The organism is Streptomyces sp. ADI96-02 (genome assembly GCF_003846185.1).
GTDB lineage: Bacteria > Actinomycetota > Actinomycetes > Streptomycetales > Streptomycetaceae > Streptomyces.
This window is the reverse complement of sequence record NZ_ML123034.1, coordinates 6,265,259-6,320,848: the sequence shown is the minus strand read 5'-3', so window position 1 is coordinate 6,320,848 and position 55,590 is coordinate 6,265,259. Positions and strand designations below refer to the sequence as shown.

52 protein-coding genes (1 of these 52 running past the window's edge) are annotated in these 55,590 nt (G+C 72.9%); 25 read left to right on the top strand and 27 right to left on the bottom strand.

Annotated elements, in window-relative coordinates; all coding sequences use genetic code 11:
• Positions 1-1,304: the 5' portion of a fumarate reductase/succinate dehydrogenase flavoprotein subunit gene (locus tag EES43_RS27655; protein ID WP_124271281.1), read on the bottom strand. 646 nt of this gene lie to the left of the window's left edge; only the first 1,304 of its 1,950 coding nucleotides appear in the window; it begins with the start codon at positions 1,302-1,304; its stop codon lies off the left edge, out of view.
• A 1-nt stretch (position 1,305) separates the two neighbouring features.
• Complete coding sequence (locus tag EES43_RS27650) at positions 1,306-1,974, bottom strand: succinate dehydrogenase (protein ID WP_124272182.1); 669 nt, start codon at positions 1,972-1,974, stop codon at positions 1,306-1,308.
• A gap of 131 nt (positions 1,975-2,105) precedes the next feature.
• Between EES43_RS27650 and EES43_RS27645 the strand changes: the two genes are divergently transcribed.
• Positions 2,106-3,023, top strand: a complete 918-nt coding sequence (locus EES43_RS27645) for a LysR family transcriptional regulator (protein ID WP_124271280.1) — start codon at positions 2,106-2,108, stop codon at positions 3,021-3,023.
• 3 nt (positions 3,024-3,026) lie between these two features.
• Here the strand turns inward: EES43_RS27645 and EES43_RS27640 are convergent, their stop codons facing one another.
• From EES43_RS27640 to EES43_RS31065, 3 genes are all read right to left on the bottom strand, one after another.
• Positions 3,027-5,201: a putative bifunctional diguanylate cyclase/phosphodiesterase gene (locus EES43_RS27640; protein WP_124271279.1), complete on the bottom strand. Its 2,175-nt coding sequence runs from the start codon at positions 5,199-5,201 to the stop codon at positions 3,027-3,029.
• The gene (locus EES43_RS27635) at positions 5,198-6,016 is read right to left on the bottom strand and encodes an SAM-dependent methyltransferase (RefSeq protein ID WP_124271278.1); all 819 of its coding nucleotides are present in this window, start codon (positions 6,014-6,016) and stop codon (positions 5,198-5,200) included. The genes EES43_RS27640 and EES43_RS27635 overlap by 4 nt, the downstream gene beginning before the upstream one ends.
• 468 nt (positions 6,017-6,484) lie before the next feature.
• The gene (locus EES43_RS31065) at positions 6,485-6,802 is read right to left on the bottom strand and encodes a hypothetical protein (RefSeq protein ID WP_206430137.1); all 318 of its coding nucleotides are present in this window, start codon (positions 6,800-6,802) and stop codon (positions 6,485-6,487) included.
• Between the two features lie 114 nt (positions 6,803-6,916).
• On the opposite strand from EES43_RS31065, the gene EES43_RS27625 reads away from it, so the two are divergent.
• Both EES43_RS27625 and EES43_RS27620 read left to right on the top strand, forming a co-directional pair.
• Positions 6,917-7,681 carry a bestrophin-like domain gene (locus EES43_RS27625; RefSeq protein WP_124271276.1) on the top strand — a complete coding sequence of 255 codons (765 nt, stop codon included), beginning with the start codon at positions 6,917-6,919 and terminating at the stop codon, positions 7,679-7,681.
• A 172-nt stretch (positions 7,682-7,853) separates the two neighbouring features.
• Positions 7,854-8,414, top strand: coding sequence for a hypothetical protein (locus tag EES43_RS27620; RefSeq protein ID WP_124271275.1), 561 nt, complete (start codon positions 7,854-7,856; stop codon positions 8,412-8,414).
• 92 nt (positions 8,415-8,506) lie between these two features.
• Here the strand turns inward: EES43_RS27620 and EES43_RS27615 are convergent, their stop codons facing one another.
• Entirely contained in the window at positions 8,507-8,983 is a 477-nt protein-coding gene (locus tag EES43_RS27615; RefSeq protein ID WP_124271274.1) for a hypothetical protein, read from the bottom strand.
• A 326-nt stretch (positions 8,984-9,309) separates the two neighbouring features.
• Between EES43_RS27615 and EES43_RS27610 the strand changes: the two genes are divergently transcribed.
• Positions 9,310-9,969 carry a class F sortase gene (locus tag EES43_RS27610; RefSeq protein ID WP_124271273.1) on the top strand — a complete coding sequence of 220 codons (660 nt, stop codon included), beginning with the start codon at positions 9,310-9,312 and terminating at the stop codon, positions 9,967-9,969.
• A 120-nt stretch (positions 9,970-10,089) separates the two neighbouring features.
• On the opposite strand, the gene EES43_RS27605 is transcribed toward EES43_RS27610, so the two are convergent.
• Complete coding sequence (locus EES43_RS27605; protein WP_124271272.1) at positions 10,090-10,932, bottom strand: polysaccharide deacetylase family protein; 843 nt, start codon at positions 10,930-10,932, stop codon at positions 10,090-10,092.
• A gap of 140 nt (positions 10,933-11,072) precedes the next feature.
• On the opposite strand from EES43_RS27605, the gene EES43_RS30875 reads away from it, so the two are divergent.
• A complete protein-coding gene (locus tag EES43_RS30875; RefSeq protein ID WP_164493293.1) occupies positions 11,073-11,249 on the top strand; it encodes a hypothetical protein in 177 nt (58 codons plus the stop codon).
• 21 nt (positions 11,250-11,270) lie between these two features.
• Here EES43_RS30875 and EES43_RS27600 read toward each other — a convergent pair whose 3' ends face one another.
• Positions 11,271-12,467 carry a CapA family protein gene (locus tag EES43_RS27600; protein ID WP_124271271.1) on the bottom strand — a complete coding sequence of 399 codons (1,197 nt, stop codon included), beginning with the start codon at positions 12,465-12,467 and terminating at the stop codon, positions 11,271-11,273.
• Positions 12,468-12,730: 263 nt separating this feature from the next.
• On the opposite strand from EES43_RS27600, the gene EES43_RS27595 reads away from it, so the two are divergent.
• Positions 12,731-13,300 carry a sigma-70 family RNA polymerase sigma factor gene (locus tag EES43_RS27595; RefSeq protein ID WP_124271270.1) on the top strand — a complete coding sequence of 190 codons (570 nt, stop codon included), beginning with the start codon at positions 12,731-12,733 and terminating at the stop codon, positions 13,298-13,300.
• On the opposite strand, the gene EES43_RS27590 is transcribed toward EES43_RS27595, so the two are convergent.
• Positions 13,234-13,431 carry a zf-HC2 domain-containing protein gene (locus tag EES43_RS27590; protein WP_124271269.1) on the bottom strand — a complete coding sequence of 66 codons (198 nt, stop codon included), beginning with the start codon at positions 13,429-13,431 and terminating at the stop codon, positions 13,234-13,236. The two genes, EES43_RS27595 and EES43_RS27590, sit on opposite strands and share 67 nt — an antisense overlap.
• 112 nt (positions 13,432-13,543) lie before the next feature.
• Between EES43_RS27590 and EES43_RS27585 the strand changes: the two genes are divergently transcribed.
• Positions 13,544-14,056: a hypothetical protein gene (locus EES43_RS27585; RefSeq protein WP_124271268.1), complete on the top strand. Its 513-nt coding sequence runs from the start codon at positions 13,544-13,546 to the stop codon at positions 14,054-14,056.
• Positions 14,057-14,083: 27 nt separating this feature from the next.
• Here EES43_RS27585 and EES43_RS27580 read toward each other — a convergent pair whose 3' ends face one another.
• The 7 genes from EES43_RS27580 to EES43_RS27550 all read right to left on the bottom strand — a co-directional run bounded on the left by EES43_RS27580 (position 14,084) and on the right by EES43_RS27550 (position 22,472).
• Complete coding sequence (locus EES43_RS27580) at positions 14,084-15,316, bottom strand: sensor histidine kinase (RefSeq protein ID WP_124271267.1); 1,233 nt, start codon at positions 15,314-15,316, stop codon at positions 14,084-14,086.
• Complete coding sequence (locus tag EES43_RS27575; protein WP_124271266.1) at positions 15,313-16,818, bottom strand: sodium/solute symporter; 1,506 nt, start codon at positions 16,816-16,818, stop codon at positions 15,313-15,315. The genes EES43_RS27580 and EES43_RS27575 overlap by 4 nt, the downstream gene beginning before the upstream one ends.
• A complete protein-coding gene (locus EES43_RS27570) occupies positions 16,815-17,177 on the bottom strand; it encodes a hypothetical protein (RefSeq protein ID WP_124271265.1) in 363 nt (120 codons plus the stop codon). The genes EES43_RS27575 and EES43_RS27570 overlap by 4 nt, the downstream gene beginning before the upstream one ends.
• Before the next feature lie 62 nt (positions 17,178-17,239).
• Positions 17,240-17,992, bottom strand: coding sequence for a LytR/AlgR family response regulator transcription factor (locus tag EES43_RS27565; protein WP_124271264.1), 753 nt, complete (start codon positions 17,990-17,992; stop codon positions 17,240-17,242).
• A gap of 118 nt (positions 17,993-18,110) precedes the next feature.
• Complete coding sequence (locus EES43_RS27560; protein WP_124271263.1) at positions 18,111-18,971, bottom strand: Fpg/Nei family DNA glycosylase; 861 nt, start codon at positions 18,969-18,971, stop codon at positions 18,111-18,113.
• Positions 18,972-19,091: 120 nt separating this feature from the next.
• Positions 19,092-21,206, bottom strand: a complete 2,115-nt coding sequence (locus EES43_RS27555) for a SpoIIE family protein phosphatase (protein WP_124271262.1) — start codon at positions 21,204-21,206, stop codon at positions 19,092-19,094.
• 114 nt (positions 21,207-21,320) lie between these two features.
• Complete coding sequence (locus EES43_RS27550) at positions 21,321-22,472, bottom strand: DUF6777 domain-containing protein (protein WP_124271261.1); 1,152 nt, start codon at positions 22,470-22,472, stop codon at positions 21,321-21,323.
• A gap of 173 nt (positions 22,473-22,645) precedes the next feature.
• Between EES43_RS27550 and EES43_RS27545 the strand changes: the two genes are divergently transcribed.
• Genes EES43_RS27545 through EES43_RS27535 form a run of 3 tightly spaced genes read left to right on the top strand, consistent with a single transcriptional unit; the run spans position 22,646 to position 25,471 of the window.
• Positions 22,646-23,479, top strand: coding sequence for a YndJ family protein (locus EES43_RS27545; RefSeq protein ID WP_124271260.1), 834 nt, complete (start codon positions 22,646-22,648; stop codon positions 23,477-23,479).
• Positions 23,476-23,988: a DUF1990 family protein gene (locus EES43_RS27540; RefSeq protein ID WP_124271259.1), complete on the top strand. Its 513-nt coding sequence runs from the start codon at positions 23,476-23,478 to the stop codon at positions 23,986-23,988. Before EES43_RS27545 ends, EES43_RS27540 begins: the two co-directional genes overlap by 4 nt.
• A gap of 19 nt (positions 23,989-24,007) precedes the next feature.
• Positions 24,008-25,471 (top strand): lipase maturation factor family protein, encoded by a 1,464-nt coding sequence (locus tag EES43_RS27535; RefSeq protein ID WP_124271258.1) that lies wholly within the window; start codon positions 24,008-24,010, stop codon positions 25,469-25,471.
• Positions 25,472-25,493: 22 nt separating this feature from the next.
• Here EES43_RS27535 and EES43_RS30870 read toward each other — a convergent pair whose 3' ends face one another.
• Both EES43_RS30870 and EES43_RS27530 read right to left on the bottom strand, forming a co-directional pair.
• Entirely contained in the window at positions 25,494-25,670 is a 177-nt protein-coding gene (locus EES43_RS30870) for a hypothetical protein (RefSeq protein ID WP_164493292.1), read from the bottom strand.
• Between the two features lie 357 nt (positions 25,671-26,027).
• Positions 26,028-27,512, bottom strand: coding sequence for an SDR family NAD(P)-dependent oxidoreductase (locus EES43_RS27530; RefSeq protein ID WP_124271257.1), 1,485 nt, complete (start codon positions 27,510-27,512; stop codon positions 26,028-26,030).
• A 259-nt stretch (positions 27,513-27,771) separates the two neighbouring features.
• Between EES43_RS27530 and EES43_RS27525 the strand changes: the two genes are divergently transcribed.
• The 5 genes from EES43_RS27525 to EES43_RS27505 all read left to right on the top strand — a co-directional run bounded on the left by EES43_RS27525 (position 27,772) and on the right by EES43_RS27505 (position 32,747).
• Positions 27,772-28,668: an RNA polymerase sigma factor SigF gene (locus EES43_RS27525; RefSeq protein ID WP_124271256.1), complete on the top strand. Its 897-nt coding sequence runs from the start codon at positions 27,772-27,774 to the stop codon at positions 28,666-28,668.
• Positions 28,669-28,876: 208 nt separating this feature from the next.
• A complete protein-coding gene (locus tag EES43_RS27520; protein ID WP_124271255.1) occupies positions 28,877-30,121 on the top strand; it encodes a PP2C family protein-serine/threonine phosphatase in 1,245 nt (414 codons plus the stop codon).
• Entirely contained in the window at positions 30,118-31,749 is a 1,632-nt protein-coding gene (locus EES43_RS27515; protein WP_124271254.1) for a sensor histidine kinase, read from the top strand. The genes EES43_RS27520 and EES43_RS27515 overlap by 4 nt, the downstream gene beginning before the upstream one ends.
• Positions 31,746-32,189, top strand: a complete 444-nt coding sequence (locus tag EES43_RS27510; protein WP_124271253.1) for a response regulator — start codon at positions 31,746-31,748, stop codon at positions 32,187-32,189. Before EES43_RS27515 ends, EES43_RS27510 begins: the two co-directional genes overlap by 4 nt.
• 105 nt (positions 32,190-32,294) lie before the next feature.
• Entirely contained in the window at positions 32,295-32,747 is a 453-nt protein-coding gene (locus tag EES43_RS27505; RefSeq protein WP_124272181.1) for an ATP-binding protein, read from the top strand.
• A gap of 91 nt (positions 32,748-32,838) precedes the next feature.
• Here the strand turns inward: EES43_RS27505 and EES43_RS27500 are convergent, their stop codons facing one another.
• Positions 32,839-33,999: a PP2C family protein-serine/threonine phosphatase gene (locus EES43_RS27500; RefSeq protein WP_124271252.1), complete on the bottom strand. Its 1,161-nt coding sequence runs from the start codon at positions 33,997-33,999 to the stop codon at positions 32,839-32,841.
• A gap of 86 nt (positions 34,000-34,085) precedes the next feature.
• Here EES43_RS27500 and EES43_RS27495 point away from each other — a divergent pair, with 86 nt between their 5' ends.
• Together EES43_RS27495 and EES43_RS27490 are read left to right on the top strand one after the other, a co-directional pair.
• Positions 34,086-34,601: a MarR family winged helix-turn-helix transcriptional regulator gene (locus EES43_RS27495; protein WP_124271251.1), complete on the top strand. Its 516-nt coding sequence runs from the start codon at positions 34,086-34,088 to the stop codon at positions 34,599-34,601.
• Positions 34,602-34,827: 226 nt separating this feature from the next.
• Positions 34,828-35,199, top strand: coding sequence for an STAS domain-containing protein (locus EES43_RS27490; RefSeq protein WP_124271250.1), 372 nt, complete (start codon positions 34,828-34,830; stop codon positions 35,197-35,199).
• A gap of 119 nt (positions 35,200-35,318) precedes the next feature.
• Here the strand turns inward: EES43_RS27490 and EES43_RS27485 are convergent, their stop codons facing one another.
• Positions 35,319-36,014, bottom strand: coding sequence for a (2Fe-2S)-binding protein (locus EES43_RS27485; protein ID WP_124271249.1), 696 nt, complete (start codon positions 36,012-36,014; stop codon positions 35,319-35,321).
• A 231-nt stretch (positions 36,015-36,245) separates the two neighbouring features.
• Between EES43_RS27485 and EES43_RS27480 the strand changes: the two genes are divergently transcribed.
• Positions 36,246-37,448: a DMT family transporter gene (locus EES43_RS27480; protein ID WP_124271248.1), complete on the top strand. Its 1,203-nt coding sequence runs from the start codon at positions 36,246-36,248 to the stop codon at positions 37,446-37,448.
• On the opposite strand, the gene EES43_RS27475 is transcribed toward EES43_RS27480, so the two are convergent.
• The 3 genes from EES43_RS27475 to EES43_RS27465 all read right to left on the bottom strand — a co-directional run bounded on the left by EES43_RS27475 (position 37,418) and on the right by EES43_RS27465 (position 42,114).
• Positions 37,418-38,848 carry a transglycosylase family protein gene (locus EES43_RS27475; RefSeq protein ID WP_124271247.1) on the bottom strand — a complete coding sequence of 477 codons (1,431 nt, stop codon included), beginning with the start codon at positions 38,846-38,848 and terminating at the stop codon, positions 37,418-37,420. The two genes, EES43_RS27480 and EES43_RS27475, sit on opposite strands and share 31 nt — an antisense overlap.
• Positions 38,849-39,216: 368 nt before the next feature.
• On the bottom strand, positions 39,217-40,371 hold the full coding sequence (locus tag EES43_RS27470) for a S1 family peptidase (protein WP_206430136.1): 1,155 nt from the start codon (positions 40,369-40,371) through the stop codon (positions 39,217-39,219).
• Between the two features lie 189 nt (positions 40,372-40,560).
• Entirely contained in the window at positions 40,561-42,114 is a 1,554-nt protein-coding gene (locus EES43_RS27465; protein ID WP_124271246.1) for a carboxylesterase/lipase family protein, read from the bottom strand.
• A 276-nt stretch (positions 42,115-42,390) separates the two neighbouring features.
• Between EES43_RS27465 and EES43_RS27460 the strand changes: the two genes are divergently transcribed.
• Entirely contained in the window at positions 42,391-43,038 is a 648-nt protein-coding gene (locus tag EES43_RS27460; protein ID WP_124271245.1) for an HD domain-containing protein, read from the top strand.
• 127 nt (positions 43,039-43,165) lie between these two features.
• Here the strand turns inward: EES43_RS27460 and EES43_RS27455 are convergent, their stop codons facing one another.
• Positions 43,166-44,641 carry a UDP-N-acetylmuramoyl-L-alanyl-D-glutamate--2,6-diaminopimelate ligase gene (locus tag EES43_RS27455; RefSeq protein WP_124272179.1) on the bottom strand — a complete coding sequence of 492 codons (1,476 nt, stop codon included), beginning with the start codon at positions 44,639-44,641 and terminating at the stop codon, positions 43,166-43,168.
• A 617-nt stretch (positions 44,642-45,258) separates the two neighbouring features.
• On the opposite strand from EES43_RS27455, the gene EES43_RS27450 reads away from it, so the two are divergent.
• The 6 genes from EES43_RS27450 (at position 45,259) to EES43_RS27425 (ending at position 52,662) form a co-directional block, all read left to right on the top strand.
• A complete protein-coding gene (locus EES43_RS27450; protein ID WP_124271244.1) occupies positions 45,259-45,735 on the top strand; it encodes a DUF5709 domain-containing protein in 477 nt (158 codons plus the stop codon).
• A 99-nt stretch (positions 45,736-45,834) separates the two neighbouring features.
• Positions 45,835-47,277, top strand: coding sequence for an NADP-dependent phosphogluconate dehydrogenase (gene gndA / locus EES43_RS27445; RefSeq protein WP_124271243.1), 1,443 nt, complete (start codon positions 45,835-45,837; stop codon positions 47,275-47,277).
• A 186-nt stretch (positions 47,278-47,463) separates the two neighbouring features.
• Positions 47,464-48,537 (top strand): Dyp-type peroxidase, encoded by a 1,074-nt coding sequence (locus EES43_RS27440; protein WP_124271242.1) that lies wholly within the window; start codon positions 47,464-47,466, stop codon positions 48,535-48,537.
• Complete coding sequence (locus tag EES43_RS27435; protein WP_124271241.1) at positions 48,537-49,334, top strand: family 1 encapsulin nanocompartment shell protein; 798 nt, start codon at positions 48,537-48,539, stop codon at positions 49,332-49,334. The genes EES43_RS27440 and EES43_RS27435 overlap by 1 nt, the downstream gene beginning before the upstream one ends.
• A 54-nt stretch (positions 49,335-49,388) precedes the next feature.
• On the top strand, positions 49,389-51,188 hold the full coding sequence (locus EES43_RS27430; protein ID WP_124271240.1) for a helix-turn-helix domain-containing protein: 1,800 nt from the start codon (positions 49,389-49,391) through the stop codon (positions 51,186-51,188).
• A 109-nt stretch (positions 51,189-51,297) separates the two neighbouring features.
• The gene (locus EES43_RS27425; RefSeq protein WP_124271239.1) at positions 51,298-52,662 is read left to right on the top strand and encodes a type III PLP-dependent enzyme domain-containing protein; all 1,365 of its coding nucleotides are present in this window, start codon (positions 51,298-51,300) and stop codon (positions 52,660-52,662) included.
• Positions 52,663-53,207: 545 nt separating this feature from the next.
• Here the strand turns inward: EES43_RS27425 and EES43_RS27415 are convergent.
• The 3 genes from EES43_RS27415 to EES43_RS27405 form a co-directional block, all read right to left on the bottom strand.
• Positions 53,208-53,561, bottom strand: a complete 354-nt coding sequence (locus tag EES43_RS27415) for a GNAT family N-acetyltransferase (RefSeq protein ID WP_124271237.1) — start codon at positions 53,559-53,561, stop codon at positions 53,208-53,210.
• A 79-nt stretch (positions 53,562-53,640) separates the two neighbouring features.
• Positions 53,641-54,066, bottom strand: a complete 426-nt coding sequence (gene panD, locus EES43_RS27410; protein WP_124271236.1) for an aspartate 1-decarboxylase — start codon at positions 54,064-54,066, stop codon at positions 53,641-53,643.
• A gap of 390 nt (positions 54,067-54,456) precedes the next feature.
• Complete coding sequence (locus EES43_RS27405) at positions 54,457-55,395, bottom strand: N-acetyltransferase (protein ID WP_124271235.1); 939 nt, start codon at positions 55,393-55,395, stop codon at positions 54,457-54,459.
• Between the last annotated feature and the right edge of the window lie 195 nt (positions 55,396-55,590).

Sequence of the window (55,590 nt, the reverse complement as noted above, 5' to 3'; positions counted from 1 at the left end):
CCGATCGCGAAGAGGCCGGGCACGGTGGTCTGGAGGTCGTAGTCGACCCAGAGCCCGCCCATCGTGTAGTGCACGGCCGGGTAGATCCGCATCGGGACGGTGTAGGGATCCTCGTCGGTGATCCGCTGGTACATGTCGAAGAGGTTGCCGTACTTCGCCTCGACGGCCTTGCGGCCCATCCGCCCGACGGCCTCGGCGAAGTCCAGGTAGACGCCCTGGCCGCCGGGTCCGACGCCGCGTCCTTCGTCGCAGACGTTCTTGGCGGCGCGGGAGGCGATGTCGCGGGGCACCAGGTTGCCGAAGGCCGGGTAGACGCGCTCCAGGTAGTAGTCGCGCTCGTCCTCGGGGATCCGGTCGGCGGGGCGGTCGTCGCCCTTGGCCTTCGGGACCCAGATGCGGCCGTCGTTGCGCAGCGACTCGCTCATCAGGGTGAGCTTGGACTGGTGCTCGCCGGTGCGCGGGATGCAGGTGGGGTGGATCTGGGTGAAGCAGGGGTTGGCGAAGTACGCGCCGCGCCGGTGCGCCCGCCAGACGGCGGTGGCGTTGGAGTTCATGGCGTTCGTCGACAGGTAGAAGACGTTGCCGTACCCGCCGGTCGCCAGGACGACCGCGTCGGCGAGGTACGTCTCGATCCTCCCGGTGACGAGGTCGCGGGCGACGATGCCGCGCGCCCTGCCGTCCACCACGATCAGGTCCAGCATCTCGGTGCGGGCGTGGAGTTCGACGTTGCCCGCGGCGATCTGCCGGGACAGCGCCTGGTACGCGCCGAGGAGGAGCTGCTGTCCGGTCTGGCCGCGCGCGTAGAAGGTGCGCGAGACCTGGACGCCGCCGAACGAGCGGTTGTCGAGGAGGCCGCCGTACTCCCGGGCGAAGGGGACGCCCTGGGCGACGCACTGGTCGATGATCTCGACGGAGATCTGGGCGAGCCGGTGGACGTTGGACTCCCGGGCGCGGAAGTCGCCGCCCTTGACGGTGTCGTAGAACAGCCGGTGGACGGAGTCGCCGTCGTTGCGGTAGTTCTTCGCGGCGTTGATCCCGCCCTGCGCGGCGACCGAGTGGGCCCGGCGCGGTGAGTCCTGGAAGCAGAACTGGACGACGCGGTAACCCTGTTCGGCGAGCGTGGCGCCGGCCGAGCCGCCCGCGAGGCCGGTGCCGACGACGATCACGGTGTGCTTGCGGCGGTTGGCCGGGTTGACGAGTCCGGCCTCGAAGCGGCGGGTGTCCCAGCGTTCGGCCACCGGGCCCCCGGGGGCCTTGCCGTCGACGAGCGGGACACCTGTCGGGTACTGGGTGTAGTTGCTCATGTCAGCGCACCAATCCGGTCATGACGGCGACGGGCACGGAGACGAAACCGGCCGTCAGGACGAGGGCGAGGAGGCCGGCGAGCGTCTTCAGGACGCGCTCGCGGGTCGCGTTGCCGACTCCGAGGGTCTGCGCCGCGCTCCAGAAGCCGTGCCGGACGTGCAGGCCCAAGGCGAGCACGGCGGTGATGTAGATGACGTTGCCGTACCAGGTCGAGAAGGTGTCGACGACGTTCTGGTAAGGGTGTCCGGGCCGGAATCCGGTGTGCACGGTGCCGGTGGTCAGGTCGAGGATGTGCCAGACGAGGAAGAGCGCGAGGATGACGCCGCCCCAGCGCATGGTCCGGGTGGCGTAACTGGCGCGGGCCCTGCGGTGCACGTAGCCGGCCGGGCGAGCCCTGATGTCGCGGCGGCTGAGCTGGTATGCCGAGACGCCGTGCAGCACGACGGCGGCGACGAGCGCCACGCGGACGATCCACAGCGCCCACTCCTCGTGCAGGACGGGAGCGCCCATGGTGCGCAGCCAGTGCGCGTAACCGTCGAACTCGCCGGGTCCGAAGAAGATCTTCAGGTTGCCCGCCATGTGGGCGACGAGGTAGCCGAGCATGATCAGGCCGGTCACGGCCATGATCGCCTTCTTGCCGACGGTCGAGTCCCAGAGCGTACGCGTCATCGACGGCCGTCGGTCCGTACGCGTTGCCAGTGCCATGGACAAGACGGTAGGGCTCGGGAGGCGATCGGTCCAAGACATGGTCCGGCTCATCTCCATAGGCTCTGCCTATGGAGCGAGGCTATCGTCGTGCCATGCACTTCCAGCAGCTCGCCTACTTCGTCGCGGTGGCCGAGGCCCGGCACTTCACCCGGGCCGCCGAGGCCGTCCACGTCTCGCAGCCCTCGCTCTCCCAGCAGATCCGGGCGCTGGAGGCGGAGCTGGGCGCGGAGCTGTTCAGCCGGGCGCGGGGCAACATCGCGCTGACCGACGCGGGCGAGGCGCTGCTGCCGCTGGCCCGGCGGATCCTCGCCGACGCGGACACCGCCCGGCACGAGGTGCAGGAGCTGGTGCGGCTGCGGCGCGGGCGGGTCAGGCTCGGGGCGACGCCGAGCCTGTGCACGGGCCTGCTGCCCGACGTGCTGCGCGCCTTCCACGACCGGCATCCGCAGATCCGGCTGCTGCTGGAGGAGGGCGGCTCCCACGACCTGGTGCGCCAGCTGGCCCGCGGGGCGCTCGACCTGGCCCTGGTGGTGCTCCCGCTGCCCGCCGCCTCTCCGGCGCTGACCACCGTGGAGCTTCTGCGCGAGGACCTGGTGGTGGTCTCCTCTCCGGCGGGGCCCGCGCCGGGGCGGGGCGGCCGGGTGCGGATCGCGGATCTGCGCGGAGCGCCGATGGTGATGTTCCGGCACGGCTACAACCTCCGCGAGCTGACCCTGGCCGCCTGCCGGGCCGAGGGTTTCGAGCCCTCGTTCACGGTGGAGGGCGGCGAGATGGACGCGGTCCTCGGCTTCGTACGGGCGGGGCTCGGGATCGCGGTGGTGCCGAGCATGGCCGCGAACCGGGCGGGCCAGGACCTGCGCCGGACGCCGCTGGCCGGGTCGGGGCTGCGGCGCACGATCGCCCTCGCGCACCGCAGCGACGTGGCCCCGCCCCGGGCCGCCCGCGAGCTCCAGCGGATGCTGCTGGAGAGCGGCCCGGACGGGGGGCCGCCGCGGGCCGGCGGCCGGTAGCGTTCAGACCGCGTCGGCCATCAGCAGGGAGTGGATGCGGTCGGGGGCGCCGGGGCGTGCGTAGTACCAGCCCTGCGCGGTGTCGCAGCCGAGCCTGCGCAGTTGCTCCGCCTGGGCCCCGGTCTCCACGCCCTCGACGGTCACGGCCAGCTCCAGGCTGTGGGCCAGGGACACGATCCCCTCGACGATCTTCAGGTCGACCGGGTCGGCCGGGTGCCGCTGCATGCCCCGGGTGAAGGAGCGGTCCAGCTTGAGCACGCTGACCGGCAGCCGGCGCAGGTTCGCCAGGTTCGAGTAGCCCGTGCCGAAGTCGTCGAGCGCGATGTCGACGCCCATCTCGGCGAGCTGCCGCAGCGGCTTGAGGAGGTCGTCGTCGGCGCCGATCAGAGCGGACTCGGTGACCTCCAGGCAGAGCGCGCCCGGTTCGAGGCCGGAACGTTCCAGCACATCGACCGTCTCGGCGACCAGCCGGGGATGGTGGAGCTGGGTCGGCGAGAGGTTGACGTTGATCCTCAACGGGCCGCCGTCACTGTGGCGTTCCTGCCAGAAGTTGGCCTGCCGAACCGATTCCTCAAGCACCCAGCGGCCGAGCGGAACGATCAGCCCGGTGTGTTCGGCGAGCGGGATGAACCGGTCGGGGCCGAGCACTCCGTGCTGCGGGTGGCACCAGCGCACCAGCGCCTCCGCACCGTGCACGGACCCGTCGCCGAGGTGCACGAGCGGCTGGTACTCGATGAAGAACTCGCCCCGGTCCAGCGCCGTGGGCAGGGCCGTGGTCAGCCCGTGCCGGGTGATGGCGCGGGCGTCCGCCTCGGCGTCGGCGAGTTCGAAGCGGTTGCCGCCCGCCGCCTTGGCCCGGTACATGGTGATGTCGGCGCTGCGCAGCACCTCGGCGGCGCTGCGCTCGCCGGCGGCCCCCTCGACGACGCCGATCGAGCCGCGGACGGTGAGCTCGCGGCCGTCGAGCCGGACGGGCGTGGAGAGCACGTTGAGGATGCGGCAGGCGAGTTCGTCGACCGCGTCGGTGGTGTCGGGCCCGGTGGTCAGCGCCACGAACTCGTCCCCGCCGAGCCGGGCCACCATCTCGCCGGGGGCGGTGGCGCAGCTCTGCAGCCGGTCGGCGACCTCGACCAGGAGCCGGTCCCCGGCGGCGTGGCCGAGGCTGTCGTTGACGGCCTTGAAGCCGTCGAGGTCGAGGTAGCAGAGCCCGAACCGGCCGCCGCCCCTGACGCCGAGCGCCTTCTCCAGGCGCTCGAAGAACAGGGTCCGGTTGGGCAGTCCGGTGAGCGCGTCGTGGGTGGCCTCGTAGCGCAGCCGGAGGTTGAGCAGGCGGCGCTCGGTGGTGTCCTCCATCAGGGCCAGCTGGTACTGCGGGTTGCCCTCGGCGTCGCGCAGCAGGGAGACGGTGAGGTTGGTCCACAGGACGGTGCCGTCGTTGCGGTAGTACGCCTTCTCGACCCGGTAGTGGTCGCGTTCGCCCCGTACCAGTTCGTTGTAGTACTTCCACACCTGCGGCGAGTCCTCGGGGTGGACCCACTCGTTGAGCTTGTGGCTGCGGACGTGGTGCTCCAGTCCGCCGAACATCCGGGTGAGGGTGTCGTTGATCTCCAGGACGTTGCCGTCGAGGTCGGCGATGCCGATGCCGATCGCCGCGTCCGCGAAGACCGCGCGGAAGCGGGCCTCCGTGGCGTGCAGGGCCTCCTCGGCCTGCGAACGGGCGGTGAGCGCCGAGCGGGCGATGGCCTCCTGCTCGCTGAGCGTGCGCTCACGCAGGGCCTGGGAGAAGCCGGCGGCGAGTGTGTGCTGGATGCGCGCGCAGCGGGCCCGGCCGTCCTCGGTGGACAGTTCGCCGGGCCCGTTGCCGCCGCAGTACAGGACGAGGTAGGAGTCGACGACGCCGAGCGTGGAGCTGAGGGCGTCCGGGTCGGTGCAGTGCGCGGCGACGAGTGCCTGGCCGACGCTCTGGGCGGGCGAGGCGTCGAACGGGTGGGCGTGCAGAATGCCGTTCAACTCCCGTGCCAGGGGCAGCAGATGCTGTTCGAACTCCGGGCGGGTCAGCGAGGTGGCCGTGAGGGGGAAGATGGCCCGGCTCCAGATCGTGGCGAATCGCCGGAGCCGGCCTTCCGGGCCGTCCGGTTCCGCGTCCCGCTCACCGGACGCCTGGGCGGGAATACTCACGCCTTACGCCCGACCCCTGCGAAGCCCGAGAAGGCGTACGGGTCTTCCTGCTCCGGCGCGAGCGGGTTGTCGGGCCGCCAGTCGGGCATCGACACCAGACCGGGCTCGACCATGTCGAAGCCGTCGAAGAACGCGCCGATCTCCTCGCGGGAGCGCATGACCAGCGGGTTGCGGATGGCCCGGTAGACGCCGACGGCGCCGCCCGCCCTCTCCTGCGAGGTCGGAATGCCCTCGTACGAGGCGTGGGTCAGGATGACCAGGCTGCCGGGGGCCAGGGCGTCACGCAGTCGGGCGACCGCGCCGCGCGGGTCGTCGGCGTCCTCGATGAAGTGCAGCACGGCGACGAGCAGCACGGCCACCGGCCGGTCGAAGTCCAACAGGGCCGTGATGTCCGGGCTCTCCAGGATCTCCTCGGGGCGGCGCAGGTCGGCGGCGGCGATGACGGTGCGGTCGTCGCCCTCCAGGACGGCGCGGCTGTGCGCGACGGCGACCGGATCGTGGTCGACGTACGCCACGCGGGCCTCCGGGTCGGCTGCCTGGGCGACTTCGTGGACGTTGCCGAAGGTCGGTATGCCGGAACCGATGTCGAGAAACTGGCTGATTCCGGTGCCGACGGCGTGGCGTACGGCGCGGCGCATAAAGGCCCGGTTGGCCTGCATGATCTTGGGAAGGCCCGGCAGGAACTCCATGGCCTTGCGCGCGGCTTCCCGGTCCACCTCGAAATTGTGCGATCCGCCCAGATAGAAGTCGTACATGCGGGACACGCTCGGCACCGAAATGTCAGTGCCTTGCGGTGCCCAGGCGGGACGCTCCATCGATGTCTCCAACAAGTCGCCACGGCGATCCGGCCATGTTCATGGTCAGTGTTGACCAGAGGCTACTGACCGGCCGCCAAGAGAGCGAGTGGAAACGGAAATTAGCGATCCGTTATTGGTCACACTCAGGCGGTCCCGTGGAAGATCCCGTCGCTGCGCGTGCCCGTGCCGCGACGGACCGGCGCTCCACTCCCTCTTTTCCTCTCTGCCCGGGGCGACTTGGGGCCGAGGAAGGACCGACCGGGCGGCGGCGATCCGTAAACACGAACGGCGCATAGTCCCACCATCAGGCGAATCATTCGCGAGTACCGTGCGCCGGCCGACTGCGGCGATCATGCTCCGGGGCGTGTACGGATCACACATCGGGCGGCTCACGACAGCCGCCGCACTCATCTGGCTGATAGCCGTACCGCTGCCCGCCTCCGCCGACAGCTGCGCGGTGGCCATCATCGGGCAGAGCGACGGCAGTTACTCGGTCTCCACGGCGGGCGACGGGAACTGCGCGGCGGTCTCCGCACCGGAACCGCCGCCACCGCCGAAACCACCACCGCCTCCACCACCGCCTCCTCCGCCGCCCGTCGAGCCGGCGCCGGCACCCGAGCCTCCACCGCCACCGCCGTCGCCGTCGCCGTCGCCTCCTCCGGCGCGGCCCGCGCCGGAGCCTCCACCGCCGCCGAAACCCGCGTCGAAGCCCGCGCCGAAGCTGTCACCGACGGCCTCGGTGCGGCCGAAGCCGCCGGAGCCCCGGCCCGTCGCGCTGCCGACGTACCGCAAACCGGCGCGCAAGCAACCGCGGAGCGGACCGTCACTGGTCTCCCTGACCCTGCTGATCACCGCCCCCGCGGTCTTCGCCGTCGCCGTGCTGCGGCCCCGATCGTCCCGCTGACCGAGGAGAGAACCATGTCCGAATGGCTCGTCCTGAGCATTGCCATGGCGTCGGCCTGCGCGGTCGTGCTCACCATCGCCGTCGTGAAGAACCGGCGCGTCGCCGACGACGACGACCCGTCCGAGACGCCCGACGTCATCGAGTACATGACGATGATGATCGGCGTGGTGTACGCGATTGTGCTGGGCCTGGCCATCGCCGGGGTCTGGGAGGGCCGCAGCGCCGCACAGGAGTCCGTACGGCTGGAGGCCCAGGCGCTCCACGAGGTGCGGGCCCGCTCGTCCGTCTATCCCGCCGAGGTCCGCGACCGCATCCGCGCCGATGTGGACGCCTACGTCAGCCATGTCGTCCACGACGAGTGGCGGGCCATGTCGGAGAACGGCGGGCTCACCGAGCGCGGCACGCGGCTGCTGGAGCGGGTACGGGCCGACGTGACCGACTACCGGCCGAGGACCGACCACGAGGGGCAGGCCTACCAGCCGCTGGTCGACCAGGTGGCAGCCGCCGACGACGCACGCAGTTCACGGGGACAGAGCGCGGGGGCGACGATGCCCGGGGTGGTCTGGTTCGGTCTGATCATCGGGGCGCTGGTGACGGTCGGGCTGATCTTCACCCTCCAGATCCGCAGAACCTTCCGGGAACTGCTGCTGGCGGGACTCTTCAGCGCGCTGATCGCGTTCCTGCTCTTCCTGATCTGGGACTTCGACGCGCCCTTCGGCCGAGGCATCTCGGCCACCGCCGCGCCCTTCCTCGACCTGTTCCCGCGGGCCACCCGCTGATCCTCCGCTCCCCCGGCCGCTGAGCCGGCCGGGGGACCTCACTGACCCATTCGCCGGACCCCGATCGCGGGCCGCGCGCACCGCTTCTAGCGTGTCGCGCATCGAGGTGCATTTTTCCTGCTATGTGGAAATTCATTCCGCAGCTGCCCCTCGGGGAACCGGAGGATCCACCATGCGCGCGATACGTGTCGCCCCCCTGGCCCTGTTCGGAGCCGGCGCCCTCGCCCTGCTGGCGCCGTCGGCCGCCCACGCCGCTCCGGACGGGGCGGCCAGCACGTTCAACCCGACCGTCGCCCCCTCGGTCATCGCACCGGGCGGCCGGGTGACCCTCGGCAGCGGCGGATGCGCGGGCGAGACGACCGTCACCTCGACCGTCTTCGACCAGGTCGTCATCCCCAGCGGCAGCGCCACGGCCACCGCCACCGTCGACACGTCGGCCCGCCGGGGGGCGAGCTACGCGGTGATGTTCACCTGCGGCTCCACGGGCTCCAGCCGGAGCGTCACCCTGACCATCACCAGCGGGGCCACGAGCACCCCGACCGGCGCGCCCGCGACGGCGCCGACCGTCAGCTCCACCGCCATCGCGCCGACGGGCGCGGCCCAGGGCGGTCTGGGCGGGAGCGTCGGCACCATGAACACCGTCGAACTCGCGAGCGGCGGCGCCCTGGTGGTCGCCGCGACCTTCGGAACCGTCTACTTCGTACGGCGTCGCAGCGCCGGCCGCCGGCACTGACCGCCGCAGATGAGGCGCACGGCAGTCGCCCCGGGTCCTGGTCCAGGACTCGGGGCGACGGGCGTATCGGGCCGGGCAGGAGGTTCGACGCCTCAGAACGCCGCATGGCTCGTCCGCCGGCGACGCACGAGGAACACCGCGCCGCCGACCGCCGCCGCCGCGACGAGTCCGCCGCCGACCTGCATCTCCACGGAGCTGGGCCCCATGGAACCGCCGAGTCCGCCCGAGGCGCCACGGCCGCGCAGCACCTCGAACCTGGCCGTCTGCGTCCGGCCGTCGCACTCGACGGCGAGGTTGTAGTGCCCCGGGGTGACCCGGTCGTGGATACGGACGTCGGCGAAGCTCGTACGGTCGCTCGGCGGCAGGCGGGTCTCCGAGAACGCGTTGGACGTGATCCGGCCGCCATGGCCGCAGCCGCGAGCGCTGATCTGCAGGTTGCCGCCACGGTGGACCCGTTCCGGCTCCACCCTGACGTCTCTCGGGCCGAACGTGGCGGCGGCCATGGGCGCGCTGAGCCCGACCGCCGCGAAAGCGGTCACGGTGACCGCGAGAGCGCGTGTAGCACGCATCGTGTGAACCTCCATCGGGAAGCGCGCCCCGGAGTCCTGTCCTCCGGGTTGGATCGACGGCGACGCGTCCCATGACGAACACTCACCAGTTCGTCGGACGATCGCACTTCGGCGCTGCTCCACCCCGGTGACCCGACACGCCGCGCGAAGCCGGCCGTGCCTGACGGAGTCCCAGGTCACAGAGCGTCAGAATTTTTATCGGCCCATTACTCCGAAGTGCGGCGACGGGACCGGTCCGCTCCGCCCCGCCACCCGTTCGCCTCTCCCTGATCGCCGACCCGCCGACCCGCGCCTAACGTTCACCTCGTCGCGACGAAGGGAGAACCATGGGCCGGGACCACTACGGCGCCGAGCGGACCAGACGCGTGCCCTGGGGTGCGGTCGCCCTGGTGCTGCTCACCGGCCTCGCCCTCATGCGCAACGGCACGGAGTTCACGGAGGGGCCGCCGCAGCCCGCGGCAGCCGCCTCGCTGGACCTGGGGCCGGAGGTCATGGGCTCGCCGGTGGACGACGGCGGGGTCCAGCCGCTCCCGTACGCCCCGGCCTCGCGTGTGAGCATCCCGTCCATCGACGTGGACGCTCCCGTCATCGACGTGAACCTGGACCCGGACGGACTGATCGAGGCTCCCCCGCCGGAGGACCCCAACCTCGCGGGCTGGTACCAGAACGGCATCGCCCCGGGCCAGTTGGGCACGGCCGTGGTGGTCGGCCATGTCGACAACAACTCCGGGCCCGCCGTGTTCTTCGGCCTCGGCTCGCTCCAGAAGGGCCACCTCGTCGAGGTCACCCGCTACGACGGCCGCGTCGCAATCTTCGAGGTGTACGGCGTGGAGGTCTTCTCCAAGGACGACTTTCCCGGGGTCCGCGTCTACGGGGACACGGGCAGCGCCGAACTGCGCGTGATCACGTGCGGCGGCGGCTACACGAAGTCCGGCGGCTACGACGGGAACGTGGTCGTCTTCGCCCGGATGGTCGAGACCCGCTGACGGGCGGTCTCCGACGCGCGCCAAAGACGCCCGGCGGAGACCGCCCGGCGAGACGCCCGGCGGGCGGCGCGCCCCGGCGGACGACGCCGGGGCCGGTCCGCCGAGGTCGGGGGACGGCTCTCAGGTCACGCCCCAGGGCACCGTGATGCGGTAGCCGTCCTCCAGCAGCCTCGGCAGGTAGCGGCCGAGGGCCACGACGCTCTGCCTGCGGTCGCCGCCCGAGTCGTGCGAGAGGACCACCACGCCCGGCCCCGCGCCCTCCAGCACCCGGCGCACGATCGTGTCGGTTCCCGGCGTGGTCCAGTCGAGCGTGTCCACGGTCCAGGCCATCGGCTCCATGCCCAGTTCGGCGCCGATCTCGAACGAGTTGCGGTTCCACGCGCCGTACGGGGCGCGGTACCAGAGCGGCGGCATGCCGAGCGTCGACTCGATGGCGTCGCTGGTCCGGCCCAGTTCGTCGCGGATCCCGGCGCGGGAGAGGCCGGGGATCAGCGGGTGCGACCAGGAGTGGTTGCCCACGACGTGGCCGTCGTCCGCCATCGCGCGCAGCAGGTCGGGGTGGGCCTCGACCATCTCGCCGCAGACGAAGAACATCGCGCGGACCCGGTGCTTGCGCAGCGTGGCGAGGATGCCCGGGGTGTGGAGCGGGTCGGGGCCGTCGTCGAAGGTGAGCACCATCGCGTGTCCGAGGTCGGGCAGTTCCTCGAACGGACGGGTCCGCACCGGAGGTTGGGCCGGCCGGTACCGGGGCGGCGTGTTGGCGGTCATGGGTTCCAGCCGGTAGGCCGATGGTCTGCCCCGTAGGTTGGCCGGCGGGGCCCCGGCGGCGGGAGAGGTCTCCACGGGGCGGGTGGGGGTGGCGGCCGGATCGGCGACGACCACGTGCACGGCGGTGGCGGCACCGAGGCCCAGGGCGATCCTCAGCGCGGTACGGCGGTCGGGTCCGGTGTGATTATTCTTCATGGCCAACTGCTCGCACGGCCCGGCGTCCGCCTCGGGCCACGACACCGACCCATGTCCGTTTTGTACCCGATCACCACGGCAGGTTCACCGTGCGGGCGCCCACAGTGCCGCCTTCCGGGCGAGCCGACAGCCCCGGAGCCGTGGCAGAGCAGCGGCAGCACCGGTTCGAACGCGGCACGGACGGCCCCGAGGTGATCGTCGCGGGGATCGACGGATCGGACTCGTCCAGGCGCGCGGCGGCCGGCCACCGGTTCGTCGGTTCGGTCGCCGTCCGCCTGGTGAAGGCCGGGCGCCGGCCGGTCACCGCGGTGCCGTGACGCGGCGGCGCTGCGAGGCGGTCACCGGCCCATGACGAGCCCGTCGGCGTCGGCGCCCCGGCCGAGGACCACGGCGCGGATGCGGTCGCGGACCTCCTGGAGGTGGTCGGCGCCGGCGTCGATGGAGGCGTTGAGGTTGACGACGCGCCCGGTGCCGGTGTCGTACCACTGCGGCACGAACTCCGCCTTCGTCACCTCCCAGCGCCCACCCGGTTCCGCCGGCGGCGCGAAGGTGAAGCGGCCCATCGAGCCCTGGTTGCCGCGCGGCTCCTGCTCTCCCTCGTCGTTGACCATCGCACCGGCGATCTGGTCGCCCATGCCGTAGACGACCCAGGTCCCGCCGACCTTCTCGTACGCCTGCGGCACATGGGCGTGGGTGCCGATGATCAGGTCGACGTCGGGGCGTGATCCGGTCCTGGACGCGGTGAGCCGCCGGGCGAGTTCCAACTGCTCCTCGTCCGGCTCGTCCTGCCATTCGGTTCCCCAGTGCACGGAGAGCACGACGACGTCGGCGCCCGCCCGCCGGGCGGACCGGGCCTCCTCGACGATCGTGCGCTCGTCGGTCAGGTTCACGGTCCAGGGCTGCCCCTCGGGCAGCGGGATGTCGTTGGTGCCGTAGGTGTACGCGAGGTGGGCGACCTTCGCCGCGCCCTTGCCCGGTCCGGCGGGCATGATCGTCGGCCGCGCGGCCTCCGCGGCGGAGCGGGCCGATCCGGCGTGCCGGACACCGGCCGCGTCGAGGGCGTCGAGGGTGCGCCGGACTCCGTCGGCGCCGTCGTCCAGGGTGTGGTTGGAGGCGGTGGAGCAGGAGTCGTACCCGGTGGCGCGCAGGGCGGTGGCGATCTCGGGCGGGGAGACGAAGGTGGGGTAGCCGGTGTAGGGGCCGCCCGGAGCGCCGTACACCGTCTCCATGTGGCAGAAGGCCAGATCGGCGCGGGAGACGGCGGGGGCGACGCCTTCGAGCATCGGGGTGAAGTCGTAGCCCGCGCCGCCCGCGTCCTGAGCGGCCTGCTCGATCACGGAGGAGTGCGGGAGCACGTCTCCGGAGGCGAGGAGGGTGAAGGGGCGGGGGTGCTCGGCGTCGCGGCCCTGCGAGCCCCGGGCGGCGGCCGGGGAGCGGTCGGCCCTCGGTCCGGGTGGATGGGTGGCCGTGCAGGCGGTGGCGGCGGTGAGCAGGACGGCGATGGCCGCGATGCCCGGTCGGATGCGCTGCGTCATCTGCTCGACTCCAGACCTAGACGAATACGACTATCTGAATAAATGGATAGTCATACACACGAATCAAGAGTCATTGCCGCATACCTAGCTGAACTGGTCGTATCATCCGACCCCACCGGCCTCCCGACCGTTCGCCGCACCATTCGCCGCACTGAGCGACCGCTCGTCGCACGCCTCGGTGCACCGCCTGTTCCTGCGCCGCCGAATGCGTTCGTATACGCCAGGCGGCAGCGAGGCCGCCGGGCCCCGCGGGAAAGGACGCCATGACGACCACGACGACCGACGAGCGGGCCATCGCCCAGTTGCAGCGCGAGCACGGCCCCGCGCTCTTCCACTTCCTGCTCGGTCTGACCTTCGGAGACCGGCAGCGGGCCGAGGACCTGGTGCAGGAGACCCTGGTGCGCGCCTGGCAGCATCCGGAAGCCTTCGACGCGCCCTACGACTCGATGCGCCCCTGGCTCTTCACGGTCGGACGGCGTCTGGCCATCGACGCCCGCCGCTCCCGCCAGGCCCGCCCCGTCGAGGTCGGCGACACGCTGCTGGAGAGCGCCCCGGCCGTCCAGGACACCGCGGACTCGGCGGTGCGCGCCCTGGACGTCCGCCAGGCGGTCCGCACCCTCAGCCCCGAACACCGCGCGGTGCTGGTGCAGATCTACTTCCGCGGACTGAGCGTCGGGGAGACCGCCGCCGTGCTCGGCATACCCGCCGGCACCGTCAAGTCCCGCTCCTACTACGCCCTGCGGCTGCTCTCGCGCAATCTCCCCGGCTACTCCCGTAAGTCCTCCGCACGCAGCAGCGCCAGCAGCGAGGCGGCCTCGGCCACCTCCACGTAGACCCCGGCGCAGCCGTCGCACAGCCGCAGATGGCGGGCGACCCGGCGGGTCTCCGCCGCGTCGAGCGCGTCCAGGACGTACGCGCCGAGCAGGTGGCGCACATGCGGGTCGTCGCCCGGATCGGCGCTCATCACACCCCTCGTATCTCCTAGGCGATCCTCCTCTTCTGCCCACGCGGGGCGTCCGCCCCCGGTTCAATGCTCCGTGAAGCCCGGTACCGAACGAGGAAAGAGGCGAGAGGGGATGTGCTCCGAACCTGCGGAGGGTCCCGGCGGCAGCGGTCCGGCGGTGCCGATGGACTGGCTGTCCACCGAGTACGTCGCCGACGAGCTGCTGCGCACCGGCGAGTTGATGGCACCGGCGACGCTGGAGTTCCGCGCCGGACGCGACGCGCTCGCGCTGACGATGTTCCTCTCCCCGCTCCCCCGCGACGCCTCGGCGCTGCGGGCGCTGTCCGGGGCCCGGATCGAGGAGCTGCGGCTGCTCACCGCCTGCGGAAGCGCCTGGCGCGCCTGGGTGTGCGAGCGGCTTCGGGAGGCGGAGCGTCGTGCGGCGCCGGGCGACGCGGACCTGGCGCTGGCCCGGGCGGCCTGGCGCTGGCTGGAGGAGACCGAACTGTTCGCCGCCGACCTCGACGCCATCGGCCCCGGCCCCGGGGACCCGGCCGGTCCGCCCGGCGAGGACGAGGTGTGCGTCTGGACCCCGGCGTGGCAACTGGGCCTGCCGCTCGGCCATCTGGCCGTCCACCTCTGCTGATCCCGGACGCGGAGGAAGGTCCTGGCGTCAGGAACCGTGCACGCCCGCACGGTACTTGGGGAGCCGGAGCGTGATCCGCATGCCCGCCCCCACGCCCGTCTCGATGACGAGCCCGTAGTCGTCGCCGTAGACCTGGCGCAGCCGCTCGTCCACGTTGAGCAGACCGATGCCGGTCGAGGCGCCGCCCTCGCCGCGCAGGATCTGCCGGAGCCGCGCGGGCTCCATGCCGGTGCCGTCGTCCTCGATGACCACCTCGGCCTCCGACCCGGCGTCCAGAGCGCTGATGGTGATCCTGAGCGGTGCGTCGGCCGGTCGCGGCGCGGCACCGGGGGCTCCCGGCAGGCGTACCGCGCCTTCGAGGCCGTGTTTGACGGCGTTCTCGACCAGCGGCTGGAGGCAGAGGAAGGGCAGGGCGACCGGCAGGACCTCGGGGGCGACCTGGAGGGTGACCGCCAGGCGTTCACCGAAGCGGGCGCGTACGAGCGCCAAGTACTGGTCGATGGAGTGGAGTTCGTCGGCGAGGGTGGTGAACTCGCCGTGCCGGCGGAACGAGTAGCGGGTGAAGTCGGCGAACTCCAGAAGCAGTTCACGGGCCTGCTCGGGATCGGTGCGGACGAAGGAGGCGATGGCGGCGAGGGAGTTGAAGAGGAAGTGCGGGGAGATCTGCGCCCGCAGCGCCTTGATCTCCGCCTCGATGAGCTGGGTGCGGGAGCGGTCCAGCTCGGCCAGTTCCAGCTGGACGCAGACCCAGCGCGCCACCTCTCCCGCCGCGCGGGCCAGCACCGCCGACTCGCGCGGGGCGTAGGCCACGAGAGCGCCCAAGACCCGGTTGTCGACGGTGAGCGGTACGGCGACGGCCCAGCGCAGCGGGCAGTCGAGGTCTCCGCAGCCGCCGTCGAAGGCGGTGTCGCGCCCGTTGGCGAGCAGCCCCCGCACATGATCCATCACGTCCTTGCCGTGGTGGTGGCCCGCGCCGTCCCAGACCAGGACCCGCTCGCGGTCGGTGAGGCAGAGCGCGTCGGTGCCCAGCAGAGAGCGCAGCCGGCGGGCGGAGCGCCCGGCGCTCTCCTCGGTGAGACCGGCGCGCAGCGGGGGCGCGGCCAGGGAGGCGGTGTGCAGGGTCTCGAAGGTGGCGTGCTCGACGGGCGTGCCGACGTCGCTCGGGCGCAGCGGGCGGGCGGCGCGGCGGCCGAGCAGGTATCCGGAGCCGAGCAGCAGGGCGGCCAGGACCAGGAGGACGGCGATGCCCGCGCCGGTCATCGCTCCCTCCCGGCGGCGGAGCGGGCCGAGGTGAGCGCTTCGGGGAGGTGGAAGCGGGTCATGGCGGCGTTGGTGCCGGGAGGTATCCGCCCCGGCGTGGCGAGCGAGACGAGGATCATCGCGAGGAAGCCGACGGGCACGGACCAGACGGCGGGCCAGGCGAGCAGGGCGTGCGGCCAGCCCGGCGGGCGTACGGCTCCGCTGACGGTGATGGCGACCGCGAGCAGGGCCGAGCCGCCGCCCAGCAGGAGTCCCGCGACGGCTCCGGGCGGGGTGAGCCGCCGCCACCAGATGCCGAGGACGAGCAGCGGGCAGAAGGACGACGCGGAGACGGCGAACGCCATGCCGACGGCGTCGGCCACCGGCACCCGGCTCACCAGCAGGGAGCCGGCGAGCGGTACGGCGATGGCCAGGACGGTGGCCAGCCGGAACTGGCGCACGCCGCGCGAGGGCAGGACATCCTGGGTGATGACGCCGGCCACGGCCATGGTCAGCCCGGAGGCGGTGGACAGGAACGCGGCGAACGCGCCGCCCGCGATGAGCGCGCCGAGCAGGTCGCCGCCGAGCCCTCCGATGAGCCGGGCGGGGAGCAGGAGCACGGCGGCGTCCGCGTCGCCTCCGTGGCGCAGTTCGGGGGTGTAGATCCGGCCGAGCGCGCCGTAGACCGGCGGCAGCAGGTAGAAGAGGCCGACCAGGGCGAGGACGGCGACGGTGGTGCGGCGGGCGTCGCGGCCGTTGGGGCTGGTGTAGAAGCGGACCACCACGTGCGGCAGGCCCATGGTGCCGAGGAAGGTCGCCACGATCAGGCCGTAGGTCGCGTAGAGCGGGTGGTCGGCGCGGAAGACGGCGAGCTGGTCGTCGAAGGTGACGCGGGGCCGTCCGTCGCCCTGCCAGGCCAGGACGAGGAAGAGCGCGGGCACCAGGAGCGCGGTCAGCTTCAGCCAGTACTGGAAGACCTGGACGAAGGTGATCGAGCGCATGCCGCCCGCCGCGACGGCCGCCGTGACCACGGTGGCGACGAGGACGTCGCCGAGCCAGCCCGGCGCGCCGGTGAGGATCTTGAGCGTGAGCCCGGCGCCCTGGAGCTGCGGGACGAGGTAGAGCCAGCCCGCGCCGACGACGAGGGCGCTGACCAGCCTGCGGACCTGCCGCGATTCGAGCCGCCCCTCGGCGAAGTCCGGCAGGGTGTACGCCCCGGAGCGGCGCAGCGGCGCGGCGACGAAGATCAGCAGCACCAGGTAGCCGGCGGTGTAGCCGACCGGGTACCAGAGCATGTCGGGGCCGTGGACCAGGACGAGTCCGGCCACGCCGAGGAAGGAGGCGGCGGAGAGGTACTCGCCGCTGATGGCGGCGGCGTTGAGCCGGGGCCGCACGGTGCGGGAGGCGACGTAGAAGTCGGAGGTCGTGCGGGAGATGCGCAGGCCGAAGCCGCCGACGAGGACGGTGGCGAGGACGACGAGGGCGACGGCCACCCAGGACGCCGTGTGGTCGGGGGCGCTCACGGTGCGGGGCGGCCCTCCACCAGCCGGGCGAAGTCGCGTTCGTTGCGCTCGGCCCGGCGTACGTACCACCAGGCGGCCAGGGTGAGCGGCGGATAGGTGGCGAAGCCGAGCACCGCCCAGACGAGGGCCGTGCTGTTCAGGGCGGCGAAGAGCAGCGGCAGCGTGCCGGCGACGAGTGCGAGGACGGCGAAGACGGTGAACGCGGCGCGGAGCTGCCCGCGCATGAGTGAGCGCACGTACGCGCCGCCGAGGGCGGTCTGCTCGTCGATCTCCGACTGGGTGCGGTAGCGGGGCAGCGGCCGGACCCGGCGGGGCTCTCCCGTGACGACTTCGCGCCGGGGTGCCGTCTCCTGTGACATGGGCTCGGAGTGTAGGCGCGGGTGGTCGGTGCTGGGAAGGCTTCGCCGCGAAGCGTCCCAGGTCAGCGCCCGCCCTGGCGCATCAGGAGCTCGCGCAGGGAGCGGGAGTGGCGGCGGCTGACGGCGAGTTCGGCCGTTCCGATGCGCACGCTCATGCTGCCCGCGTCCAGGCGCAGTTCGTCGATCCGGCCGAGCGCCACGAGGTGGCGGCGGTGGATGCGCACGAAGCCGCGCGAGCGCCAGCGCTCCTCCAGGGTGGTGAGCGGGATGCGCACGAGGTGGCTGCCGGCGGCGGTGTGCAGCCGGGCGTAGTCGCCCTGGGCCTCGGCGTAGGCGATCTCGTCGATCGGGATGAAGCGGATGACCCCGCCGAGTTCGACCGCTATCTGGTCGGTGGCGGTGTCGTGGACCGGTGCGGACCGCTCCCCGACGTGTTCGCAGACCCGGCGGACGGCCTCGGCGAGGCGTTCGCGGCGGACGGGTTTGAGGACGTAGTCGACGGCCTTGAGGTCGAAGGCGTGCACGGCGAAGCCCTCGTGCGCGGTGACGAAGACGATGAGCGGGGGCGCGGCGAAGCCGGCGAGGAGCTGGGCGACGTCGAGGCCGGTGAGGCCGGCCATGTGGATGTCGAGGAAGACGACGTCGATCGCGGACGGGTCGTCGGGGCCCGCGTCCACGGCGGCCCCGATGCGGCGCAGCGCCTCGGTCGCGCCGCCGGCGCCCTCGGCGCTGGTGACGCGGGGGTCGGCGCGCAGGAGGTAGAGGAGTTCCTCCAGAGCGGGTTGTTCGTCGTCGACGGCGAGTACGCGCAGCATGAGCCCGGAGTGTAGGTCCTCCGGGTGACGATGGCGTGAGGCGATCCCGGCTTCCTCCTCCGCGGGTGCGGCGGTCGGGGTGCGGGGCCGGCTTCGGGAACGCTCACTCGGGGAGCGCTCACTTCAGGAACTTGGAGAGCCTGCGGTCGGCGAGCGGACGGCCGCCGGTCTGGCAGGTGGGGCAGTACTGGAGCGAGGAGTCGCTGAAGGAGACCTCCAGGATGGTGTCCCCGCAGACGGGGCAGGGCTCGCCGGTGCGGCCGTGGACGCGCATGCCGCTCTTCTTCTCGGCCTTGAGCCGGCCGGCCTCCACTCCGCCGGAGCGGGCGACGGCCTCCTCCAGGGTGGTGCGCAGCGAGGTGTGGAGGCGGGTGACCTCCTCCTCGCCGAGGTCGGCGGTCCGCTTGAACGGGGACATCCTGGCGACGTGCAGGATCTCGTCGCTGTAGGCGTTGCCGATGCCCGCGATGAGCGACTGGTCGCGCAGCGCGCCCTTGATCTGGCGGCGTTCCCCGGCGAGCAGGGCGGCGAACGTGTCGCGGTCGAAGGTGTCGGAGAGCGGGTCGGGGCCGAGGCGGGCGATGCCGGGCACGTCCTGCGGGTCGCGGACCAGGTGGACGGAGAGGCGTTTGGTGGTGCCCATCTCGGTGAGGTCGAACCCGTCGCCGTCGGTGGTGACGGTGCGCAGGGCGAGGGGTCCCTTGCCGGGGCGGGGCGGTGTGGCCGGGAAGGATTCCTTCCAGCGGAGCCAGCCGGCCCGCGCGAGGTGCGTGCACAGGTGCAGCCCGCCCGCGCCGATGTCGAGGAACTTGCCGTGCCGGTCCACCGAGGTGACGTCCGCGCCCTCCAGGGCGGACAGCGGCGGGTCGTAGGTCTTCAGGACGCTGATCGCCAGCGGCAGGACGCGGGCGATCTCCTTGCCGACGAGGTGGTCGGCGAGGAAGACCCGCAGAGCTTCGACTTCCGGCAGTTCGGGCATGCCACCAGCCTGCCGCAGCCCGCCCGGGGCCGCCCCTCAGGAGGTCGGCGGCCGGTCGGTCCGTGGGGCGCGATCGGTCGGTCCATGGGGCGCGATCGGTCGCCGCCCGGCGACGCCGGGTTACGTGCTGCTGCCCAGAGGGGCCTCGGCGTCGCTCGTCCACGGCCTCCGGCGGCTCTCGGGCATGAGGAACTCGCACCACACGCACTTGCCGCCGCCGCGCGATTCCACGCCCCAGACGTCGGCCAGCCGGTCGACGAGCATCAGGCCGCGCCCCGACACCCCCGCCTCCCCCGCGTCGCGCCGCCGGGGCAGGGCGCTGGAGCGGTCCTCGACGTCGACGCGCAGCCGCCGCTCGGGTCCGGCCATCACCCGGATCGTGACGATCGCCCCGCCGTCGGTGTGTATCAGGGCGTTGGTGATCAGCTCGTCGGCGGCCAGTTCGATCTCGTCGGCCCGCTCCTTGGCGCCCCAGGCGCGCACGGCCGCGCGGATCATGTGCCGGGACGAGCTGAGCGCCTCGGGGTCGTTCTGGGCGACGTGCTGCTGGAGCCGGCCGCCGGCCTGGGGCGCCTGGGCCGCCCGGCGGCGGAACAGCAGCAGCGCGACATCGTCCTGGCCACCGCGTACGTCGACGGCGGCGCACAGGTCGTCGGCGAGCTTCTGGAGGTCGTGCGGGCCGTTGGTGACGAGCGAGGTGAGCAGTTGCATGCCCTCGTCGAGGTCCGCGCCGGGCAGTTCGACGAGCCCGTCGGTGAAGAGGACCAGTGCCTGGCCCGGGTCCAGTTCGGCGGTGGTGACCGGGTATTCGAGCCGGCCGAACTCCGCTGAGAGACCGAGCGGCAGTCCGCCCTCGGCCGTCAGTCTGCGGCAGTCGCCGTTCACGTCCCGCACCAGCGGGTCGATGTGTCCGGCGCGGACCATCTGCACGACGCCGGTGCTCAGGTCGATCTCGGCGTAGGTGCAGGTGGCGAAGCGGTCGGTGTCGAGTTCGTGCAGGAAGACGGAGGCGCGCGCCATCACGGTCGCGGGACTGTGGCCCTCCGCCGCGTAGGCGCGCAGGACGATCCTCAGCTGTCCCATGACGGCGGCGGCGTGGGTGTCGTGGCCCTGGACGTCGCCGATGACGGCGCCGACCCGGCCGCCGGGCAGGTGGATCAGGTCGTACCAGTCGCCACCGATGTCCCGTCCGATACGGGCCGAGCGGTAGCGGACGGCGACCTGCGCCCCGGCGACGGCCGGGATCCGGCGCGGCAGCATGGCCTGCTGGAGCCCTTCGGCGAGGTCGTGCTCCTGCTCGTAGAGCATCGCCCGCTGGAGGCTCTGGGCGATGGAGGTGCCGAGGGCCATGAGGAGGTTGCGTTCGTCGGGGGTGAAGCCGTCCTTGTCGCGGTAGAGCAGGCCGAGGGCGCCGATCGGGCGGGCCTGCGCGATCAGCGGCATGTAGGCGGCCGAGGTGATGCCCAGGTGCCTGATGTCGGGCCACAGCACCGGGTAGGAGTCGGCGAAGTCCTCGGCGGACTCGATGAAGCGCGGGGTGAGCGTGCGGACCACCTCGCTCATCGGGTACGGCTCGTCCACGCGGGTGTAGCGGGTGCCGGGAACGTGCGCGGCTTCGGGACCGTCGGCCACGAGATGGATGCGGCCGGACTCCAGCAGCCCCATGACCAGGCTGGTGGCCCCGAGGAGGGCGAGCCCCTGGGAGTCCTTGAGCACGGCGATGACGTCCCTGACGGTACGGGCCTGCGCCAGCGACACGGCGGTGCCCTCGACGAGGCTGGTGCGCCGGCGCCGTTCCTCGTCGATCTCCTGCCGGGCGGCGGAGTCGGCGAGCTCCTGCGTGGCGTCGCGGACGATTCCGATGATGCGGCGGGGACGGCCGGACGCGTCGCGGCGGACGAATCCCTGGGTGTGGGTCCAGCGGAGGGATCCGTCGCGGCGCTGGACGCGGAAGTACGCCCCGTACGCGGTGCGCCCGCTCTTGAGCGCCTGCGAGACGAGCCCGTCCAGGCGGGCCGCCTCGTCCCGCGGCACGCGCCGCGCGAGCGTGCCCGGCCGGTCGTCGTACTCGGCGGCGGTCAGGTCGAACACGTCGAGGGCGGGCTGGTCCATGTGCATGAGGCCGGTGCCCAGATCCCAGTCGAAGCAGCCCATTCGGTTCAGGGCGAGGCTGAGGTCCGGGTGGGCGGGCCAGTCGTCCGGGAGTGACAGGGCACCCGCTACCCGATCATCCATGTGGGTAACTCTGCCACTGTTTGTCCGATTCTTCGAGTGAACCGTACGCGCCCGGGGCGGGCGGTTCAGGGTGCGGGCGGGAGGCCGGGGCGAGCGCCGCGTACGTCCGCCCGGTCACCCGGCGAACGGCTCGGGGACGTCGTAGCCGTCCGGCGCGGCCGGTTCGTCGGGGAGGACCTGGGTCGGTTCGGGCACCGGTTCGCCCTCCTCCAGTTCCCAGGGCTCCTGGGGCGGCTCCTCGTCGAATCCGTCGGGCGCTCCGGTGTCCGGATCGGGGTCGGGTACGGGCGGGCAGCCGGGCGGCGGTTCGACGGGGTCGCCCGGCGCCGGCGTGGGGCATTCGTCCGGGTCGGACGGGTACGCCTCGCCGGGGGGCGAGGGCTCCGAGGGGTCCGGTTCGGAGGGCGGGGAGTCCGGCGGCGCGGGCGGGGAGGGCAGGAGCGGGGCCTCGTCCGGGGCGTAGGGCGGCGGGTCGCCCGGAGTGCGGTCGCGGCCTCCGCCGTCACCGGCCGTCCGCTCGATCCAGGACCCGTCGGAGAGGTCGCCGACGAGCAGGGTGGTGAGCACCCGCTTGCTGGGCTCGACCTCGACGGTCCGCGACGGGTCGTAGCCGCTCCAGCGCTCGCCCCGGTAGGTGACGCGGCCCTGGGCGAGCGCGGGCGGCTTCAGCGGGTTGCCGCAGGCGCAGCGGACCCGGGGCAGGCCCCTGCTGTCGACCAGGACGGCGGTGCCCGCCTGGAGGACGGCCTGGAAGGCGGCGGCCGAGCCGCCGCTGTAGCCGTGGCCGGTGACCTGGGCGTCGGCGCGCAGGACCACGGGGGTGAGCGAGCGGAGGTAGCCCGGGATCTGCACGCGCTCGATGCCCGCCGCTTCGGCGAAGGCGTCCGCCCGGCCCCGGTCGTCCGTCAGCAGACGGGTCTGCCGGCCGACGTCGCAGGCGGCCTGGGAGCGGACGCCTCCGTAGAGTCCCGGCGCATCCCCGGGGACCGGATGGACCGTCCGGGTGGCGGAGCTGCCGCCGGCTCCGGGTTGGCCGGAAGGGGAGGGCGCGGCGCTCTTGCGTACGGTCGAGGCGGTGAACGGTCCGGGACCCGGCGAGGCGATCGGCTGGAGGAGGACGTCCTTGGTCTCCGCGGTCCCGGTGGTGCCCTTGGTCGTCCGGTCCGCGCCGCCACCGCAGCCGGCCGCGGCGAGCAGGACCCCGGCGGACAGTACGGCCAGCGCGGCACGCCGGAAACGTCTGGGTGAGCGCCTGGGTGAGCGCACAGAGCTCTCCTGCCTGTCCGAGTCGAACGGATGGGTGTCACCATCTGTGCCGCACCGGACAGCGCTCCGCAAGCGGACGGTGCCGCCGAAGCCTTCTTGAACGCGTTCAAGAAACCCTCTACTCTCGACTCGACGGTTGAACACGTTCAATCGCAGAAGGGGCGGGGGACGTCGTGTCCGTACTGGTGCATGCCATCGTGATGCTGGGAATGTTCGTGGTCGTGCCGACCGGGCTCCGGCTGACCGGACTGCGGGAGCTGGACCGCATCCGCGGGCTGTGGCCCCTCTTCGCCGTACCGGGCGCGCTGGCGCTCTGGCTGCCGCGCGGCCCGGCGGCCACCGCGCTCGCCGCCTGCTACGCGCTGGGCGCGCTCCTGCTCGCCCTGCACGCCCCGCGCCGCGCGGTCCGCGGCCGGACCCTCGACCCTCCGGCGATCGCGCTGATCACCGCGCTGGTCGCACCGGCCGTGGCCGCTCTCGCCCTGGTCGCCGAGCGTTCGGGCCACGAACTGTTCGGCTTCGGGCTCGGCATCCTCGCCCTGACGGTGCCGCACTTCCACTTCGCCGGCTTCGCGGCGGCCCTCGTCGCCGGACTCGTCTGCCGCGTGAGCGACGGCCCCGCCGGCAGGTTCGCGGCGCTCAGCGTGCCGCTCGGCACCCTGCTCGTCCTCGTCGGCTACTTCGTCGGCGACTGGGCCGAACTCGCCGGCGCCCTCGTCCTGACGGCGGGCATGTGGACCGTCGGCCTGCTCACCTGGCGCCTCGGGCGCGCCGAGGACCGGGACCGCACGACACGGCTGCTGCTGCTCACCTCGGCCGGCGTCCTGGTGGCGACGATGCTGCTCGCGCTGAGCTGGGCGCTCGGCGAGGCGACCGGACTGCCCCACCCCAGCCTCGCCTGGATGGCCGCCACCCACGGCCTCGGCAACGCCCTGGGCTTCGCGCTCTGCTCGCTGCTCGCCTGGCGGCGCATCCGCTCCACCCACCCGGAAGGCAGGACCTCATGAGCACGCTCAGCTACCCGGAGATCGGCGCCACACGCCTGGGCCCGCTCCCCGACGGCTACCACCACCTGCACCACCGGACCCGGGTCGGCCGGGGCGGCGCCGACTTCGCGGCGGCGGGAGCGGCGGTGACCGAATGGCGGATGCACCGAGCGAGCGGGGCCCGGATCGACGCCTCGGCGGCGCGGGCCGAGCCCGGCGGGGACGTCCGGGTGTCGGTGGCCCTCGGCCCGATACGGATGACCGCGCCGTGCCGGGTGATCTGGACCGCGTACCAGGAGGAGGGCCGCACCGGCTTCGCCTACGGAACCCTCGCCGGGCATCCGGAGCGCGGGGAGGAGTGCTTCGTGGTGGAGCTGGCCGACGACGGCACGGTGTGGTTCACGGTCATGGCGTTCTCCCGCCCCGCCGCCTGGTACACCCGGCTCGCCGGACCGCTCGTGCCTCCCGTGCAGCACTGGTACGCGCGCCGGCTCGGCCGGACGCTGCGCCGGCTCGTCGCCGCGAGCTGACCGGCCGATACTGGCGGAGATGGCAGCGTGGGAGTGGTTCTCCGCAGACGGCTACTGGCTCAGCAGGCTGGTATTCCAGCGCGTGCTGGCCGTGGTCTACCTGGTCGCCTTCCTCTCCGCAGCGCTCCAGTTCCGGGCGCTCATCGGCGAGCGCGGCATGCTGCCCGCGCCCGAGGTGCTGCGGCGCACACCCTGGCGGTCGGCCCCGGGGCTCTTCCGTCTGCACTACTCCGACCGCTTCTTCGCGGCGGTCGCCTGGAGCGGCTGCGCGCTGTCGGCAGCGCTGATCGCCGGGGTCGACGGCCGTCTGCCGCTGTGGGGCGGCATGCTGCTCTGGGCGCTGCCGTGGGTGCTGTACCTGTCCATCGTCCAGGTCGGTCAGGTCTGGTACGGATTCGGCTGGGAGTCGCTGCTGCTGGAGACGGGTTTCCTCGCCGTCTTCCTCGGCACCGGGGACACCGCTCCGCCGGTGCTGGTGCTCTGGCTGCTGCGGTGGCTGCTCTTCCGGGTGGAGTTCGGCGCGGGGCTGATCAAGATTCGCGGTGACGCCTGCTGGCGACGGCTGACCTGTCTGGACTTCCACCACGAGACCCAGCCGATGCCGGGGCCGCTGAGCTGGTTCTTCCACCGGCTGCCCGGACCGGTGCACCGGGTCGAGACGGCGGCCAACCATGTCACCCAGTTGTTCGTGCCGTTCCTGCTGTTCACGCCGCAGCCGGTCGCGAGCGCGGCGGCCGGGCTGATCGTCCTCACCCAGCTCTGGCTCGTCCTCTCGGGCAACTTCGCCTGGCTGAACTGGCTGACCGTCGCGCTCGCGCTGTCGGCGGTCGACTGGAGCCCCCTCGCCGGGCCGCCGCCGGACCTCGCCGCGCCGCCGCCCTGGTACACGGTGCTCGTGTTCGCGGCGACCGCCCTGGTCCTGGCCCTGAGCTACCGCCCCGCGCGCAATCTCCTCTCCCGCCGGCAGGCGATGAACCGGTCCTACGACGCGCTGCACCTGGTCAACTCCTACGGCGCCTTCGGCACGGTCAGCCGGACGCGCCTGGAAGTCGTGGTGGAGGGGACGGCGGATCCGGTCGCGCACGACGGAGCCGACTGGCGGGAGTACGGGTTCCGCGGCAAGCCGGGCGATCCGCGCCGGATGCCGCGCCAGTTCGCGCCGTACCACCTGCGGCTCGACTGGATGATGTGGTTCGCGGCGCTCTCCCCCGCCTACGCGCGCTCCTGGTTCGGGCCGTTCGCCGAGCGGCTGCTGAGCGGCGACCGGGACACGCTCCGGCTGCTCGGCCGCAACCCCTTCCCCGACGAGCCGCCGCGGCACGTGCGCGCCCGCGTCCACCACTACCGCTTCACCGGTCTGCGCGAGCTGCGGGACACCGGGTGCTGGTGGCGCCGGACCTACGTCCGGGAGTTCCTGCGGCCCGTGTCCCGGCCCCTGCCGCCGGAGCGGGAGGGGCGGGACACGGGCCGCGGGAGGCCGTGAGGCGTTCGCCGGTCGGAGCGGGTCAGTCGATGCCGGGCAGGATGTGCGGCTCGGCGAGGTCGTCCTCGTAGCCGGCCAGCCTGATCGGCGCGGATCTGGCCCACACCTCGATGTTCCGCAGCTTCTCGGTACGGAGAGTCCGCTCCCCGTACCGCTCGGCGGGGGGCTTCTGGCGCTTGGTCAGTTCCGGTGTCGTCACCGCGCACTCCTCTGTGTCGCGTCACCCAGGGCTTCGCCGACACTCCGGCGACTCCGGAGACCGACGGCCCTGCGGTGGGGCAGGGGCTGAGCTATGCCGGTCGCGGTGGCGCCGTGTCGGGGCGGGACGGCGGCCCGGTTGCAGACCTGTCCCGGGACGGTCGCGGAGCCTTCGTGGGCCCCTCGATGACGTCCGTTCGCATCAGCGTAACCAAATGAGCACGTCCGCGCTCGATAGAACGTGTGCGGTGGGTCACTTTCAGCCACCTCGCCCAGGAAAAAACCCGCCCCAGGAGTGATCCTGGGGCGGGTTTCGGGCCGCCGCACGGTCGGTGCGGCGGTGGATGGGCCGATCGGGTCACCAGCCGGCAGGGGCGTAGTCCTTGAGGAAGCAGCCGTGGAGCGGCTCGCCCGCCTCGCCCCGCACGATGGGGTCGTAGACCCGGGCCGCGCCGTCGACCAGGTCGAGCGGGGCGTGGAAGCCCTCCTCGGCCAGCCGCATCTTGTCCGGGTGGGGCCGCTCGTCCGTGATCCAGCCGGTGTCCACGGCGGTCATCAGGATGCCGTCCTTCTCGAACATCTCCTGGGCGCTGGTGCGCGTCAGCATGTTCAGCGCGGCCTTGGCCATGTTGGTGTGCGGATGGCCCGCGCCCTTGTAGCCCCGGCCGAAGACGCCCTCCATCGCGGAGACGTTGACGACGTAGGCGTACTTCGCGGCGGTCGCGGCCATCGCGGGGCGGAGCCGGCTGATCAGGATGAACGGCGCGGTGGAGTTGCAGAGCTGGACCTCCAGGAGTTCGATCGGCTCGACCTCCTCCACGGTCTGGATCCAGCTGTTGGTGTGGTGCAGGTCCGGGACGAGTCCGCCGGCGTCGATCGCCGTGCCCGCCGCGATGCGCGCGGGCGAGGCGGAGCCGGTCACCAGGGCGAGGTCCGTGACCTCCTGCGCGCTCAGACCGTCCTTGCGGGCGGCGGGGATGGCCGCCACCCGGTCGACCGTGCCGCTGTTGAACGTGCCGATGACCTCGGCGGCCGGGAGCTCGCCGGCGGGCAGCGGGGCGCTCTCGGCGTGGACGAGTTCGCTGTAGGCCTGCGGGGAACGGCGTACCGTCTGCGCGGCGTTGTTGATCAGGATGTCCAGCGGGCCCTCGGCGGCGACCGAGTCGGCGAGCGCGACGACCTGCGCCGGGTCGCGGAGGTCGATGCCGACGATCTTCAGCCGGTGGATCCACTCGTCGCTGTCCTCCATCGCCTTGAAGCGGCGGATGGCGTCATTGGGGAAGCGGGTGGTGATGGTGGTGTGCGCGCCGTCGCGCAGCAGCCGCAGCGCGATGTACATGCCGATCTTCGCCCGGCCGCCGGTGAGCAGGGCCCGCCGTCCGGTCAGGTCGGTGCGGGCGTCGCGCCGGGCCCGGTTCTCCGCGGCGCAGCTCTGGCAGAGCTGGTGGTAGAACGCGTCCACCTCGACGTACCGCGTCTTGCAGATGTAGCAGGAGCGGGGGCGCTGGAGGATTCCGGCGATCTCGCTGCGGGCCGAGGAGGAGGGCAGGACGCCCTGGGTCTCGTCGTCGATGCGTTCGGCCGAGCCGGTCGCGGTCGCCTCGGTGACCGCCCGGTCGTGGGCGGTCTTCGCGGCCCGGCGCTCCTGGCGGCGGCGCTGCTTGACCGTGCGGTAGATCCCGGCGGTCGCCCGGCGGACGGCGACGGCGTCCGGGTGGTCGACCTCGACGCGGTCGAGCTCGTCGAGCACGCTCAGGCAGACGGCCAGTCGCTCCGGATCGATACCGGGACCCAACCCGTCGGTTCCGGGAGCGAGCTCCGGGCCGTCATCTGTCACCGTCATTGCCGTTCCTCTGTCATCTGTCGCCGCGGGCCGGGTGTCACCGCAGGCCGAAACACACCCCGGCCAAGTTTGCCATGGGCCGCGGGCTGCTCCGTTCGGGCGAGGGCCCGCCCCGTGGGGCGGCTTCCGGACGGGCCCCGGCGGGCCCCGACCTCCCGTCACGGAGAAAGATCAAGAAATCTCGAAGAAAGAAGGCATGACTTCTCGGCGCCAGGGCAGGCGACCGTCCGACACATTGGACAGCAGGGAGGGTGACACCATGGCGGCGATGGCGGGGCGAACCGGCGGGGCGACGGCGCAGCTGAGCGACGACCGGACCGGCACGCGGACAGCCGTCGGCACCGGCGAGCTTCCCTGGGTGGAGGACGCGGGCAAGGTCGCGCCGCAGGACGCGCGGGCCCTTTCCAAGATCTTCTTCGACCGCCTCCAGGAGATGGAGGAGGGCACGCGCGAGCACCAGTACGCGCGCAACACCCTCATCGAGATGAACCTCTCCCTGGTGCGCTTCGCCGCGTCCCGGTTCCGCAACCGCGGCGGGGACGACGCCGAGGACATCATCCAGGTCGGCACCATCGGGCTGATCAAGGCGATCGACCGCTTCGACCTCTCGCGCGAGGTCGAGTTCGCCACCTTCGCCGTCCCCTACATCGTCGGCGAGATCAAGCGCTTCTTCCGTGACACCACGTGGTCCGTGCACGTGCCGCGGCGGCTCCAGGAGCTGCGGGTGGACCTCGCCAAGGCGAAGGAGCACCTCTCCTCGAAGCTCGACCGCGACCCCACGGTCAAGGAGCTGGCGGCCCACCTCGACCTCCCGGAGGAGGAGATCATCGAGGGCCTGGTGGCCGCCAACGGCTACTCGGCCGGTTCGCTCGACACCCCTTCCGCCGACAGCGACTCCGGTCAGGAGCAGCGGGCGTACGCCGACGTCCTCGGTGAGACGGACCCGGCGATGGAGACCGTCGAGAACCTGCACACGCTCGCGCCGCTGCTGGAGCAGCTGGACGAGCGGGAGCGGCGGATCGTCCAGATGCGGTTCGGGGCGGAGATGACGCAGTCGCAGATCGGCGCGGAGCTGGGCGTGTCCCAGATGCACGTCTCGCGGCTGCTCACCCGGATCGTCAAGCAGCTCCGCAAGGGGATGAGCGTGGAGGCGTGAGTCTTCTCATCCTCTGACCGGGCGCCGACCCGGATCACCCCCGTCCCACCTGGTCGGGCACCCGTTTCGGGTGCCCGGCCTCCGTTCTGTCCGTTGTGCGACCGGGTCTCGCCCGGGTCGCCTGTCGCATATGCTTCCTGACGATTCGGCCGGATCCACTGTGCCGTTCGTGCGAGGAGGTGGAGGGTTGGCCGAGGCGTCCGTGGGCATGTCGCTGAAACCTGTGGGCACCGCCGGAATCCCTTCGCAGCAGGACGGGGCGCTCCCGTCACCGACCTCCCACCTGTGGAATCTGGACGCGTCGATCCTCCTCGTGGAGGACGACGCCGGTGACGCGCTGCTCGTCGAGGAGATGCTCGCCGACAGCGAGCTGGACTCCGCCCTGACCTGGTGCAAGACGCTGGCCGAGGCGCGCGGCTACCTCGCCACGTCCACCTCGCCGGTGTGCGTGCTGCTGGATCTGCATCTTCCCGACGTGCACGGGCTGGACGCGGTGCGCCAGATCCTGGAGTCCGACGGCGACGCCGCCATCGTGGTCCTCACCGGTCTCGACGAGTCCGGCACCGGACTGCGGGCGGTGGCGGGCGGCGCCCAGGACTATCTGGTCAAGGGCCGGCTGGATCCCGAGGTCCTGTCGCGGGCCGTCCGCTACGCCCTCCAGCGCAAGGAGGTCGAGCGCGCCGCCGCCGCGCTGCGCGACAACCGTTTGATCGCGCAGGAGAACGCCCGGCTGGAGCGCGGACTGCTGCCCGTCCCGCTGCTGCGCGACGAGCGTTTCCAGGCCATCGCCCGCTACGAGCCGGGGCGTGCCCACGGTCTGCTGAGCGGTGACTTCTACGACGTCGTGCAGACCTCCGACGGCACGGTGCACGCGGTGATCGGGGACGTCTCGGGCCACGGCGCGGCGGAGGCCGCGCTGGGCGTGTGCCTGCGGGTGGCCTGGCGTACGGCCGTCCTGTGCGGGACCTCGCACCTGGAGCAGATCGCCCTGCTGGAGGAGATCCTGGTCGCCGAGCGCTCGGACTCCCACGTCTTCGCCACCGTGACCTCCCTGGCCTTCGCGCCGGACGGACGCCACGCCCAGATCGTGCGCGCGGGCCATCCCGGCCTGCTGCTGCGCGAGGGCCGGGGCGTCAGCTGGGTGGAGCCGGAGGGCGGCATGGCCCTCGGTCTGCTGCCCGGAGCGGGCCGCTGGCCGACCATCGACCTGCCGCTGGCTCCCGGCGCGGGTCTCGTACTCTTCACGGACGGACTCTTCGAAGGACGCGACGGGCCGGACAGCCGTCTCGGCGAAGAGGGACTGCTGGAGATGGCCCGCGTGAACGGGCATCTGCCGGCGCGCCCGTTCATCGACGCACTGGTGGCCGGAGCCAGCGAGGGAGCCGCCCCCTACGGCGGCCTCGCGGACGACGTCGCCGTGCTGCACCTGGGCTGGGGATCGGAACTCTCATGAGCACGGACAACGCAACGCCCGCACCGCGCTGGGGCTTCGCCGCGCGGCTGTCGGTGCAGAACTGGGTGCATCTGATCCTCGGCGGCTTCGTCGTGGTCGTCTGTGCCTGCCTGGTGATCGGCGGGCTCGTGCTGGCGCGGATATCCGACCGCACGACCGATCTCGTCGACCGCATCCAGCCGGCCAGGTCGGCCTCCTTCCAGCTGCAGAACGCTCTGCTCGACCAGGAGACCGGTGTCCGGGGATTCGCTCTGACCGGCGACGACTCCTTCCTGGAGCCGTACCGGTCGGGCCGGGCCGCCGAGCTGGACCGGATGGCGCAGCTCCGGCGGGTGGTGGGCGCCCAGAAGCCGTTCTCCGACGACCTCGACAAGATCACCGCGGCCGCGCGGGAGTGGCGGCAGACCCGGGCCGAGCCGCTGATCAGCGCCGTCCGCGAGAACGGTCCGAACAGGACGGACACGGCGGGGCAGTTGCAGCTCAGCAAGTCGGACTTCGACACGCTGCGGCAGACGTACGGAGCCCAGCAGGACCACCTCGCGCAGGCCCGCGACGCGGCACGCGCCGAGCTGAACGACGCGCGCACCACCCGCGACCGCGTGCTCATCGCCCTGGTGAGCGTCTTCGTACTGACCGTGATCGCGCTCAGCGTGCTGCTCCATCGGGTGGTCGGCGTCCCGCTCAACCGGCTGCGCGCCGCCTCCGACCGGGTGCGCGCCGGGGCCTTCGGCACTCGTATCGAGATCAAGGGCCCCTCCGACGTCCAGGCCGTGGCCGGGGCGGTCGAGGACATGCGGCAGCGGCTGGTCGGCGAGCTGTCCGACGCGCAGAGCCGCGAGGACCTGCTCGCCGGTCAGACCGAGGAGCTGCGCCGCTCCAACTCCGAGCTGGAGCAGTTCGCCTACGTCGCCTCGCACGACCTCCAGGAGCCGCTGCGCAAGGTCGCCTCCTTCTGCCAGCTCCTGGAGAAGCGCTACGGGACGGAGCTGGACGACCGCGGCAAGCAGTACATCGCCTTCGCGGTCGACGGAGCCAAGCGGATGCAGGTCCTCATCAACGACCTGCTCACCTTCTCCCGCGTCGGCCGCGTCCACGAGGGCTGGAAGCCGGTCGAGCTGGAGCGGGCGCTGGAGCGGGCGCTGGGCAACCTGACGCTGGCGATCGAGGACTCGGGAGCCGAGATCGAGCGGCCCGACGCCCTGCCGGAGATCGTCGGCGACGGCACGGCGCTCACGATGGTGTGGCAGAACCTGATCGGCAACGCCGTGAAGTTCCGCCGTCCCGACGTCCCCTGCCGGATCACCGTCGGCTGCGTGCTCGACGGCGACGAGTGGCACTTCTCGGTGGCGGACAACGGCATCGGGATCTCGCCGGAGTTCTCGGACAAGGTGTTCGTGATCTTCCAGCGGCTCCACGCGCGCGACGAGTACGAGGGTACGGGTATCGGCCTCGCGCTCTGCCGCAAGATCGTCGAGTTCCACGGCGGCCGGATCTGGCTGGATCCCGAACCGGGCGAAGGCGCCCTCATCCACTTCACGCTGCCGGTCGCTCCCGATGCGCCCGCCCCCACCGCGGCGGAGCAGCCCGCTCCCGCCGCCCTGACCACCACGCCGGGAGACCCGTCATGAACGCCCCTGTCCAGCCCATCGAGGTCCTGCTCGTCGAGGACGACCCCGGCGACGAGCTGATGACCCGTGAGGCTTTCGAGGACAACAAGATCCGCAACACCCTGCACGTCGTGCGCGACGGGCAGGAGGCCCTGGACTTCCTATACCGGCGCGGCGAGCACACCGGTGCGCCCCGCCCCGACCTGGTGCTCCTCGACCTCAATCTGCCCAAGTACGACGGCCGGCAGGTGCTGGAGCAGATCAAGGGCGACCCCGAACTGTCGCTGATCCCGGTGGTGGTGCTGACGACCTCCTCGGCCGAGGAGGACATCCTGCGCAGCTACAAGCTGCACGCCAACGCGTACGTCACCAAGCCGGTCGACCTGGACCAGTTCATCGCGGCGGTGCGCCAGATCGACGAGTTCTTCGTCACCGTGGTGCGCCTGCCCGGTCGTGCGTAGGATCGGTGCGGATCTCGTGGAGTGGGACGCGTTGACACGGGTAGACGAATGGCGGAAAAGGTCATCGACCTCACTGCCCTCACTGCGGCGCCCTGGCTGGAGCACATGAACGAACAGGTCACCTCGCCGGAGGACCCCGACCAGGGGCTCCGGTCTCCCGAGGTACTGCTCAGCGCCGAGGTCTTCGACGGAGAACCGGGCTGCATCGCGATGGCCCGCGCCCTGGCCGACCGCTTCCTGACGCGGCTCGCGGTGGAGTGCCTGGCGCCGCTGGGCGAGCACACCCGCAGCGATCTGATGCTGGCCGTGAGCGAGCTCGTGACCAACGCCGACCGCTACAGCCACGGCCCCTACCTGCTGGAGCTGGAGGGCAGCGCCGAGCGGATCAGCGTCACGGTGTACGACAGCAGCACGGCGATGCCGGTGCTCTACTCCCCCGACCCCGCGCGGCTGGGCGGGCACGGCATGGAGATCGTGGTGGCCCTGTGCGACCGGCTGACGGCGGAGCGGGTGCCGGTCGGCAAGCGCATCCGGGCGGAGTTCCAGCTCAGCATCTGACGGGCCTCGGCGCGTCGCCGGGGGCGGGTGCGCCCCGGCGGAGGCGCACCCGCCCCGGGGCGCGCCTCCTTCGGTCTCAGCGTCCGTCGTCCTACCGGCCGAACCAGTCCATGCACAGCACGAGCGCGTCGTCGATCGTGTCCGTGCCCCGGTACTCGGCCAGTTCGCCGAGCATGGCGCGCGGGACCGTGGCGGCCGGGAGCAGCCGGGTCGACTGGATGGCGCGGGCCAGCGCCCGCTCCCCGTACTTCTCCCCCAGCGGCGACACCGCCTCGTAGACGCCGTCGCTCAGGAGCAGCAGCCGGTCGCCGGGCTCGACCCGGAACTCCTGGACCGTGTAGTGCGACTCCTCGAACATGCCGAGCGGAAGCTGGGCGTCCAGGTCGATGCGGCGCACGGCGCGTCCGCGCTGGAGCCACAGTTGCGGTGATCCCGCGTCGACGACACCGACCTGGCCGGTGGCGAGTTCGAAGCGGAGCAGCAGGGTGGAGACGTGGGACGCGCCCCGGTGCTGGTCGTAGATCGCCTGGTCGGCGAGGGCCGCCTGGTCCGCGATGCCGATGCCCGCCCGGCGGGCGTTGCGCAGGGCGTTGACCGCGAGATTGGTCAGCAGCGACGCCTGTATGCCCTCGCCCATGCCGTTCGTCACGGCGACGGTCAGCTCGTCGGCGTCGGCGGCCCAGTCGAAGTTGTCGCCGTGGATGGCGTACGCGGGCTCCAGCTGGGCTCCGATGGCGAACTCGGCCGCGGTGCAGGCGCGCGCGGGCAGGAGCTGCCACTGCATCTCGGCGGCGAGCGTGAGCCGGCTGGTGCGGCGGGCCCGCTGGTAGAGGTCGGTGTCCCGTTCGGCGACGAGTATCTCGTGGCCCAGCAGGTCCGCCACGTGGGTCAGCTCACCGACCATGTGCGGTGTGGAGCTCGCCTGCGGCAGCCGGACGGTGAGGATGCCCAGTCGCTCGCCGCGCACGGTCACGGGGAGGTAGTGGTCGACCGCGTCGTCGTGCCGGACCTGCTGCTCGCGGGGTTCCTGGCTGCCGAAGGCCCGCCCCTCGGCGCTGTTGTCCAGGGACAGCGGTTCGTCCTCGCCGTCGGGCCGGTCGAGGGGTTTGAGGACTCTCAGGGCGTAGTCGGCGAGATGCAGTTCCACCGCGAGCGCCCCGTAGGCGCTGCGGAGGATCGCGCGGAGCGTCTCCAGCAGCGCATGCGGAGCGGCGGCCCTGACAGCGCTCTCGATGTCCGGTCTTGGGTTCACGGTCTCTCGTACATTCTTCGTCCTGAGACGGGGTAGGGGCGGGGTCCGGGCTGACAAGCGGGGCTGACGGGTGACAGAGTGGACGGATGCCCTACTCCGCCCGCCGCCCGCGTACGCGCGACCAGGTGGCCGCCGACGCATCCGCGGCCTCGGAGCTGCTGGAAGTGTTGTGGGGCCGTGGCCAGGAAGCCGCTTCCTCGGGAACGGTATCGCCCTCGCAGTTGCGCGCCCTGCTCGTGATCGAGAAGCAGGAGGGCGCGAACCTGCGCTCCCTCGGCGAGGCTCTCGGCTCTCGCGCGCCCTCGGTCAGCAGGCTCTGCGACCGGATGGAAGCCATGGGGCTCGTCCAGCGCGAGCCGAGTGCCACGAGCCGCCGCGAGGTGGAACTGCGGCTCAGCCTGCGCGGTCGCACCCTCCTCGAAGAGTACCGGGCCATCCGCGCCCGGGAGCTGAACGCCGTCCTGGAGCGCATGGAACCGGCCGCCGTCGCCGCCCTCGCGGAGGGCCTGACGGCCTTCCACGCGGCAGCCTCGGAGCGGCTGTCCCCGCAAACGGGCACGGCGGCCTCCCGGCTCCGCGATGATGTCGCCGACAGCGCCTAGCCTCATCCAGCTCCTGCTTCCGCATCCATCGCATCGTCCCTGTCGACATCTGATCCACTAACAGTTGTGGATCAGATTGTTACCCGATGGAGAATGTTGTCAAATGGCAACTGTTCCTTCTATCGTTGCTCCTGTACCCCGCCGCGAGCAGGGACGGAACGAGGCCGACCCGTCCGGCAGACCGGCTTCCCGTCTCCCGACCAACGAACCGCCCGAGGTGCCTTCCGTGCTTCCATCGCCCAGCGAAGACAGAGCTGTCAGCATCACTACCCGTCATCAGCGGGGTGCTCTGGTATTCACCGTGTCGGGTGATCTGGACATCGACAGCGTTCCCCCGCTCGGCTCGGCTCTCGCCGCGGCGGCCGGCGACGGCTCCGGCCCGGTCGTCGTGGACCTCTCCGGGGTGGGTTTCGCCGACTCGACGACGGTGAACGTGCTCCTCCAGGGGCAGACCGTCCTGAACGGCCGGCTGCGCCTGGCCGCACCGTCGCCCTTCGTGCAGCGCCTGATCGGGATGATCGGGCTGGACAGCGCCCTGCCGGTGCTGCCCAGCGTCGAGGACGCGATCGACGCGCCGGACGCCCCACTACCCTCCTGAGCCGGTGGGGAGAGGCGGCAGCCCCTCCCGAACCGCCCCTGCCGCCCCTGCCGCCCCTGCCGCCCCTCCCCGCCGCCCCGTGCGCCGGGGAGGGGCGGTGCGCGCGTTTCGGAGAGGGGTTACCGGGTGGAACCCGGCACCTGGTCGAAGACGCAGTCGCCGCACAGGCCGCCGCCCGGACAGCGCCAGTACAGGCAGCAGCTGCGCCGCCGGAACGCCGGACCGTGCGGGGCTCCGGTGGAGCGCAGATCGGCGTGGTCGAAGAGCTCCGCGGTCAGGGCGCGGGTCCGGCGGGCCACGTCCGGCAGTTCGTTCGCGCGCGCCCAGGCGACGAGTTCGCGCGCCGCCCCGGCGAGCGCGGATCCGGCGTTGCCCCACAGCAGGCGCGGCGAGACGTTCCCGTCGCCCCGCACCGCCTCCGCGAGCGGCGCCAAGTGGCCGTACTGCACCTGTTCGCGGATCCGCTCCGCCGTGCCGGGCAGCTCCTGCGGGTCGGCGATCCACAGATCGTCGGGCGAGGCGGCCTCCGGGTCCCAGTGGAGGGCGTCCGGCGGAAGAGCCGGGATGCGCCCGCAGAGCGCGGCCGGGCCCAGGGCGATGGACCAGAGCCGGGCGGCGAGGCCGAGGTGGGCGATGGAGGCGGCGACCCTGCGCTCGGGAGCCTCCAGCCGGCTCGCGACCCTGTCGATACATGCGGTCAGGGGCGCGGTGCGCCCGCCGTACAGCAGGGCGAGCGGCCGGTGGCCGCCGCCGGACGCCGGGGTGGTCCGCAGCGCGAAGAATCCGCCCACCGACGCCGTGCGTGCCAGGTCCACGCCCCGCTCCTCCCGATCCGGCGGCGATCCGCTCGGCGGGCTCCGCGGCGACCTGCTGTGCCCGGTTCGCCGCTCACGGTATCCGCCGGCGCACAACTTCTGACGTCCGGGGCGGGCAGGGCTACCGTCGAGGGGAGGACCCCGGCATGAGATCCGTACTACTGGGGCAGTACGCCGAACTGCCGCCTCCAGGACGACGACGCCGCGCCCCGGACGGGACATCGTGGTGCCATGAGCTCCCTCGCGCTGTCTGTGCTGCTGTCACTGGTCTCCGCGGTCGCCTACGCGGCCGGGGCGATCGTCCAGGAGCGCGTGGCCGTGCACAGCGGAAGCTCGGCGTCCGACCTGCTGCGCAACGGGCGCTGGTGGGTCGCCGTCCTTCTGAACGGGGTCGGCGCACTGCTCCACGTCGTGGCACTGGCCTACGGGCCGCTCAGCCTGGTGCAGCCGCTCGGCGCGCTCACGATCGTCTTCGCCCTGCCGATGGCCGCCCTGTTCGTCGGGCGCAAGGCCGGGGCGATGGCTTGGCGCGGAGCGTTGATGGCGACGGCCGGCCTGGTGGGCCTGCTGGCCCTCACCGGGAACGCCGAGCCGCACGTGCTGCGCGGTCCCGAGCAGGTGGTGCTGGCGGCCGTGGCCTTCGGGGCGGTCGCCGCGATCGCACTGCTCGGCAAGGCGCTGCGCGGCCCGGCGCTGCGGAGCCTGGCACTGGCCACGGCCGCCGGGGTCGCGTTCGGCATGGCCTCGGTGTTCACCAAGACGGTGGCGATGGAGTGGACGTCGGGCTCCGTGCCCGCGGGCCTGCCGACGCTGCTGGTGATAGCGGGGCTCGCCGCGGCCGGTCTGCTGCTCTCCCAGGCCGCCTACCGGGGCGCGGGGCTGACCGCGCCGCTGGCCACGGTGACGGTGGTCAATCCGGTGGTGGCGGCGGCGATCGGCATCTCCCTGTTCGACGAACGTTTCCGCTACGGCACGACGGGCGCCCTGTTCGCGCTCCTGTGCGGCCTGCTGGCCGCCGCGGGCCTGGTCCTGCTGACGAAGGAACGGCTGAGCGCGGAACGCGCGGCGGGCACGGGTCCCGGAACCGGGGCTGAGGGAGCCGCGTCCTCCGCCGCGGCCGTGTCCGAGGGACGGGCGGGCAGGGGCCACGGGCGGACGGGCGGGGACGACCGGGCGACGGGCGCGAGCCCGGACACGGCCGTCGCTGATCCCGTCCCGGCTGCGCCCGTCCCCCACCCGGAGCCGGCCACGGGCCGCTCTCCCGTTCCGCACGCCCCGCCGCTCTCGGTTCCGCTGCCGCCGGGGCGCGCGGCACCGCTGATGGAGTTCACGGCTCCGCACGCGCCGGCGGGGCGGGGCCGGCGGAGTGAGCCGGTCCTCGCTCCGCGCGCGGAGCGGACGGTTCAGACGCTGACGCCGCCCGCCCGCAGGTAGGCCAGCGGGTCGACGTCGGAGCCGTATCCCGGGCCGAGCCGGATCTCGAAGTGCAGGTGCGGGCCGGTGCTGTTGCCGGTGGAGCCGGAACGGGCGATGCGCTGACCGCCGGAGACCGACTGGCCGGCGCGGACGTTGAGCGCGGAGAGGTGGGCGTACTGGCTGTACTTGCCGTCCTCATGCCGGATGACGACCTCGTAGCCGTACGCTCCGGCCCAGCCGGCCGAGACGACCCGGCCCGGGGCGACGGACTTCACCGAGGTGCCGGTGGGCACGGGAAAGTCGACACCTGTGTGGTAGCCGCTGGACCAGGAACCGGCCTGGCGGTACGGCGTTCCGGTCCCGGCGGCCACCGGGGCGCTGAACCCGGAGTGATTCACGGCGCGTTCGGGAGCGGACTGCTCCTTCTTGGGTGCGGCCTTCTTGTGCTCGGTCCTCTTGTCGTCGGCCCTCTTGGACTCGGCCTTCCTCTGTTCGGTCCTCTTGTCCTCGGCCTTCTTCTGTTCGGCCTTCTCCTGTTCGGCCTTCTTGTCCTCGGCCTTCTTGTCCTCGGCCTTCTTGTCCTCGGCCTTCTTGTCCTCGGCCCTCTTGTCCTCGGCCTTTTTCGCGTCCGCTGAGGGGGCCGGCGGCTTCGACGCGGACGGCTTCGGCGTCCGGCGCGGCTCGGCCTGCTCCGCGTGCGGCACGGGCTTGGCGGGGTCCGTCCGGGGCGTCCGGCCGGGGTCGAGACTCAGCCGCTGTCCGGGGAAGATCAGGTCGGGGTCGCCGCCGACGACCGTGCGGTTGGCCTCGTACAGCCGCTGCCAGCCGCCCTTGACCTGCTCGGCGGCGGCGATCCCGGAGAGCGAGTCGCCGGTCGCGACGGTGTAGGAGTCGCGCTTTCCGGGAACGTGCGTCGGTTTCGTCGCCTCGTGTCGGGTCTGCGGCGGCCGGGCCGGAGCGCTCCGCGGTGCCGCGGCCTGGACGGGCCGGCTGCCCGCGCTCTGCGGGTCGGGCTGCGGAACCGTCTCGGGCGAGTCCCCGCCCCGGGTGAGACCGGCGCGTACGGAACAGGTCGGCCAGGCACCGGGTCCCTGGCCGTCCAGGACCTTCTCGGCGATGGCGATCTGCTGGTCGCGGGTGGCGAGGTCGGCGCGGGGGGCGTACTGCGTGCCGCCGTAGGCCGCCCAGGTGGAGCCGCTGAACTGCAGTCCGCCGTAGTAGCCGTTGTCGGTGTTGACGGCCCAGTTCCCGCTCGACTCGCAGGCGGCGACCTTCTCCCAGACCTCGCCGGAGGCGGCTTGCGCCGGGAGTGCCGCGATGAGCGGGAGCGCCAGGCCCGCGCCTCCCGCGGTCACCGTGAGCGAGGCACGGTTGATCCGGCTCGGCTGGTATCTGCGGTGCCGTCCGTTTGCGGCCATGACTTGGCTCCCCCACTGGCTTTGGGACACGTCGCAGGCGTCAACGTAGAACCGCGCGGAGGCTGATCACAAGCGAAGGGTGATAGTCGGCCGCCCGCCGGCGATGGCTGGCCGGATTCCGCTCATCGAAGGCCGCGTGTAGGCCGGTTGACGGGACGGCCCGGCGGTGCGGCGGGGTGCCCGGCGGTGCGGCGGAGCCCGGGCGGTGCGGCGGGAGTGCTGCCTTCCCCGGCTCTCGCGCGGTCCGCGGTCAGTTCGCCGCAGCACCGGGCGGGAGCCGGCTCGGCGGGACCGCTCACGGCCCCGGCTCCGTCACCCGGCGACGGGACCCCCGCCGCCGGGGAGAACGGGGCGGCGGCTCCCCGGGGTCACGCGGTGTGCAGCCTCAGTCCGTACCGGTTGAGGATCTCGTTGACCGGCTGGTACCAGGTCTCGCCGCCGCCGCCGCAGTTGCCCCAGCCGCCGGAGGTGACGCCCTGTGCCTGGTCGCCGCTGATGAACGACCCGCCGGAGTCGCCGCCCGCGGCGCAGACGCTCGTCTTCGTCATCTGGTATACCGCCCCCTGGCTGTAGTTGACGGTCTCGTTCTTGGCGAGAACCCTGCCGCAGTGCCAGCGCGTGGTGGAGCCCGAGCGGCAGATCGAGGCGTTGATCGGGGCCTCGTTCGAACCGCGGACGAGCTGGTCCGAGACCGTGCCCCAGCCGAGGACGACCGGCACGGTCCACCAGCCGTTGGCCACGTTCACCCAGGCGTAGTCGTCGCCGGGGAAGGACGAGCCCTGGAAGTTGCCGATGGCCGAACCGTCCCAGCCGCGTACGGACTGCCCCGTGCCGCCGCAGTGCCCGGCGGTGACGAAGCCGCCGTACACGGAGAAGCCGATGGAGCAGCGGACGTTGCCGGTGTAGTACGGGTCGCCTCCGACCGTTCCGGCGGCGAAGGTCCGCGGAGCCTCGGCAATCGTCTCGACGGTCACCGGTCCGGCTCGGCGTGTCTGGGCGACGAACGCCCGGACATCGTTGTCACGCTGCTCGGAGGCGACCACGTTCACCACGACGCGGCTGGTCGCGGGGTCGACGTGCCAGCTGCTCACGCCGGACGGTGCGGGCAGCGCGTCGATGCGCGCCTTGGCCGCGTCGAGCTCCTGGGCCGAGTGCTCGACGAGCCGGGTCGCGGCACCGGTCGCCCGTACGGCGTCGACCCTGCCGGAGTCCGTCACGGCGATGGTCAGCCTGCCGGTCCTCGCGTCGAGCCAGGAGCCGCCGAAGGCGGATCCGGCGGCACGCTTCGCCTCGGGCTCCAGTGCCGTGGCCGCCTTCTCGTCGGCGAGCCGGGCACGGGCCTGATGTTCCGTCAGGCCCAGGTCGCGCCGCATCGCGGAGAGCAGCGCCGGGGCGGCGGGGAGGGTGGCGGCGGACTCGGTGGGGGCGGGTGCGGCCGAGGCGGACGCGGGGCCGACGGCGGTCCAGGCGCCGACGAGCAGCAGCGCGGACAGACCGGACCGCAGCACGGTTGCGTGTCTCAAGGGAGTGACCCTTCCTGTTGTCCCAAGATGCGGGGAGGGAACGGGAGGCGTCCGGGAGCGCATGCTGATCGTGCGCTTGAGAGCGCTCTCAGATGTACCGCTCCGGACTGTAGCGGAATCCGAAAGTCAGGTCCATGCCAATGACGACCTGTGCTGACGAGGCGTCCGGAGGGGTGCGGTGGAACGGCTTCACGGCGTGAGCAGCGGCAGCCCGCTCGCCCTCCACAGGTCCCGGAAGCCACCCGCGCGCGACCCGCCCTGCCGGGCCGCTTCCTCCTCCTCCTCCGCCGTACGCCACACCCGTACCGCTGCTCCGGCGTCGGGGCGCGCGTCGGACGCGCCCGGGTCCAGCGGGTCCCAGCCCGGGTCGCCGTGGGCGGCGAACCCTGTCCAGGCGTCCATCATCCGGCGCGACAGCTCGCGGTCGGCGTCGCCGGGCGGGCCGCCGGTCAGGAAGTGCAGGCGCGCGTCATGGAGGTTGCCGAAGGCGAACGGCACGTCCGCGCAGTGCCACGCGCGTACCCGCTGCCCTCGGCCGCCGCGCCGGCGGTCGAAGCGGGACAGGAACGCGCGTCCGCCCGACCCGGCGTGCGCCTCGGCGAGGCGGCTGCCGTACTCGGCGAAGAGGAGGTCGGAGTAGAGGGCCAGGTAGACATCGAGCACGGGAGCCGGGGCGAGCCGGTCGCGGTAGCCGTCGACGAGCGCCGCGGGCAGACCGAAGTCGGCGGCGAAGACCGCCAGTCGGTCCTCCGTCGTCACCTTCGCGCTGCTGCCGACGGCGTCCAGCAGCCAGTATTCCTCCGTCGTGTGGCAGACCAGCAGCTCCACGTCGCCGCCCGCCCCCGCCGCCAGAGCCGTCAGCGGATCGGCGGTCAGAAGCGTCCCGTCGGCGACCGGCCCGTAGACCGCCGGATCGTAGTGGCGCTGCCCCGAGGCCGGATCCCGGCGGTACCGGTCGGCGACCCGGTCCGACGCGGCCACGAGCGCCTGCGGTGAGGCGGCCGACAGCCCCGCGCGCGTGGCGGGCACACCGGCGGTCGCCGCGACCTCGGCGGTGGTGCGGGCAGCGTGCTCGACCGGGGCGCAGGAGTTGACGGGGCTGTGCAGCACGGCCCGCCGCATCAGCCCGCGCGCCCGTTCCATGACCATCAGGCAGGCCACGGACCCGGCCCCCGAGGACTGGCCCGCCACGGTGACACGGTCCGGGGCGCCGCCGAACTCGGCGATGTTGTCGCGTACCCACTCCAGCGCGGCGATCTGGTCGAGCAGCCCCCGGTTGTCCGGGCGGGCGGGCCCGCCGTCCGCGTCCGGGACGTGCCCGAACCCCTCGAAGCCGAGGCGGCTGTTGAGCGTGACGACGACCAGCCCCCGTGCCGCGAGCGCGGTGCCGTCGAAGTCGGGTTGGGCCGAGGAGCCGAAGACGTACGCGCCGCCGTGCGACCAGACGAGCACGGGCAGACCGGCGGGGTTGTCGGCGGGCGCCCAGACGTTCAACGTGAGGATGTCCTCGTCGCCCGGCGACCAGACCGGTGAGCCGGGGAGCTCGGCCGACTGGGGGGCGATGGGGCCGAACACGGTGCAGTCGCGTGTCCCGACCCACGGCCGTGCCGGGCGCGGCTCGCGGAAGCGGTCGGGGCCGAACGGCGGAGCGGCGTACGGGATGCCGAGGACGGCGACGACCGCCGCGTCCCGCTCGGCGCGCCGTCCCCTCACCCGTCCCGCCGTGGTGGTCCATACGTGCACAGCCGCTCCCCCGTCCCGACCGGCCCGGCGTTCGGGCGCGTGTCAGCATCCCAGCCCGTCGCGCGACCGCTCCAACACCTTGATCGAGACCATTGACGCGGCTGCGATGTGACGGATGTCGTCGGCGGGCGCCCGGGGGCGCGTGCGGTCGCCGTACCGTCGCGCGTCCCGGGCAGCGCGTCGTCCGTGGCACGAGCGCCGCCGATCACGGATGCTGGGGTGAGCCGGCCGGGCCGCCCGGCCCGGCGGAGCCGCGTGGAAGGACCGATGTTGCCGATGACGACCGAAGCGAACCTCGCCGCCAAAGTACGCGCACCCGACACCGCGCTCGCCCGGGAGGCGACCGAGCTGGTGCGTGACACGACGAGCGAGCTGATCTACCACCATTCGCGCCGCGTCTTCTGGTTCGGCGCGCTGCAGGGCCGACGGCGTGATCTGAGCTTCGATCCCGAACTCCTCTATGTGGGAGCCCTGTTCCATGATCTCGGCCTCGGCGAGCCCTTCCGCGGCAGCGGCCGGCGGTTCGAGGTGGACAGCGCGGACGAGGCGCGCCGTTTCCTACAGGCGCGCGGGGTTCCGGAGGACAGCGTCCGGCGGGTGTGGACGGCGATCGCCCTGCACACGACGCCGGGCATTCCGTCGTTCATGGAGCCGGAGGTCGCGCTGGTGACCGCCGGGGTGGAGTACGACGTCCTGGGGATCGGATACGAGGACGTCTCCGCCGCCGACCGTGCGGAGATCGTCGCCCTGCATCCCCGGCCGGACTTCAAACGGCGGATCCTCGGAGCGTTCACGGACGGCATCCGTCCGAAGCCGGAGACGACGTTCGGCAACGTCAAGGCGGACGTGCTGGAGCACTACGTGCCCGGGTTCGAGCGCGGCGACTTCGTACGGACCATCCTGGATTCGCCCTGGCCCGAGTGACCGGCGGACAGGGCCGAGAACGGGGCCGGGGGCCGCAGCCGCGGCCGTCAGACGGCCCCCGACCGGGAGGTGAGGCAGCACGGCGGTCCGACCAGGCCCCGGCAGCCCGGGAACGGCGGTTCGGCGGCTATCCGACGATCAGCTCGCGCACGGTGGCCATGTCACTGAAGGGCAGCAGGGTGTCGCCCACGATCTGATGAGGTTCGCTGCCCTTTCCCGCGATCAGCACGATGTCGTCCGGGCCGGCCGTGCCGAGCGCCGCGGCGATCGCCCGGCGGCGGTCGGTGTACCGCTCGAACGGCGTCCCCGCCGCCTCGATGCCCGGGGCGATCTGGTCGAGGATGGCCTCGGGGTCCTCGTGCCGGGGGTTGTCCGAGGTGAGGACGCACAGGTCGGAGTGGGCGCCCGCGATCGCCCCCATCTCCACGCGCTTGGTGGTGTCGCGGTCGCCGCCGCAGCCGAAGACGGTGATGACCCTGCCCCGGGCGAAGCCCCGGATCGTGGTGAGCACCTTGTCGAGGGAGTCCGGCGAGTGCGCGTAGTCGACGATCACCGAGGCGCCGTTCGGGGCCTGGAGGCGTTCGAAGCGTCCGGGGATCTGCGGCATGCGCTCCAGGGCGTCGACGAGCCCGGCCAGGCCGTGGCCCAGAAGATGGCAGGCGGCCAGCGTGGCCAGGGCGTTGGAGACCGAGAACCGGCCGGGCGACGGAATGGCCGCCGGATACTTGCGCCCGTCGTGGTGCAGGGTGAAACGCGTTCCCGAGGCGTCCACGACCAGGTCGCTCGCCCGGTAGTCGGCGTCGGCGTCCAGCGCGTACGTGGTCACCGCGTCGGGCATCAGCGCCCGGATCCCGGCGCCCACCGGGTCGTCGGCGTTGATCACCGCTCGCCGGCACAGGCCCTGGAAGAGGCGGAGTTTGGCGTCGCGGTAGTTCTCCATGGTGCCGTGGTCGTCGAGGTGGTCCTGCGTCAGGTTCGTGAAGACGCCGACGTCGATGAACGTACGGTCCAGACGGTGCGTCAGCAGGCCCATGGAGGTGGCCTCCAGGACGACGCTGCCGGTGGCGCGGTCGCGCATGTGTCCCAGCAGGTACTGGAGATCGGGCGACTCCGGGGTGGTGAGCACCGAGGGCGGCATCGGGACGGGCTCGTCCCCGATCCGGCTTCCCGCCGTACCGATCACGCCGACCCGGACGCCCTCGGCGATCCGCAGCACGGACTCGACCATGTACGACACGGAGGTCTTGCCGTTGGTCCCGGTGACGGCGATCAGCTCCATGGCGCGGCCCGGCTCGCCGAAGTAGCGTGCCGCGACGACGGCGGCGGCCTTGCGGACGTCCGGCACCCGGACGGCGCAGACGTGGCCCGTCGCGGCGGGCAGGGGCGGCGCCTGGTCGTCGACCAGGACGGCGACCGCACCGCGGGCGACGGCGGGCGCCAGGGCTTCGGGGCCGCCCGTGAGGTGGCCCGGCACGGCTGCGAAGACGGAGCCGGGGGTGACGCGGTCCGCGTCGAACGTGGCACCGGCGGTGATCTCGGTCCGCCGGGGATCTCCCCGGAGTACGTGATGGTCCTGGCCTGCCAGGAGGTCGCTCAGCTTCACGGTGGTCCCTTCGAGAGCGGCGGCGGCCCCGGTGGTGCGGCCGTCGCCGGGCGGCGGCACGGGCGGATGCGCGGTGTGCCGCGTGATGCGTGATGCGTGATGCGTGATGCGTGATGCGTGATGCGTGATGCGTGATGCGTGATGCGTGATGCGTGCGGAAACGTGTGGCGCCGGTGGAGGCCACGGGTCGCACCGCGCCCGCGCCCGGGGGCGGGGCGGAGCAACGCGGAAAGGGCTCGGGCGCACAGGGCTGAAAGCGGGCGGAAGCAAGAGGAACGGGCCGATGCGAGCCCTACGGGCTGAGACGCCCCGGACGCTGGACGCCGAAGGTCGCCAGCCGTGGCCGAAGGTCGCTAGCCGTGTCCGTGCAGCGCGGAGGCCGCCCGGTGCGGGCACTTCCGCGGTTCGGCTTCACGACCCATGGGCCGAGTGTACGTGCCGGCCCCGGGGCCACGGCCCGCGTGCGGGCGCTCGTGCACCCGTGCGCGCCCTGCCCTCGGGGCGCGGGTCGGCCTCGGCCGACCACTGGATGAGGATCTTCCCTTTGCGGCAGCGGCGTTACCGGAGTGGAATTGCGTACAGGGGACAGTGATTCTCGTGGGACGAAAGGACGGGCCATGAGCGACACCGAGTGGGGGGACGAGGTCTACCAGCCGCAGGAGCCGCCGGGCTCCGATTTCGACGAGCAGCTCGACACCGGGGACACGCTGGAGGACTCCGGGGTGGACGACCCGCTCGACGAGGGCTACTCGCCGCCCGAACGCCCGTGGGCGGTCGAGGACCGGGGCACCACCGCCGCGGAGCAGCGCACCGGCGAGTCCCTGGAGTCCCGGCTGACCAGGGAACTCCCCGAGGTCGCGGAGTGGCCCGGCGACGGCGTGGGCGACCTGGCCGGCGGTGAGGGCGAGCCCTGGGACGACGAGGTCGGGGTCGACCGCGCCGGACGGCTGACGCAGCAGGCCGACGGCCGGGTCCCCGCCGCGGCGACCGCCGACGACGTGGGCGTCGACGGCGCGGCGGCCTCGGCCGAGGAGGCCGCCGTGCACGTGGTCCCCGACGACGACGCTCCGCCCGCCGCGGAGGCCCTCCCCTGAACGCGACCGTTTGAACGCGGCCGTCGCGGCCGTCCCCCGTCCCGTACGCCCCCCGGCACTTCCCCGACCGAACCCACCCCGGATCGCAGGAGCACTCAGATGAGCGGTACTGCCCAGATCGGCGTCACCGGACTCGCGGTGATGGGCCGCAACCTCGCCCGGAACTTCGCCCGCAACGGCTTCACCGTCGCCGTGCACAACCGCACGGCGTCCAAGACCGACGCGCTCGTCGGGGAGTTCGGCGGCGAGGGCGCGTTCGTCGCGGCGCACACGCCCGAGGAGTTCGTCGCCGCGCTGGAGAGGCCCCGGCGTCTGGTCGTCATGGTGAAGGCCGGTGATCCCACCGACGCCGTGATCCAGGAGTTCGCCCCGCTGCTGGAGGAGGGCGACGTCATCATCGACGGCGGGAACGCCCACTTCGAGGACACCCGCCGCCGTGAGAAGGAGCTGCGCGAGCGCGGCGTCCACTTCGTCGGGGCGGGCATCTCGGGCGGCGAGGAGGGCGCGCTGCACGGTCCGAGCATCATGCCGGGCGGCTCGGCCGAGTCCTACGCGTCGCTCGGTCCGCTGCTGGAGAGGATCGCCGCGAAGGCGAAGGACGGCACGCCGTGCACCGCGCACATCGGGCCGGACGGGGCCGGTCACTTCGTGAAGATGGTCCACAACGGCATCGAGTACGCGGACATGCAGCTCATCGCCGAGGCGTACGACCTGCTGCGCCGCGTGGCCGGCTACTCTCCCGCGCGGATCGCGGAGACGTTCCGGAGCTGGAACACCGGACGCCTCGACTCGTACCTGATCGAGATCACCGCTGAGGTCCTGGCCCATACGGACGCGGACACCGGCGAGCCGTTCGTCGACATCGTCCAGGACCGGGCCGAGCAGAAGGGCACCGGGCGCTGGACCGTGCAGATCGCGCTGGACCTCGGGGTGCCGGTGTCGGGGATCGCCGAGGCGGTGTTCGCCCGCTCCCTCTCGGGCCACGCGGACCTGCGGGAGGCCGCGCGCGGACTGCCGGGACCCTCCGCGAAGCCGTTGGAGGGCGCGCAGGCGGCGGCGTTCGCGGACCGGGTCGAGCAGGCCCTGTACGCCTCCAAGATCGTCTCGTACACGCAGGGCTTCCACCAGATCCGGGTCGGCAGCGACACCTACGGCTGGGATGTGGACCTCGGTTCCGTGGCGGCGATCTGGCGGGCGGGCTGCATCATCCGGGCGGCGTTCCTGGACCGGATCCGGGCCGCCTACGCCTCGCGGCCCGACCTGCTGAGCCTGCTGTCGGACGAGGAGTTCGAGCGGGAGATCGGTGCGGCACAGGACGACTGGCGGGCGGTGGTCGCCGAATCGGCGCGCCAGGGCGTGCCGACGCCCGGTTTCGCGGCGGCGCTGGCGTACTACGACGGACTGCGCGCTGACCGGCTGCCCGCGGCGCTGACGCAGGGGCAGCGGGACTTCTTCGGGGCGCACACCTACCGGCGCACGGACCGGAAGGGGATCTTCCACACGCTCTGGGGCGGGGACCGGTCCGAGGTCACGGGCGGCTGACCCGACCGGGCCACCCGGGGTGCGGCGGGGCCCGGAGCGTGCGTAAGTGGCTTGCGGGCCCGGACCGCCGTGCTGCGGTGCCGTCGTGGCTCCGCACCCCGGCCGTCCCGCCCGCCCTACCGTGCGACCGGCAACCGCCCGGCCGTACACCGTCCGCCCGTCGTCACCCGTCCCAGGAGTGCGCGCATGCCCGATGCCGTCCCGGACCCGGTCGCGGTCCAGCCCGTCGTCGCCCCGCTGACCAGCGCCGCCCTGTTCCTGGTCGGCACGATCGAACCGGGCGGCGAGCGCACGGTGCGCGAGGTGCTGCCGGAGCTGGCGGCCGTCGCCCGCTCCATCGGCTTCCGGTATCCGGACTCCGGCCTGGCGTGCGTGACCGGCTTCGGGTCCGCCGCCTGGGACCGGCTCTTCGCCGGACCGCGCCCCGCGCACCTGCACCCGTTCCCGGAGCTGAGCGGGCCGCTCCACCACGCGCCCGCGACCCCCGGCGACCTGCTGCTGCACATCCGGGCCGAGCGGATGGACGTCTGCTACGAGTGGGCCGCCCAGCTCCTGCGGAAGCTCGGCGGGGCGCTGCGGATCGTGGACGAGACGCAGGGGTTCCGCTACCTCGACCACCGGGACCTGCTCGGTTTCGTGGACGGTACGGAGAACCCGGTGGGCGACGACGCCCGCGCGGCGGCGCTCGTCGGCGCGGAGGACCCGGACTTCGACGGCGGGAGCTACGTGGTCGTGCAGAAGTACCTGCACGACCTGGACGCCTGGAACGCCCTGCCCGTGGAGGAGCAGGAACGGGTCATCGGCCGCACCAAGTTCGACGACGTGGAGCTGCCCGACGAGGCCAAGCCCTCCGACTCGCACGTCGCGCTCAACACGATCACCGATCCGGACGGGACCGAGCGCGACATCCTGCGGGCGAACATGCCGTTCGGGAGCTTCGGCCGGGGGGAGTTCGGGACGTACTTCATCGGCTACGCGGCCGATCCCGACGTGACCGAACGGATGCTCCGCAACATGTTCCTCGGCGATCCGCCCGGTTCGCACGACCGCATCCTCGACTTCTCCACCGCGATCACCGGCACCCTGTTCTTCGCCCCCCGCGCCGCCTTCCTCGACGCTCCCCCGCCCCCGCCCGCCCCGCCCGGGGCCGCGACCCGGCCAAAACCGGTGCTCGCACCGGTGGGGCCGGCGTCCGCCGGGACCGGATCGGACGACCACGGTTCGCTGCGCATCGGCAGCCTGCAAGAAAGCGCCCAGTGATGAACAATCTGCACCGCGAACTCGCGCCCGTCACCCCCGCCGCCTGGGCGGAGATCGAGGAGGAGGCGCGGCGCACCTTCACCCGCCATGTGGCCGGCCGGCGTGTCGTCGACGTGACCGATCCGGCGGGTCCGACGCTGGCCGCCGTCGGCGACGGCCATCTGCGCGGCATCGACCCGCCCACCCCGGACGTGCTGGCCCGCGCCCGCACGTCGATGCCGGTCGTCGAGTGGCGTGTGCCCTTCACGGTGAGCCGGGAGGCCGTGGACGACGTGGAACGCGGCTCCGCCGACAGCGACTGGCAGCCCGTCAAGGACGCGGCGCGCACCTGTGCGTTCGCGGAGGACTCGGCGATCATCGACGGCTACGCGTCCGCCGGGATCCTCGGGCTGCGCGACGGCTCCTCGCACACGCCGCTGCCGCTGCCCGCCGACGCGCGGGACTACCCGGTGGCGGTCAGTCAGGCGGTGACGCGGCTGCGGCTGGCCGGCGTCGACGGTCCGTACCGGCTGCTGCTCGGCGCGGACGCCTTCACCGAGGCGGCCGAGACCTCCGACCACGGCTATCCGGTCAAGACGCACCTGAGCCGCCTCGTGGACGACGACATCCTGTGGGCGCCCGCGGTGAAGGGCGGGTTGCTCCTGTCCACCCGGGGCGGCGACTTCGAGTTGTGCCTGGGCCAGGACCTGTCGATCGGCTACACCGACCACGACGCGACCAGCGTCCGGCTCTACTTCCAGCAGGCCTTCACCTTCCGGATGCTGACGCCGGAGGCCGTGGTCGCCCTGATCGCCTGAGCCCGTGCCCCGTGCCCCGCGCACCCGCCGTCGACGCTCGTATGCTCGGGAGTCATGGGCAGTGGAGCACCGCCGCGGGATCCGGGGCCGGAGGCCACGCTCCGGGAGGTTCTGGCGTTCGACGAGGAGGGCGCGCTGCGCCTGCTGCTGGCGCCCGGCGGAGTGGACGTGGAGGTCCGGGGCGTGTCGTTCGGCGACGAGGCGCCGCGGAGCCGCGCCGGGCACCTCGTCCTCGCCGTCGGGGCGTCCGCCGGACGGGCCGAGGCGGCCGGGGCGGTGGAGCGGGCGGCGCGCTCGGGCGCGAGCGCCGTGGTGCTGCGGGAGGCGGAGGAGGAATCCGGTCCCGGTCCGGCCCCGGACGTGCTCGCCGCGGCGGACCGGTCCGGCATCGCACTGCTGGTACGGGCGGCCTGGACGGACTGGACCGACACCGCGGCGCTGCTTCGTTCGGCGCTGGACTACCACCGGGCGGCGAGAACCGGTCAGGCGCGGGGCGCGGACGCGACAGGCGAGGCGACACCCGGCACGGCAGGCGACGTGCCGGGACGCGGCGGGCTGGAATGCGGCGGGACGGAGGAGGCCGGGCCGAGGGGCGGCGGGCCCGGCGAGGGGGCGGATCCGGCGGCCGGCGGGAGCGACGGCCCGGCGGGCGCGCTGGCCGCGCTGGCCGCGTCGATCGCCGAGGCGACGGGCGGCTCCATCACCATCGAGGACACCCGTTTCCGCGTACTGGCGCACTCGGCCACCCGGCCCGAGGCCGACGGGGTGCGCAGGTCCACCATCCTGGGCGGTCGCGTCCCCGAGTGGCGCGTCGCCGAACTGCGGCGCAGCGGGCTGCTGCGGACGCTGTGGACGTCACGGGAGGTGATCCACCGCCCGGCGGACGGCGACAGTCCGGAGCGGCTGGTCATCGCCGTACGCAGCGGAGCCGAGCTGCTGGGCTCCATCTGGGCGGCGGCGGACGGCAGGCCCCTCTCGCCGGAGGCCGGCCGGGCGCTGCGGCGCGGTGCGGTGGTGGCGGCGCGGCACCTGCTCGGGCAGCGGCTGCGGGAGAGCGGTGCGGTGCGCCGCCGCGACCACGCGCTGCGCGGACTCCTGTACGGAGAGGGGGACCGCCGCACGCACGCCTGGTCGCTGGGGCTGGCGCCCGACGCGCCCTGCGCGGTGCTGGCGGTCGCGCCGGTCGCCGCCGGGCCGGACGCGGCGCGGACCCTGGACGTTCTCGCCCCGCACGCACGGGCGTACCGGCCCTCGGTACTGGTCCTGCGCGAACCGGATCGCCTCCTGGTCCTGCTCCCCGTTCCCGCCGGGCTGCCGCCCGAGGCGCGTGAGCGGGAGGCGCTCGCGCCGGCCCGGGAGCTGGAGCGGGTGGCGGCGGCGCTGCCCGGCGGAGTTCCGGTACGGGCCGGGGTGGGCCGGGTGGCCGGATCGGCGGCGGAGGCGGCCGAGGCGTGCACGGAGGCCGCCCTGGTCGTGCGGGTGCTGCGGGACCGCGAGCGGCGGGCGCGGGGCGGTGGCGCGCCGGCGCGGTTCGCGTCGGCGGGTGCGGTGGGGCCGGCGCTGGACGTGCTGCGGATGGCGGAGGCGGTACGGCCGTTGTGGGAGTCCGGCGACGGGCCGGTGCACCGGCTGGCGCGGTCCGACCGGGCGGCGGGCGGCGAACTGCTGCGGTCGGCCGCCGCGTATCTGGACGCCGCGGGCGACGTGGCGGAGGCGGCACGCCGGCTGGTCCTGCACCCGAACACCCTCCGCTACCGGCTGCGGCGGCTGCGGGAGCGGTACGACGTCGACGTGGACGACCCGGACACACGGGTGCTGCTGACGCTGGCCGTCCGCCTCACGGGTGACGTTTGAGCGGTCCGGCCCTTTTCGCGGCGCGGGTTGTCCGCTCGGCCAAGGAATGCGGAGAGTGTTGTCCGTGCCGCTGAAGACCTGTGGGGCAGCCATCACCGATCCTCGCATCATGAAGCAGACGACTTCCCATCACCGTGAGCGGGCCGCCGCCTCGTCGTCCGACGCCCGGTTCGCCGGGGCCGTCCGGGCGGCCGTGGCGCAGGGGCTGCTGAGCGAGTCCCACCCGCTGGCCGGGTTCATCGACGTGGACGGGGTGCGCTCGTCCGTCGACTCCCTGCGCGAGGCGTTCGCGGGCGCGCCCGAGGTCCTGCACACGTTCGCGGCCAAGGCCTCGTCCCTCGTTCCGGTGCTGCGGCTGCTCGCCGCATGCGGCATGGGGTGCGAGGTGGCGAGCCCGGGTGAGCTGCGGCTCGCCCTGGACGCCGGGTTCGCGCCGGGGTCGATCGTCCTGGACTCCCCGGCCAAGACCCGCGAGGAGATCCGGCTGGCGCTGGCCCTCGGGGTCGCCGTCAACGCCGACAGTCTGGACGAGCTGCGCCGGATCGACGGACTGCGGCGCGGCGACAGCGCCTCCGTGATCGGACTGCGCGTCAACCCGCAGGTGGGCGAGGGTGCGATCGGGGCGATGAGCACGGCGACCGCGACGTCGAAGTTCGGCGTGGCGCTGCGCGACCCCGGGGCCCGCGAGGCGATCCTGCGGGCCTTCGAGGAGCGCCCGTGGCTCACCCGGCTGCACGCGCATGTCGGGTCCCAGGGCTGCCCGTTGGAGCTGATCGCGGCAGGGGTGGCGCAGACGTACGCGCTGGCCGAGGAGATCGACGAACGCCTCGGCGTCCGGCAGGTGACCAGCCTGGACATCGGCGGCGGGCTGCCCGTCAACTTCGCCGACGACACCGTGCGCCCGACCTACGCCGACTACGTCAGCGCCCTGACCGACGCCGTTCCCGCGCTCCTGTCCGGCCGGTACGCCCTGGTCACCGAGTTCGGCCGGTCACTGCTGGCGAAGAACGGGGTCATCGGGGCGCGGGTGGAGTACACGAAGGACGCGGGCGGACGGCGCGTCGCCCTCACCCACGCGGGCGCGCAGACCGCCACCCGTACCGTCTTCATGCCTCAGGCGTGGCCGTTGCGCGTCGGTGCGTTCGGCCCGGACGGAACACCGAAGGACGGGCCGGCACTGGCGCAGGACGTCGCGGGGCCGTGCTGCTTCGCGGGAGACGTGGTGGCGCACGGCAGGGAGCTTCCGGAGCTGGCCGAAGGGGACTTCGTCGTGCTGTACGACACGGGGGCGTACTACTTCTCCACTCCGTGGTCCTACAACAGCCTGCCGCGGCCCGCGGTGTACGGGTTCCGGATCGTGGCGGGGCCGGACGGCGGGGTGGTGTTCGCGACGGTGCGCGAGACGCAGTCGATGGAGTCGATCGCGGAGGAGAGCGGCCTCGGGCAGGCGGAGGCGCTGACCGGTCTGGGCTGACGCCCCCGGTTCCGGGCCGATGCCGGTCGTGGGGCCGGCTGCCGCCAGGTTCCCATCGCACGCCGGGTTCCCGTCATACGCCCGGCTTCGGCCGGACGTGGAGGGGGCGGGCGCCGGCCCGGCAGGGGGCCGGCGCCCGTCGGTGCCTGAGCGGAATCCACGCTTCTCGCCTCACCGGCTTGGGCCGGCTCGGGCCCGGCCGGGTTCAGCCGGCGGGCTGGGGCTCCGGGTCGGGCGTGGGGTCCGGGCCGGGCGACGGCGGAATCGGGTCCGGCGCGGGACCGGGCGGCACAGGCCCGGGCCCCGGCGGGACGGGAGGCGGACCGGGCACCGGAGTGGGAGGCCCGGGAACGGGCGGAGGCGTCGGCGAGGGCGGTACGGGGTCGGGGTACGGGTGGGTCATCACGATCCTCCACAGCGGTACGAAACGGACGGGCGGAGCTCTCCTCCACCGTCTCCCGGTGCGGCTGCCCGCGCCTGCCGACTCCACACGTGATCCACTCGTGCCCGTCGTGTGGCGCACCGCGCCATCGACCGGCCCGGACTCAGAGCAGCTCGGGGTGGCTCCCCAGCTGCCGCTCCGCCTCCCGGACCAGTTCGGCCGACGCGGCGGGGGCCTCCTCGGGATGGCGCTGCGCCCACTTCGCCGCGTACGGGCACAGCGGCACGACGGGGACGCCCTCGCGGGCGGCCATGGCGTAGAACTCGCGGACCAGCGCACCGGCGATGCCCCTGCCCTCGTGTTCGGGCCGGACGACGGTGTGCACGGCCACGAGCGCCCCGGGCGCGGGTTCCATGACGAAGTACGCGATGCTTCCGGCGACCTTGCCCGCGTCGTGCGCCGCGAGGGTGCCGTGCTCCCGGTCGTCCGTGATCTCCACACCGGCGTTCTGCGCCATGGTTCCTGCTCTCCTCGTTCGTGGTGCCCCCGGCCGCGTTTCCGTGGCCGGGGGGGCGGGGCGTGGGCAGGCGGCGGTGTCAGCCGCCCGCGACGACGGCCTGCGGGCTCCGCTCGGTACGGGAACCGGGGACAGGCGCGGAGGCGTCCGTGCCGAGCGCCACGATCCGGTTGCCGGCGTCGACGTGGACGACCTTCGGGACGAGACCGCGCGCCTCCGCATCGTCGACCTGCGCGTAGCTGATGAGGATCACCAGATCCCCGGGGTGCACCAGGTGGGCGGCGGCCCCGTTGATCCCGATGACGCCGGAGCCGCGCTCGCCCTCGATGACGTACGTCTCCAGCCGCGCGCCGTTGTCGATGTCAACGATATGGACCAATTCGCCGGGCAGCAGGTCGGCGGCCTCCATCAGGTCGCCGTCGATCGTCACGGAACCGACGTAGTGCAGGTCGGCCTGGGTGACGGTGGCCCGGTGGATCTTGGATTTGAACATGGTGCGCAACATGAAGGCACTCCTGGACATAGGCTCCCTGCCTGCGTTTTTGCAGGTCAAGGGCGTTGTCCTCACCCTACAACGAGGCGCATGTCAGGGCACCGTTCCCCAGGTTTTTCATGACTCCCGCTGACGGGGCGGTCGACCTCGACGACCTGGTGCCCGTGCGACCGGGCGGTCTGGGCGAAGCCGGACCCGTAGGACGAAGTGCCCTCCACCTCGATGGCGACCGCATGTCCGTGAGCGGCTGCTCCTCGTGAGGACGGCGGCCACGCCGGCGCTGCGGGACGCGGCCGTACGCGGCGTGGCCGCCGGTTGGCCGGAGGCTCTGGCCGGTGAACCGGCAGGGTTCGCGGCCCCGTCCGAGCCGCCGGCGGGCACAGACCGGCCGGCGGCAGGCCGTCAGGCGGGCCGGTGCTCCCAGGCCCGAGCCGTCCGGGTCATCTCCTGGAAGCCGAGGTCCGACAGCATCGCACGTTCCCCAGCTCCGTCGGGGGTCTCGTCGGAATAGGCGAACAGCCGGTCGACGCCGGAGAGGACCAGCCAGCCGCGGACCTCGCCGAGCAGCCATACCAGCGACAACGGGTCTGCTCCGCAGGAGAGTGCGAGGTCGGCCAGGTCGGCCGTGCAACCGGGGCGGGCATGGCGTTCGGGCCGTTCCAAGATGGTGTCCACTTCGAGACGGGCAACCTCCTGCCCGTCGAGCAGGGCGGTGAAACGGGTGCCCAGCACGCCGAGTGTGCGCCGGACGATGAGACCGGGCAGCGGAGCCGCCCCGGGGGCGGGCAGCGCGTCGACCGTAGCCAGGAGCAGAACCTCCATGGTGCCGGTGTGCACGAACCCGGCCCGCTCCAACAGGCCGCGCACATGCGGCCACTGCTCGGGAATCCCGTACACCCCCGGCACGGGAAGCCGTCCGTCGCAGAAACGGGAACGGCTTTCCCACCGCCCGAACTGGGCCAGACACGCGGACATCAGCAGCTCCGCCGCCCGGGTGGGTTCCGTACGGGTGTCCGGGGCGGTGTCGTCGGCGGGGTGGTGCAGGATCCACGCGAGATGACCGGTGCCGCGGTAGTCCTCGCCGACATCGGGATCATCGCGGTAGCGCAGCAGATGAGCGGCGGCGGCGATCCGCCCCCGCTCCTCGGTGACCAGAGTGACCCGCTCGGCCACCCACGGGTCGGTGACGTACTCCTCCGGGCAGCGTTCCAGGCTGCTCAGAACGGTGTTCACCGAGGCGCTCGCGCCGGGGACGACAGCGGTGGCGTGGGCGTTGACCAGGACAGTCAGCTGGTCGCGGTCCTCGCGGCGGAACAGGCGCACACGTGCGGATGCGGACATGACGGTGCCTCCGTGTGGAAACGGTCAGGGAGGCCGCCATGCGGTGCGGTACGCCGATCACAGTAGCAGCCACGACCGTACGGACCGCCGGACGGCCCACGCCGGACGGCGGCCTTCGCAGGCGTCGGGCAGCCCTGGACACACCTGAGCCGGGGGCGGTACGCCTCGACTCCTGAGCCCCCATCGACATACGCG

Excerpts from the sequence above, each read along its gene's own strand:
- EES43_RS27450 (WP_124271244.1), top strand. The coding sequence starts at position 45,259 with ATGAGCGACACCGAGTGGGGGGACGAGGTCTACCAGCCGCAGGAGCCG.
- EES43_RS27645 (WP_124271280.1), top strand. The coding sequence starts at position 2,106 with ATGCACTTCCAGCAGCTCGCCTACTTCGTCGCGGTGGCCGAGGCCCGG.
- EES43_RS27505 (WP_124272181.1), top strand. The coding sequence starts at position 32,295 with ATGAACGAACAGGTCACCTCGCCGGAGGACCCCGACCAGGGGCTCCGG.
- EES43_RS27635 (WP_124271278.1), bottom strand. The coding sequence starts at position 6,016 with ATGGAGCGTCCCGCCTGGGCACCGCAAGGCACTGACATTTCGGTGCCG.
- panD (WP_124271236.1), bottom strand. The coding sequence starts at position 54,066 with ATGTTGCGCACCATGTTCAAATCCAAGATCCACCGGGCCACCGTCACC.
- EES43_RS27435 (WP_124271241.1), top strand. The coding sequence starts at position 48,537 with ATGAACAATCTGCACCGCGAACTCGCGCCCGTCACCCCCGCCGCCTGG.
- EES43_RS27560 (WP_124271263.1), bottom strand. The coding sequence starts at position 18,971 with ATGCCCGAACTGCCGGAAGTCGAAGCTCTGCGGGTCTTCCTCGCCGAC.
- EES43_RS27595 (WP_124271270.1), top strand. The coding sequence starts at position 12,731 with ATGACGACCACGACGACCGACGAGCGGGCCATCGCCCAGTTGCAGCGC.
- EES43_RS27610 (WP_124271273.1), top strand. The coding sequence starts at position 9,310 with ATGGGCCGGGACCACTACGGCGCCGAGCGGACCAGACGCGTGCCCTGG.
- EES43_RS27605 (WP_124271272.1), bottom strand. The coding sequence starts at position 10,932 with ATGAAGAATAATCACACCGGACCCGACCGCCGTACCGCGCTGAGGATC.
- gndA (WP_124271243.1), top strand. The coding sequence starts at position 45,835 with ATGAGCGGTACTGCCCAGATCGGCGTCACCGGACTCGCGGTGATGGGC.
- EES43_RS27525 (WP_124271256.1), top strand. The coding sequence starts at position 27,772 with ATGGCGGCGATGGCGGGGCGAACCGGCGGGGCGACGGCGCAGCTGAGC.
- EES43_RS27580 (WP_124271267.1), bottom strand. The coding sequence starts at position 15,316 with ATGACCGGCGCGGGCATCGCCGTCCTCCTGGTCCTGGCCGCCCTGCTG.
- EES43_RS27440 (WP_124271242.1), top strand. The coding sequence starts at position 47,464 with ATGCCCGATGCCGTCCCGGACCCGGTCGCGGTCCAGCCCGTCGTCGCC.
- EES43_RS27510 (WP_124271253.1), top strand. The coding sequence starts at position 31,746 with ATGAACGCCCCTGTCCAGCCCATCGAGGTCCTGCTCGTCGAGGACGAC.
- EES43_RS27415 (WP_124271237.1), bottom strand. The coding sequence starts at position 53,561 with ATGGCGCAGAACGCCGGTGTGGAGATCACGGACGACCGGGAGCACGGC.
- EES43_RS27615 (WP_124271274.1), bottom strand. The coding sequence starts at position 8,983 with ATGCGTGCTACACGCGCTCTCGCGGTCACCGTGACCGCTTTCGCGGCG.
- EES43_RS27425 (WP_124271239.1), top strand. The coding sequence starts at position 51,298 with ATGAAGCAGACGACTTCCCATCACCGTGAGCGGGCCGCCGCCTCGTCG.
- EES43_RS27585 (WP_124271268.1), top strand. The coding sequence starts at position 13,544 with ATGTGCTCCGAACCTGCGGAGGGTCCCGGCGGCAGCGGTCCGGCGGTG.
- EES43_RS27625 (WP_124271276.1), top strand. The coding sequence starts at position 6,917 with ATGTCCGAATGGCTCGTCCTGAGCATTGCCATGGCGTCGGCCTGCGCG.
- EES43_RS27650 (WP_124272182.1), bottom strand. The coding sequence starts at position 1,974 with ATGACGCGTACGCTCTGGGACTCGACCGTCGGCAAGAAGGCGATCATG.
- EES43_RS27590 (WP_124271269.1), bottom strand. The coding sequence starts at position 13,431 with ATGAGCGCCGATCCGGGCGACGACCCGCATGTGCGCCACCTGCTCGGC.
- EES43_RS27565 (WP_124271264.1), bottom strand. The coding sequence starts at position 17,992 with ATGCTGCGCGTACTCGCCGTCGACGACGAACAACCCGCTCTGGAGGAA.
- EES43_RS27620 (WP_124271275.1), top strand. The coding sequence starts at position 7,854 with ATGCGCGCGATACGTGTCGCCCCCCTGGCCCTGTTCGGAGCCGGCGCC.
- EES43_RS27555 (WP_124271262.1), bottom strand. The coding sequence starts at position 21,206 with ATGGATGATCGGGTAGCGGGTGCCCTGTCACTCCCGGACGACTGGCCC.
- EES43_RS27535 (WP_124271258.1), top strand. The coding sequence starts at position 24,008 with ATGGCAGCGTGGGAGTGGTTCTCCGCAGACGGCTACTGGCTCAGCAGG.
- EES43_RS27475 (WP_124271247.1), bottom strand. The coding sequence starts at position 38,848 with ATGGCCGCAAACGGACGGCACCGCAGATACCAGCCGAGCCGGATCAAC.
- EES43_RS27600 (WP_124271271.1), bottom strand. The coding sequence starts at position 12,467 with ATGACGCAGCGCATCCGACCGGGCATCGCGGCCATCGCCGTCCTGCTC.
- EES43_RS27495 (WP_124271251.1), top strand. The coding sequence starts at position 34,086 with ATGCCCTACTCCGCCCGCCGCCCGCGTACGCGCGACCAGGTGGCCGCC.
- EES43_RS27460 (WP_124271245.1), top strand. The coding sequence starts at position 42,391 with ATGACGACCGAAGCGAACCTCGCCGCCAAAGTACGCGCACCCGACACC.
- EES43_RS27520 (WP_124271255.1), top strand. The coding sequence starts at position 28,877 with ATGTCGCTGAAACCTGTGGGCACCGCCGGAATCCCTTCGCAGCAGGAC.
- EES43_RS27570 (WP_124271265.1), bottom strand. The coding sequence starts at position 17,177 with ATGTCACAGGAGACGGCACCCCGGCGCGAAGTCGTCACGGGAGAGCCC.
- EES43_RS27430 (WP_124271240.1), top strand. The coding sequence starts at position 49,389 with ATGGGCAGTGGAGCACCGCCGCGGGATCCGGGGCCGGAGGCCACGCTC.
- EES43_RS27405 (WP_124271235.1), bottom strand. The coding sequence starts at position 55,395 with ATGTCCGCATCCGCACGTGTGCGCCTGTTCCGCCGCGAGGACCGCGAC.
- EES43_RS27515 (WP_124271254.1), top strand. The coding sequence starts at position 30,118 with ATGAGCACGGACAACGCAACGCCCGCACCGCGCTGGGGCTTCGCCGCG.
- EES43_RS27480 (WP_124271248.1), top strand. The coding sequence starts at position 36,246 with ATGAGCTCCCTCGCGCTGTCTGTGCTGCTGTCACTGGTCTCCGCGGTC.
- EES43_RS27540 (WP_124271259.1), top strand. The coding sequence starts at position 23,476 with ATGAGCACGCTCAGCTACCCGGAGATCGGCGCCACACGCCTGGGCCCG.
- EES43_RS27530 (WP_124271257.1), bottom strand. The coding sequence starts at position 27,512 with ATGACGGTGACAGATGACGGCCCGGAGCTCGCTCCCGGAACCGACGGG.